This window comes from Cronobacter sp. HA18006, from assembly GCF_011605445.1.
GTDB lineage: Bacteria > Pseudomonadota > Gammaproteobacteria > Enterobacterales > Enterobacteriaceae > Cronobacter > Cronobacter sakazakii.
In genome coordinates, this window is sequence record NZ_JAANQB010000021.1 from 57102 (window position 1) to 114772 (window position 57671).

At 56.1% G+C, this 57671-nt stretch carries 53 protein-coding genes, 2 tRNA genes and 1 pseudogene (1 of these 56 only partly in view); 35 read left to right on the forward strand and 21 right to left on the reverse strand.

What is annotated here, in order from left to right:
• Positions 1-30 carry the end of an N-acetylneuraminate anomerase gene (gene nanQ, locus G9X48_RS12430; RefSeq protein WP_012125977.1) on the forward strand. Its footprint begins 435 nt before the window's first position, so 30 of the gene's 465 nt are visible here — the last part of the coding sequence; the start codon falls outside the window, past its left edge; its stop codon occupies positions 28-30.
• A 51-nt stretch (positions 31-81) separates the two neighbouring features.
• Here the strand turns inward: nanQ and G9X48_RS12435 are convergent, their stop codons facing one another.
• The 3 genes from G9X48_RS12435 to gltB all read right to left on the reverse strand — a co-directional run bounded on the left by G9X48_RS12435 (position 82) and on the right by gltB (position 8923).
• Complete coding sequence (locus G9X48_RS12435; RefSeq protein ID WP_105629582.1) at positions 82-2661, reverse strand: autotransporter outer membrane beta-barrel domain-containing protein; 2580 nt, start codon at positions 2659-2661, stop codon at positions 82-84.
• Between the two features lie 369 nt (positions 2662-3030).
• Positions 3031-4449, reverse strand: a complete 1419-nt coding sequence (locus G9X48_RS12440) for a glutamate synthase small subunit (RefSeq protein WP_097640661.1) — start codon at positions 4447-4449, stop codon at positions 3031-3033.
• A 13-nt stretch (positions 4450-4462) separates the two neighbouring features.
• Positions 4463-8923 carry a glutamate synthase large subunit gene (gene gltB / locus G9X48_RS12445; RefSeq protein WP_004385102.1) on the reverse strand — a complete coding sequence of 1487 codons (4461 nt, stop codon included), beginning with the start codon at positions 8921-8923 and terminating at the stop codon, positions 4463-4465.
• Between the two features lie 682 nt (positions 8924-9605).
• Here gltB and G9X48_RS12450 point away from each other — a divergent pair.
• The 4 genes and pseudogenes from G9X48_RS12450 to mtgA all read left to right on the forward strand — a co-directional run bounded on the left by G9X48_RS12450 (position 9606) and on the right by mtgA (position 14604).
• Positions 9606-10541: pseudogene (locus G9X48_RS12450) on the forward strand (TIGR01212 family radical SAM protein).
• 111 nt (positions 10542-10652) lie between these two features.
• On the forward strand, positions 10653-12992 hold the full coding sequence (arcB, locus tag G9X48_RS12455) for an aerobic respiration two-component sensor histidine kinase ArcB (RefSeq protein WP_097641501.1): 2340 nt from the start codon (positions 10653-10655) through the stop codon (positions 12990-12992).
• A 236-nt stretch (positions 12993-13228) separates the two neighbouring features.
• Positions 13229-13882 carry an isoprenoid biosynthesis glyoxalase ElbB gene (gene elbB / locus G9X48_RS12460; RefSeq protein WP_038879322.1) on the forward strand — a complete coding sequence of 218 codons (654 nt, stop codon included), beginning with the start codon at positions 13229-13231 and terminating at the stop codon, positions 13880-13882.
• Positions 13879-14604, forward strand: coding sequence for a monofunctional biosynthetic peptidoglycan transglycosylase (mtgA, locus tag G9X48_RS12465; protein WP_007888682.1), 726 nt, complete (start codon positions 13879-13881; stop codon positions 14602-14604). The genes elbB and mtgA overlap by 4 nt, the downstream gene beginning before the upstream one ends.
• Positions 14605-14615: 11 nt before the next feature.
• On the opposite strand, the gene npr is transcribed toward mtgA, so the two are convergent.
• The 11 genes from npr to G9X48_RS12520 all read right to left on the reverse strand — a co-directional run bounded on the left by npr (position 14616) and on the right by G9X48_RS12520 (position 22607).
• Complete coding sequence (gene npr, locus G9X48_RS12470) at positions 14616-14888, reverse strand: PTS phosphocarrier protein NPr (RefSeq protein WP_004385097.1); 273 nt, start codon at positions 14886-14888, stop codon at positions 14616-14618.
• Positions 14885-15739, reverse strand: a complete 855-nt coding sequence (rapZ, locus tag G9X48_RS12475) for an RNase adapter RapZ (protein ID WP_004385096.1) — start codon at positions 15737-15739, stop codon at positions 14885-14887. Before rapZ ends, npr begins: the two co-directional genes overlap by 4 nt.
• Positions 15740-15803: 64 nt before the next feature.
• Complete coding sequence (gene ptsN, locus G9X48_RS12480) at positions 15804-16289, reverse strand: PTS IIA-like nitrogen regulatory protein PtsN (protein ID WP_004385095.1); 486 nt, start codon at positions 16287-16289, stop codon at positions 15804-15806.
• Between the two features lie 82 nt (positions 16290-16371).
• Entirely contained in the window at positions 16372-16659 is a 288-nt protein-coding gene (gene hpf, locus G9X48_RS12485; protein ID WP_004385094.1) for a ribosome hibernation promoting factor, read from the reverse strand.
• 22 nt (positions 16660-16681) lie between these two features.
• Positions 16682-18121: an RNA polymerase factor sigma-54 gene (gene rpoN / locus G9X48_RS12490; RefSeq protein WP_097641499.1), complete on the reverse strand. Its 1440-nt coding sequence runs from the start codon at positions 18119-18121 to the stop codon at positions 16682-16684.
• Between the two features lie 95 nt (positions 18122-18216).
• Positions 18217-18942, reverse strand: a complete 726-nt coding sequence (gene lptB / locus G9X48_RS12495) for an LPS export ABC transporter ATP-binding protein (RefSeq protein WP_004385092.1) — start codon at positions 18940-18942, stop codon at positions 18217-18219.
• Positions 18943-18948: 6 nt separating this feature from the next.
• Positions 18949-19506: a lipopolysaccharide ABC transporter substrate-binding protein LptA gene (lptA, locus tag G9X48_RS12500; protein ID WP_004385091.1), complete on the reverse strand. Its 558-nt coding sequence runs from the start codon at positions 19504-19506 to the stop codon at positions 18949-18951.
• Positions 19475-20050 (reverse strand): LPS export ABC transporter periplasmic protein LptC, encoded by a 576-nt coding sequence (gene lptC, locus G9X48_RS12505; protein ID WP_007872827.1) that lies wholly within the window; start codon positions 20048-20050, stop codon positions 19475-19477. Before lptC ends, lptA begins: the two co-directional genes overlap by 32 nt.
• Positions 20047-20613, reverse strand: a complete 567-nt coding sequence (kdsC, locus tag G9X48_RS12510; protein WP_032988971.1) for a 3-deoxy-manno-octulosonate-8-phosphatase KdsC — start codon at positions 20611-20613, stop codon at positions 20047-20049. Before kdsC ends, lptC begins: the two co-directional genes overlap by 4 nt.
• A gap of 15 nt (positions 20614-20628) precedes the next feature.
• Positions 20629-21615, reverse strand: coding sequence for an arabinose-5-phosphate isomerase KdsD (gene kdsD / locus G9X48_RS12515; protein ID WP_007888671.1), 987 nt, complete (start codon positions 21613-21615; stop codon positions 20629-20631).
• Between the two features lie 14 nt (positions 21616-21629).
• Entirely contained in the window at positions 21630-22607 is a 978-nt protein-coding gene (locus G9X48_RS12520) for a calcium/sodium antiporter (protein WP_097641498.1), read from the reverse strand.
• A gap of 233 nt (positions 22608-22840) precedes the next feature.
• Here G9X48_RS12520 and mlaF point away from each other — a divergent pair, with 233 nt between their 5' ends.
• The 7 genes from mlaF (at position 22841) to murA (ending at position 27648) form a co-directional block, all read left to right on the forward strand.
• Positions 22841-23656, forward strand: coding sequence for a phospholipid ABC transporter ATP-binding protein MlaF (mlaF, locus tag G9X48_RS12525; RefSeq protein ID WP_007872833.1), 816 nt, complete (start codon positions 22841-22843; stop codon positions 23654-23656).
• A gap of 7 nt (positions 23657-23663) precedes the next feature.
• The gene (gene mlaE / locus G9X48_RS12530) at positions 23664-24446 is read left to right on the forward strand and encodes a lipid asymmetry maintenance ABC transporter permease subunit MlaE (protein WP_166499956.1); all 783 of its coding nucleotides are present in this window, start codon (positions 23664-23666) and stop codon (positions 24444-24446) included.
• 3 nt (positions 24447-24449) lie between these two features.
• On the forward strand, positions 24450-25001 hold the full coding sequence (gene mlaD, locus G9X48_RS12535; protein ID WP_004385084.1) for an outer membrane lipid asymmetry maintenance protein MlaD: 552 nt from the start codon (positions 24450-24452) through the stop codon (positions 24999-25001).
• 15 nt (positions 25002-25016) lie between these two features.
• Positions 25017-25652: a phospholipid-binding protein MlaC gene (mlaC, locus tag G9X48_RS12540; protein ID WP_004385083.1), complete on the forward strand. Its 636-nt coding sequence runs from the start codon at positions 25017-25019 to the stop codon at positions 25650-25652.
• Positions 25652-25954: a lipid asymmetry maintenance protein MlaB gene (gene mlaB, locus G9X48_RS12545; protein ID WP_097641497.1), complete on the forward strand. Its 303-nt coding sequence runs from the start codon at positions 25652-25654 to the stop codon at positions 25952-25954. The genes mlaC and mlaB overlap by 1 nt, the downstream gene beginning before the upstream one ends.
• 124 nt (positions 25955-26078) lie before the next feature.
• Positions 26079-26336, forward strand: coding sequence for a BolA family iron metabolism protein IbaG (ibaG, locus tag G9X48_RS12550; RefSeq protein WP_004385081.1), 258 nt, complete (start codon positions 26079-26081; stop codon positions 26334-26336).
• A gap of 52 nt (positions 26337-26388) precedes the next feature.
• Entirely contained in the window at positions 26389-27648 is a 1260-nt protein-coding gene (gene murA / locus G9X48_RS12555; RefSeq protein ID WP_004385080.1) for a UDP-N-acetylglucosamine 1-carboxyvinyltransferase, read from the forward strand.
• Between the two features lie 113 nt (positions 27649-27761).
• Here murA and sfsB read toward each other — a convergent pair whose 3' ends face one another.
• Complete coding sequence (gene sfsB / locus G9X48_RS12560; protein WP_004385079.1) at positions 27762-28025, reverse strand: DNA-binding transcriptional regulator SfsB; 264 nt, start codon at positions 28023-28025, stop codon at positions 27762-27764.
• 303 nt (positions 28026-28328) lie between these two features.
• On the reverse strand, positions 28329-29300 hold the full coding sequence (gene ispB / locus G9X48_RS12565; protein ID WP_012125964.1) for an octaprenyl diphosphate synthase: 972 nt from the start codon (positions 29298-29300) through the stop codon (positions 28329-28331).
• A gap of 257 nt (positions 29301-29557) precedes the next feature.
• Between ispB and rplU the strand changes: the two genes are divergently transcribed.
• The 4 genes from rplU to cgtA all read left to right on the forward strand — a co-directional run bounded on the left by rplU (position 29558) and on the right by cgtA (position 32396).
• Positions 29558-29869, forward strand: a complete 312-nt coding sequence (rplU, locus tag G9X48_RS12570) for a 50S ribosomal protein L21 (protein ID WP_004385077.1) — start codon at positions 29558-29560, stop codon at positions 29867-29869.
• Between the two features lie 19 nt (positions 29870-29888).
• Positions 29889-30146, forward strand: a complete 258-nt coding sequence (rpmA, locus tag G9X48_RS12575) for a 50S ribosomal protein L27 (RefSeq protein WP_004385076.1) — start codon at positions 29889-29891, stop codon at positions 30144-30146.
• Between the two features lie 95 nt (positions 30147-30241).
• Positions 30242-31207, forward strand: coding sequence for a DMT family transporter (locus G9X48_RS12580; protein WP_004385075.1), 966 nt, complete (start codon positions 30242-30244; stop codon positions 31205-31207).
• A 16-nt stretch (positions 31208-31223) separates the two neighbouring features.
• A complete protein-coding gene (gene cgtA / locus G9X48_RS12585; RefSeq protein ID WP_097641496.1) occupies positions 31224-32396 on the forward strand; it encodes an Obg family GTPase CgtA in 1173 nt (390 codons plus the stop codon).
• A 61-nt stretch (positions 32397-32457) separates the two neighbouring features.
• On the opposite strand, the gene pmrB is transcribed toward cgtA, so the two are convergent.
• Genes pmrB through dacB form a run of 3 tightly spaced genes read right to left on the reverse strand, consistent with a single transcriptional unit; the run spans position 32458 to position 35617 of the window.
• Positions 32458-33522: a two-component system sensor histidine kinase PmrB gene (gene pmrB, locus G9X48_RS12590; RefSeq protein WP_007888635.1), complete on the reverse strand. Its 1065-nt coding sequence runs from the start codon at positions 33520-33522 to the stop codon at positions 32458-32460.
• Positions 33519-34181 carry a two-component system response regulator PmrA gene (pmrA, locus tag G9X48_RS12595; protein WP_097641495.1) on the reverse strand — a complete coding sequence of 221 codons (663 nt, stop codon included), beginning with the start codon at positions 34179-34181 and terminating at the stop codon, positions 33519-33521. The genes pmrB and pmrA overlap by 4 nt, the downstream gene beginning before the upstream one ends.
• Before the next feature lie 2 nt (positions 34182-34183).
• Positions 34184-35617 carry a serine-type D-Ala-D-Ala carboxypeptidase gene (gene dacB / locus G9X48_RS12600; RefSeq protein WP_097641494.1) on the reverse strand — a complete coding sequence of 478 codons (1434 nt, stop codon included), beginning with the start codon at positions 35615-35617 and terminating at the stop codon, positions 34184-34186.
• A gap of 247 nt (positions 35618-35864) precedes the next feature.
• On the opposite strand from dacB, the gene greA reads away from it, so the two are divergent.
• Positions 35865-36341, forward strand: coding sequence for a transcription elongation factor GreA (gene greA / locus G9X48_RS12605; protein ID WP_004385068.1), 477 nt, complete (start codon positions 35865-35867; stop codon positions 36339-36341).
• A 220-nt stretch (positions 36342-36561) separates the two neighbouring features.
• Here greA and yhbY read toward each other — a convergent pair whose 3' ends face one another.
• Positions 36562-36855 carry a ribosome assembly RNA-binding protein YhbY gene (gene yhbY / locus G9X48_RS12610; protein ID WP_004385067.1) on the reverse strand — a complete coding sequence of 98 codons (294 nt, stop codon included), beginning with the start codon at positions 36853-36855 and terminating at the stop codon, positions 36562-36564.
• A 124-nt stretch (positions 36856-36979) separates the two neighbouring features.
• Here yhbY and rlmE point away from each other — a divergent pair, with 124 nt between their 5' ends.
• From rlmE to mtr, 18 genes are all read left to right on the forward strand, one after another.
• Entirely contained in the window at positions 36980-37609 is a 630-nt protein-coding gene (gene rlmE / locus G9X48_RS12615) for a 23S rRNA (uridine(2552)-2'-O)-methyltransferase RlmE (protein ID WP_004385066.1), read from the forward strand.
• 56 nt (positions 37610-37665) lie between these two features.
• Positions 37666-39600 carry an ATP-dependent zinc metalloprotease FtsH gene (ftsH, locus tag G9X48_RS12620; RefSeq protein ID WP_004385065.1) on the forward strand — a complete coding sequence of 645 codons (1935 nt, stop codon included), beginning with the start codon at positions 37666-37668 and terminating at the stop codon, positions 39598-39600.
• A 90-nt stretch (positions 39601-39690) separates the two neighbouring features.
• Positions 39691-40539, forward strand: coding sequence for a dihydropteroate synthase (gene folP, locus G9X48_RS12625; protein ID WP_097641493.1), 849 nt, complete (start codon positions 39691-39693; stop codon positions 40537-40539).
• The gene (gene glmM, locus G9X48_RS12630; protein WP_004385063.1) at positions 40532-41869 is read left to right on the forward strand and encodes a phosphoglucosamine mutase; all 1338 of its coding nucleotides are present in this window, start codon (positions 40532-40534) and stop codon (positions 41867-41869) included. Before folP ends, glmM begins: the two co-directional genes overlap by 8 nt.
• A gap of 223 nt (positions 41870-42092) precedes the next feature.
• Positions 42093-42425 (forward strand): preprotein translocase subunit SecG, encoded by a 333-nt coding sequence (secG, locus tag G9X48_RS12635; protein WP_004385062.1) that lies wholly within the window; start codon positions 42093-42095, stop codon positions 42423-42425.
• Positions 42426-42467: 42 nt separating this feature from the next.
• Positions 42468-42554: transfer RNA gene (locus G9X48_RS12640), tRNA-Leu, on the forward strand.
• A 59-nt stretch (positions 42555-42613) separates the two neighbouring features.
• Positions 42614-42690, forward strand: a tRNA-Met gene (locus G9X48_RS12645).
• A gap of 213 nt (positions 42691-42903) precedes the next feature.
• Complete coding sequence (gene rimP, locus G9X48_RS12650; RefSeq protein ID WP_004385061.1) at positions 42904-43356, forward strand: ribosome maturation factor RimP; 453 nt, start codon at positions 42904-42906, stop codon at positions 43354-43356.
• A gap of 27 nt (positions 43357-43383) precedes the next feature.
• The gene (nusA, locus tag G9X48_RS12655) at positions 43384-44871 is read left to right on the forward strand and encodes a transcription termination factor NusA (protein WP_007780472.1); all 1488 of its coding nucleotides are present in this window, start codon (positions 43384-43386) and stop codon (positions 44869-44871) included.
• Between the two features lie 24 nt (positions 44872-44895).
• The gene (infB, locus tag G9X48_RS12660) at positions 44896-47607 is read left to right on the forward strand and encodes a translation initiation factor IF-2 (protein WP_004385059.1); all 2712 of its coding nucleotides are present in this window, start codon (positions 44896-44898) and stop codon (positions 47605-47607) included.
• Positions 47608-47742: 135 nt separating this feature from the next.
• Positions 47743-48144, forward strand: coding sequence for a 30S ribosome-binding factor RbfA (gene rbfA / locus G9X48_RS12665; RefSeq protein ID WP_004385058.1), 402 nt, complete (start codon positions 47743-47745; stop codon positions 48142-48144).
• On the forward strand, positions 48144-49088 hold the full coding sequence (gene truB, locus G9X48_RS12670; protein ID WP_097641491.1) for a tRNA pseudouridine(55) synthase TruB: 945 nt from the start codon (positions 48144-48146) through the stop codon (positions 49086-49088). The genes rbfA and truB overlap by 1 nt, the downstream gene beginning before the upstream one ends.
• Before the next feature lie 143 nt (positions 49089-49231).
• Complete coding sequence (rpsO, locus tag G9X48_RS12675) at positions 49232-49501, forward strand: 30S ribosomal protein S15 (protein WP_004385056.1); 270 nt, start codon at positions 49232-49234, stop codon at positions 49499-49501.
• Positions 49502-49745: 244 nt separating this feature from the next.
• Positions 49746-51881 (forward strand): polyribonucleotide nucleotidyltransferase, encoded by a 2136-nt coding sequence (pnp, locus tag G9X48_RS12680; RefSeq protein WP_015387065.1) that lies wholly within the window; start codon positions 49746-49748, stop codon positions 51879-51881.
• Between the two features lie 116 nt (positions 51882-51997).
• Positions 51998-52882, forward strand: coding sequence for a lipoprotein NlpI (gene nlpI / locus G9X48_RS12685; protein ID WP_004385054.1), 885 nt, complete (start codon positions 51998-52000; stop codon positions 52880-52882).
• Positions 52883-52989: 107 nt separating this feature from the next.
• Positions 52990-53070 carry a protein YrbN gene (gene yrbN / locus G9X48_RS12690; RefSeq protein ID WP_097563900.1) on the forward strand — a complete coding sequence of 27 codons (81 nt, stop codon included), beginning with the start codon at positions 52990-52992 and terminating at the stop codon, positions 53068-53070.
• Positions 53063-54970: a DEAD/DEAH family ATP-dependent RNA helicase gene (locus G9X48_RS12695; RefSeq protein WP_007888597.1), complete on the forward strand. Its 1908-nt coding sequence runs from the start codon at positions 53063-53065 to the stop codon at positions 54968-54970. The genes yrbN and G9X48_RS12695 overlap by 8 nt, the downstream gene beginning before the upstream one ends.
• Before the next feature lie 281 nt (positions 54971-55251).
• A complete protein-coding gene (mtr, locus tag G9X48_RS12700) occupies positions 55252-56496 on the forward strand; it encodes a tryptophan permease (protein ID WP_007888595.1) in 1245 nt (414 codons plus the stop codon).
• Positions 56497-56539: 43 nt separating this feature from the next.
• Here mtr and G9X48_RS12705 read toward each other — a convergent pair whose 3' ends face one another.
• Positions 56540-57550 (reverse strand): luciferase-like monooxygenase, encoded by a 1011-nt coding sequence (locus tag G9X48_RS12705; protein ID WP_097641490.1) that lies wholly within the window; start codon positions 57548-57550, stop codon positions 56540-56542.
• Between the last annotated feature and the right edge of the window lie 121 nt (positions 57551-57671).

Genomic DNA, 57671 nt, shown 5'->3' on the forward strand with positions numbered 1-57671 from the left:
AAGCTTCATCGCAGCGCGCTACAGGCATAAAAAAAGCCCGGTCGTTTCTACCGGGCTGATTAATAGTCTCTGTGCCTGCAATTACCAGCGATAGTTCACCAGCATGTGGCCAGAATACGCGTTGTAGGAGTTATCGCCCCATTCGCTGCTGACCCGGAAGGAAACGGTGGTTGCGTCATTTACTTTACCGCTGACGCCCGTTTCCAGCTGGAAGCGGTTAGACGGCACGTTTGAATCCAGCGTCTCGTCGTTAAAGTTCAGATCGCTCATACCGTTGCCGATGAGCCAGTTCACCGCGCCGTAAGGCTGCCAGGTTTCTACGGCTTTCTGATCCACGTAACTTGCCTTGACGCCAATACGGCCCAGCACAGCGTCATTATCCGGCGTATTGATGCGCGTGCCGTTATATTCAACGTGGTCATCCTGATCCAGATTGCTGTAAACCACCTGGCCCTGCGGTTCAAACTTCATGGTGCGCGCTTTCTCTGACGGCACCAGCCAGGCATGGCCGACTTCCAGAGACGCGGCATAGCCCTGGCTGTCATACTTCTCGCCCGGCATATCGTCGCCATTCACCTGGCTGTTATACCAGCTGTAAGACGCCCAGCTGTCGATATAACTGCCAAGACGCAGTTTCTGATCTTCCTGCCAGGTAGCATACACGCCGACGTTATAACCGTTAACGCGGCCATCTGCCGAGCGCGAATTATGGCGCGCATCTGCGGTGGTGTCGCTGTAGCCTGCGCCCAGCATAAAACCGCTGTGCAGTGTGCCGGTGGAGAGATCTTTGCTCAGGAAGTCGCTGCCTAACTGCACCACGGCGGAGCGGATTTTATATTTCAGATTGCTGTCCGCGAAGTTGCCGTCGTTATACTCGCCTTTAACGTACATCCAGGTATTCAGATCGTCGGCGTCGCGCAGCATCAGTTGATCGCGGTCGTCACGCTTGTGAATAAACATCTGCTGTGCGGCCAGGTAGTTCGCCATATAGACGCCAGCCTCCGGGCGATAAACCTCCGGAGCCGGTGGCGTATCGCCGCCGCCATTATCGTTACCGCCGTTATCACCACCGTTATCGTTACCGCCATTATCGCCGCCATTATCATCCGGGTCTGGCGTTGGATCCGGCGTCGGGTCAGGCGTATCGCTGGCTTTGGACTCCAGATACCAGTTACCGTCGTCGTGCTTATACAGATCGTATTCCCACATGCCCGCCACGACGGGTTTACCGAGCGTGAAGGATGCATCAGAAGCGCCGCCAACGCTGATAAGCTCAATACCGTTGATGGTTTGTGCGCCCTGACCGCCGATATTGGCCACTTCAAGTGAGGAGCTGCCAGCGCTATTACCGGTAATGGCGAGATGATCGGTTAGAGAATTGTCTGCACCCGCCTCGGTATTCATGACGATGCGGCTATTTTCATCGCCGGTGTAGTTGCCGTTAATCGTAAAGGCATTACCAACGCTGTTATTGCCCGCGATTTGCAGCGTGCCCTGGTTGGTCACGTCGCCATTGATGGTATTACCCGCAGCCGGGGTAGAGGCGTTTTCATTGCCACTGACAGCATTCCAGGACGCCAGTACGCCGCCTGCGGCAATCGCCACGCTGCTGTTGACGGTGCCTGCCGACGCGAGCGTGGCACCGCTGTCGATATTAATGATGCCGGTGCCGCCGTCTGGCCCCATCGTGGCGTTTTCGGCCACAAGGGTCGTGCCGCCTTTAAGTGTGGCGTCGCCGCTAAAGCTGTTGTTACCCGTGAGCGTCAGCGTGTTGGCGTCTTCTTTGACGAGGTTACCGGTGCCGGAAATATCGCCCGCGAAGATGTAATCTGCCGCCTGGTTGAAAATCAGCGTACCGTTGTTGGTGACGTTACCTTCCAGCGACGCGTTGTCGCCCGTGCCAGTACCGATTTGCAGCGAGGCCGCATCGTTAATTAACGTTGCGCCGCTGTTTTTTACGTCACCGCCGAGCGTCAGGTTGACGGTTTTGACAATAAGGCTGTCGCCTTCACCCGTCAGATCGACATTACCGGTCAGCGTCCAGTCACTGCCGTCCATCGTTAGCGATTTAAAACCGTCGCCTTCGTTCGCGCCGGTAAAATTGCTGTCCTCGTTACCGCTGTCGTTCAGGGTAATCGTCGTGTTGGCAGAGCCTGTGGTAATAACATCGCCGCCGAGGCTGGAGCCTGCTTTAAGCACCAGCGCATTATTACCGTCGTTTTCGAAAGAAATCGCGTAATCGTTGCCGGAGATAGTGCCGGTATTAACGAGGGTGACATTTTGAGCGTCAGTGACGCTAATGCCGGTATTTACGCTGCTAATCGTTCCTTTATTTTGCAGGGTAAACATGTCTGAGCTTTGCCCGTCAATTTCAACCTGCATGGCATTGCCATAATCATTCTTAATGGTGCCATTATTCGTAAAGGTAACGATGTCTTCACCTTGAACAGAGACGGCAGGTTTGGTTTTTGACGAGGACATCGTCACGTCAGGGTTAACGATATAATCAGTGTCACCGCTGACGATATAACTACTACTGGTATCTTTGGAAATAATAGTTTCTGCATTTGCCATCACTGGCGAGGACAAAACGATAAGCGGGAAAATATTGCGTATCAGCTTTGTGACAACGTTCATCCTGAATGTTTTAGAAGTATCCATAATTACGTCCAATATAATAATGCGTTGAATTAAGTGTCGGCGTCGCGGCAGCTTATTTCATTGTTCTCGTAAATAACATGCTTTCCGAAAGATACAGAATTTATAAATATAATAAAATTATGGTTCTGCCTGTCTTATTTCATACTGAACCCATATTAATAGATGCTGTAAATAATCGGTGAATAATGAGGCGCTCGGAGGAATATAGTCGGTGAGAAAAGTCAGGAAAAGGAATCAACCGGGAGGCGTTATCCGATGATTGATTACTTTCAGAAGTCTTTTTCTGGAATGAAAAAAAGGTTGCTTTATTGATAAATGAAATAAAAAAGGGAAGCGCGAGGCTTCCCTTTATAACGTCAGACGAAACGGTCAGACTTCGAGGTAGTTCATGATGCCGTCTGCTGCTTTACGGCCTTCAGCAATTGCGGTCACCACCAGATCGGAGCCACGCACAATATCGCCACCCGCGAAGATTTTCGGGTTGCTGGTCTGGAAGGCGTTTTCATTGCCTTCCGGCGCAATCACGCGGCCCTGCGAATCCAGCTCCACGCTGTGCTGCGCCAGCCATTCCATGCTGTGCGGACGGAAGCCGAACGCCATCACCACGGCATCAGCCGGCAGCACATGCTCGGAGCCCGGCACGATTTCGGCGCGACGACGGCCTTTTTCATCCGGCTCGCCCATCTGCGTGCGCGCCATTTTCACGCCGCACACTTTGCCGTTGGCGTTAATTTCAACGCCAAGCGGCTGCACGTTGAACTGGAACTCAACGCCTTCTTCCCGTGCGTTTTTCACTTCGCGGCGGGAGCCCGGCATGTTCTGTTCGTCACGACGATAAGCGCAGACGACGTGAGTCGCACCCTGGCGCACCGAGGTACGCACACAGTCCATCGCGGTATCACCGCCGCCCAGCACCACCACGCGTTTGCCTTCCATACTGATGTACGGCTGCTGCGCGTCTTCCTCAAAGCCCATAATCTGACGGGTATTGGCGATAAGGAACGGCAGCGCTTCATACACGCCCGGCGCGTCTTCGTTTTCCAGCCCGCCGCGCATCGACTGATAGGTGCCGACGCCGAGGAAGACCGCGTCATAATCGCCCAGCAGATCGCTCATCTGGACATCGCGGCCCACTTCGGTATTAAGCCGGAATTCAATCCCCATGCCGGTGAAGATTTCACGACGGCGCGTCATCACTTCTTTTTCGAGCTTAAAGGCCGGAATGCCGAAAGTCAGCAGGCCGCCGATTTCCGGGTTACGGTCAAACACGACCGCTTTTACGCCGTTGCGCGTCAGCACGTCGGCGCACGCAAGGCCTGCCGGGCCTGCGCCCACGATAGCGACGCGTTTGCCGGTCGGCTTCACGCCGGAGAGATCCGGCCGCCAGCCCATTTCGAACGCTTTATCGTTGATATAGCGCTCGATGTTGCCGATGGTCACCGCGCCGAATTCGTCATTCAGCGTGCAGGAACCTTCGCACAGGCGATCCTGCGGACAGACGCGGCCGCACACTTCCGGCAGCGTGTTAGTCTGGTGAGACAGCTCAGCGGCTTCGAAAATGCGCCCTTCGTTGGCAAGCTTCAGCCAGTTAGGGATGTAGTTATGGACCGGACATTTCCATTCACAGTAAGGGTTGCCGCACGACAGGCAGCGGTCTGCCTGCGCTTTGGCCTGGCCTTCTGAGAAGGGCTCATAGATTTCCACAAACTCAATTTTACGGATCTTAAGCGGCTTTTTTGGCGGATCAACGCGCTGTAAGTCGATAAATTGGTAAACGTTCTGACTCATCAATCGTGACCTCTTACTGCGCCTGCACCCGCAGCTCGGCTGCGGAACGACTACGGTGACCCAACAATGCTTTTACATCACTGGACTTCGGTTTAACCAGCGCGAATTTGGCTGAGAACGCCGGCCAGTTCGCCAGGATCTCTTCGCCGCGGTGTGAACCGGTCTGTTGAACATGCTCGGTGATAAGCCCGCGCAGGTGTTCTTCGTGAATCGCTAACTCGTCGACATTCAGCACTTCCACCAGCTCCGGGTTCACGCGTTTGCGGAACTCGCCGTCTTCATCGAGCACGTAAGCGAAACCGCCCGTCATGCCCGCGCCGAAGTTCACGCCGGTTTTGCCGAGAATACAGACGATGCCGCCGGTCATATATTCACAGCCGTTATCGCCGATGCCTTCCACAACGGTAATCGCGCCGGAGTTACGCACCGCGAAACGCTCGCCCGCGCGGCCTGCGGCGTAGAGACGGCCGCCCGTCGCGCCATACAGGCAGGTGTTGCCGATAATGCTCGCTTCATAGCTCTTGAATGACGACCCTACCGGCGGACGAATCGCCAGCAAGCCGCCCGCCATGCCTTTGCCGACATAGTCGTTGGCATCGCCCGTCAGGTGTAGCTCCACGCCGCCTGCGTTCCAGACGCCGAAGCTCTGCCCGGCCGTCCCGGTGAAGTACGCTTTGATGGGATCGGAAGCCAGGCCCTGATCGCCGTGCGACTGCGCAATGTAGCCCGACAGCAGCGCCCCAACCGAGCGGTCGGTATTGCGGATATCAAACCAGAACGTTTTGCTCTGGCGGCTATCGACATACGGTTTCGCCTGGGCCAGCAGCTGCGCGTTCAGGTCGCCTTTATCGAACGGCGGGTTGCTTTCGGTGCAGTAGACCGCTTTGCCCGGATGCGGCTCGGCGGTTTCCAGCAGTTTCGCCAGATCCAGTTTTTGCTGCTTCGCCGTAAAGCCTTCCAGCTCTTTCAGAAGATCCGTGCGACCAATCAGATCCACGAGACGCGTCACGCCCAGTTGGGCCATGATTTCACGCGTTTCACGGGCGATAAACTCAAAGTAGTTGGTCACTTTGAACGGCAGGCCGTGGTAGTGGTTTTTACGCAGTTTGTCATCCTGGGTCGCTACGCCAGTGGCGCAGTTATTCAGGTGGCAAATACGCAGGTATTTACAGCCCAGCGCCACCATCGGGCCGGTACCGAAGCCGAAGCTTTCCGCGCCAAGAATGGCCGCTTTGATGATATCAAGGCCGGTTTTCAGGCCGCCGTCTACCTGCAGGCGAATCTTATGGCGCAGACCGTTGGCGACCAGCGCCTGCTGCGTTTCCACCAGACCCAACTCCCACGGGCAGCCCGCGTATTTCACGGAGGAGAGCGGGCTTGCGCCCGTACCGCCGTCGTAGCCTGCGATGGTGATGAGATCCGCATAGGCTTTCGCCACGCCGGTGGCGATGGTGCCCACGCCCGGCTCAGACACCAGCTTCACGGAGATCATCGCCTTCGGGTTGACCTGTTTTAAGTCGAAAATCAGCTGCGCCAGATCTTCAATCGAGTAGATGTCGTGGTGCGGCGGCGGGGAGATCAGCGTCACGCCCGGCACCGAATAACGCAGACGCGCGATGTACGGCGTCACTTTGTCGCCAGGTAACTGACCGCCTTCGCCCGGCTTCGCGCCCTGCGCCACTTTAATCTGAATCACATCGGCGTTGACCAGATACGCGGGCGTCACGCCGAAGCGGCCGGAGGCGACCTGCTTAATGCGCGACACTTTATTGGTGCCGTAACGCGCCGGATCTTCGCCGCCTTCGCCGGAGTTTGAGAATCCGCCGAGGCTGTTCATCGCCTCCGCCAGCGACTCATGCGCTTCCGGGCTCAGCGCGCCGATGGACATCGCCGCGGTATCAAAACGTTTGAACAGCTCGCTTGCCGGTTCGACATCTTCCACGCGCACCGCGTCCGCCTGCGGGTTCAGCGCCAGCAGATCGCGCAGCGTCGCCGCCGGACGTTCGTTAACCAGCTTCGCGTATTGCTGATAGTCGCTGTAGTCGCCGCTCTGTACCGCCTGCTGGAGGGTGCGCACCACATCCGGGTTGTAGGCGTGGTATTCGCCACCGTGAACATATTTCAGCAATCCGCCCTGCACGAGCGGTTTGCGCGCAAGCCAGGCGCGCTTCGACAGGTTCAGCAAATCCTGTTCGAAATCGGCGAAGCCCGCGCCGCCGATGCGGCTGACTACACCCTGGAAGCAGAGCTCGGAGACGTCGCGGTGCAGGCCGACGGCTTCAAACAGTTTGGAGCAGCGGTAAGAGGCGATGGTCGAGATGCCCATTTTGGACATGATCTTGTAAAGCCCTTTGTTGATGCCGTTGCGGTAGTTCAGCATCACGCTGCGGTAATCTTTTTCGATAGCGCCGGTATCCACCAGTTTCGCCAGCGTTTCGTAGGCGAGATACGGATAGATAGCGGTGGCGCCGAAGCCCAGCAGCACGGCGAAGTGGTGCGGATCGCGGGCGCTGGCGGTTTCGACAATAATGTTGGCGTCGCAGCGCAGGCTCTGTTCTACCAGCCGCGTCTGAATAGCGCCGACGGCCATCGGTGCCGGTACTGGCAGACGATCTTTGGCGATGTTGCGATCCGAGAGCACCAGCAGCACGGTGCCGTTGCGCACCATCTGTTCGGCTTTATCGCACAGCGCTTTAACGGTCTCTTCCAGCGTCGCCTGCGCAGGCGAGAAGGTGATGTCGAGCGTATCGGCGCGGTAGTGCTCTTCTTCAAGCGTGGTGAGCTGTTTAAAGTCGGAGTAGAGCAGAATCGGCGATTTAAAGCTCAGGCGGTGCGCCTGGCCTTCAGCTTCGCAGAAAACGTTCATCTCGCGGCCGATGCTGGTGGCAAGCGACATCACGTGCGCTTCACGCAGCGGATCGATAGGCGGGTTAGTCACCTGGGCGAACTGCTGGCGGAAGTAGTCGTAAATAATGCGCGGCTGGCTGGAGAGCACGGCGAATGGCGTATCGTCGCCCATCGAGCCTACCGCTTCCTGGCCGTTTTCACCCAGCACGCGGATAACGGAATCCAGCTCTTCATTGCTGTAGAAGAACTGCTTCTGATAGCTTTCGAGCAGGGCGTCGTCCATTTCACGGGTACCGACCTGATCGTCAGGCAGATCTTCAAACGGCACCAGACGGCGAACGTTTTTCTCCATCCACTCTTTGTACGGATGGCGGCTCTTCAGATCGTTGTCGGTTTCCGCCGAGTGCAGGATGCGCCCGCCGCGGGTGTCGATAACCATCAGCTCGCCAGGCCCTACGCGGCCTTTTTCCACGACTTCATCCGGCTGGTAATCCCAGATACCCACTTCGGAGGCGCAGGTGATGAGCTTGTCTTTCGTGATGACGTAGCGCGCCGGGCGCAGGCCGTTACGGTCAAGATTACAGGCGGCGAAACGACCGTCTGACATCACGATGCCCGCCGGGCCGTCCCACGGCTCCATATGCATAGAGTTGAAGTCAAAGAATGCGCGCAGCTCCGGGTCCATATCCGGGTTGTTCTGCCAGGCCGGCGGCACCAGCAGACGCATGGCGCGCACGATATCCATCCCGCCTGCCAGCAGCAGCTCAAGCATGTTATCCATGGAGCTGGAGTCAGAGCCGGTTTCGTTAACAAACGGTGCGGCGTCGTGCAGATCGGGGATAAGCGGCGTCTGGAATTTATAAGTACGCGCGCGCGCCCACTGGCGGTTGCCGGTAATGGTGTTGATCTCGCCGTTGTGCGCCAGATAGCGGAACGGCTGCGCCAGCGGCCAGCGCGGTACGGTGTTGGTGGAGAAACGCTGGTGGAACAGGCAGATGGCCGACTCCAGCCGCAGATCCGCCAGGTCCAGGTAGAAGCGCGGCAGATCTGCCGGCATACACAGGCCTTTATAAATGTTCACCAGGTTTGAGAGGCTACAGACGTAGAACTCTTTATCGTCAACCAGACGTTTTTCAATGCGGCGACGCGCGATAAACAGGCGGCGCTCCATATCACGCGGACGCCAGCCTGCCGGGGCGTTCACAAAAATCTGTTCGATGCGCGGCATCGAGGAGAGCGCGATTTCGCCCAGCACGCCTTCGTTGGTCGGCACCACGCGCCAGCCCACGATAGACAGGGTTTCCCGCTGCAGCTCTTCTTCAACGATGCGACGCGCGGCGCTGGCTTTTTCAGGATCCTGATTTAGGAACAGCATGCCAACGGCGTAATTTTTGGCTAAGCGCCAGCCGTGCTCTTCGGCGACCATGCGGAAAAAGCGATCCGGCTTTTGCAGCAGCAGGCCGCAGCCGTCACCGGTTTTACCATCCGCGAGGATAGCGCCGCGGTGCTGCATACGGGCCAGCGCGTGGATCGCGGTACGCACAACCTTGTGGCTAGGTTCGCCTTCTATGTGGGCGATCAGGCCGAAACCACAGTTATCTCTCTCAAGAGATTTATCGTACAACATATCAGTGAACCTCCCCAGGCTCTGCGGGATTCCCTCCTGAACCGATGGCGCGCGGGCGCAAAAAGGGTGTGGCGACAGGGTATGGCGTTAAACGCACACCTTGCGTGTCGCCCTCCTGATATCCTTTTTCATCGGTACATCGTCGTTGAGGACTTACTTAAGAGGGAATCTCATTTACTGCATAAATATGATGGGCAGAACGCCCATCGAGAAAGCTTCCAGCGAATTTCCAACTTATCGGGAATCCGCACACAGGTCAAATGTCATTCTTATTTATTCAAAAGTGTGCTAAAGCGCAACCATTTCATTGATAAATAAACACTTTTAACCTTTTTTACATTAGGTTTTCCGGGTAATAAGCCCCGGTGATGTGTGATCTGACTCACTATAAGAAAGCGGCTGGAAGTGGATACCGCACTGTTATTAGGTTTTAAAGCAGCATGATCTGTTGTGAAGCGCCTGCAAGCCGCATAAACGCTCTGTTTTTTACGCTCCGTCATATTCCTTAAATAATCGGCACGATCATAAGGAAAAGTAATTAGTGTATTGGTGACTAAAACACCGTTTATGGTGAATGATTATTCATCAGATAAAGGCGGGGCGGGGCGCTTGATCCAGGTCATCGCCGTAAAGAAGTAAAAATGGCAGGCTGTCGCCCTTTCGCCGGGCGGCTTTTCAGATTATGCAGTTACAAAAATTAGTCAATATGTTTGGCGGCGACCTGACGCGTCGCTACGGTCAGAAAGTTCATAAGCTGTCATTGCATGGCGGCTTCAGTTGCCCGAACCGCGACGGCACGCTGGGGCGCGGCGGCTGCACTTTCTGCAATGTCTCGTCGTTCGCCGATGAAACCCAGCAGCATCTCTCCATTCAACAACAGCTGGCGCAGCAGGCCGCGCGAGTCGACCGCGCCCGCCGTTACCTTGCCTATTTTCAGGCCTACACCAGCACCTTTGCGGAAGTTAACGTTTTACGCGCCATGTACCAGCAGGCGATAAGCCAGGCGGATATTGTCGGGCTGTGCGTCGGCACGCGCCCGGACTGCGTGCCGGAGAGCGTGCTGGATCTGCTCGCCGGCTACCGTGAGCAAGGCTATGAAGTCTGGCTGGAGCTGGGGTTGCAAAGCGCGAAGGATAAAACCCTGCACCGGATTAACCGCGGGCACGATTTCGCCTGTTACTAGGAGACGACGCGTCGGGCGCGGGCGCGCGGGCTTCGGGTGTGCACACATCTTATTGTCGGGCTGCCGGGTGAAACCCGTAGCGACGCGCTGGCGTCGCTTGAGCGCGTGGTGGAGACCGGCGTGGATGGCATTAAGCTGCATCCGCTGCATATCGTCGAGGGCAGCATTATGGCGAAAGCCTGGCGAGCCGGGCGGCTTAGCGGCATTGCGCTGGATGACTATACCGTCACGGCGGGTGAGATGATCCGCCATACGCCGCCGGACATCATCTACCATCGCATTTCCGCCAGCGCCCGCCGTCCGACCTTACTCGCGCCGCTGTGGTGCGAGAACCGCTGGACCGGCATGGTCGAGATTGACCGCTATCTCAACCAGCACGGCGCGCAGGGTTCGGCGCTCGGTCGCCCCTGGCTCGGCGCGCCTGACCCCCTCTAAACGCTGTTTTTTCCGTCACTCGCCTGCTCACCCCGCACTTTTTTGCCTGAGTTTCCGCCAGAGGGGCGGATTTAGGTATTATTGAACGGAATATCAGTACAGGAATCCTTTATGAAACAGATCCGCATGCTGGCGCAGTACTACGTCGATTTACTGGTAAAGCTTGGCCTGGTGCGTTTTTCGCTGCTGCTGGCCCTTGCGCTGGTCGTGCTGGCGATGGCGGTGCAAATGGCCGTGACAATGGTGCTGCACGGTCAGGTCGAAAGCATTGACGTCATCCGCTCGATTTTCTTTGGCCTGTTGATCACGCCCTGGGCGGTCTACTTTCTGTCGGTGGTGGTCGAGCAGCTTGAGGAGTCGCGCCAGCGGCTTTCAAAGCTGGTGGATAAGCTCGAAGAGATGCGCGAGCGCGATCTCAAGCTCAACGTGAAGCTTAAAGACAACATCGCCCAGCTTAATCAGGAAATCGCCGACCGTGAAAAAGCGGAAGCCGAGCGCCAGAATATGCTGGAGCAGCTAAAAGTGGAGATGAAAGAGCGCGAGGTCACGCAAATTCAGCTGGAGCAGCAATCCTCTTTTCTGCGCTCGTTTCTCGACGCCTCGCCAGATCTGGTGTTCTACCGTAATGAAGATAAAGAATTTTCCGGCTGCAATCGGGCAATGGAGCTGCTTACCGGTAAAAGCGAAAAACAGCTGATTGGGCTGAAGCCGCATGAGGTCTATGCGCCTGAGGCGGCGGAAAAAGTGCTGGAGACCGATGAAAAAGTCTTCCGCCATAATGTGTCGCTGACTTACGAGCAGTGGCTCGACTACCCGGATGGCCGCAAAGCGTGCTTTGAAATCCGCAAAGTGCCGTATTACGACCGCGTGGGTAAACGCCACGGGCTGATGGGTTTCGGGCGCGATATTACCGAGCGTAAGCGCTATCAGGACGCGCTGGAGCGCGCCAGCCGCGATAAGACGACCTTTATCTCTACCATCAGCCATGAGCTGCGCACGCCGCTTAACGGTATTGTGGGGTTGAGCCGCATTCTGCTGGATACCGAACTCAGCGCAGAGCAGGAAAAATACCTGAAGACCATTCACGTTTCCGCCGTGACGCTTGGCAATATCTTTAACGATATTATCGACATGGATAAAATTGAGCGCCGTAAAGTGCAGCTTGATAACCAGCCCGTCGATTTCACCAGCTTCCTGGCAGACCTGGAAAACCTCTCCGGCCTGCAGGCGCAGCAGAAAGGGCTGCGCTTCGTGATGGAGCCGGTGCGTCCGGTGCCGCATAAAGTGCTGACCGACGGCACGCGCCTGCGGCAGATCCTCTGGAACCTTATCAGCAACGCGGTGAAATTTACCCAACAGGGCCAGGTGACGGTGCGCGTCAGCTATAACGAAAACGAGCAGCTACGCTTTGAAGTGGAAGATTCCGGCATCGGTATTCCGCAGGAGGAGCAGGACAAGATTTTCGCCATGTATTACCAGGTGAAAGACAGCCAGGGCGGCAAACCGGCGACGGGCACAGGGATTGGGCTTGCGGTGTCGCGCCGTCTCGCAAAAAGCATGGGCGGCGATATCACGGTATCCAGCAAACCGGGGCAGGGCTCGACGTTCGTTCTGACGGTGCAGGCACCGCGCGTAGCGGAAGAAGTAGAAGATACGCTCAACGACGACGAGATGCCGCTGCCCGCGCTGCATGTGTTGCTGGTGGAAGATATTGAGCTCAACGTTATCGTGGCAACATCGGTGCTGGAAAAACTGGGTTGCAGCGTCGAGGTGGCCATGACCGGCAAAGCGGCGCTGGAGATGTTCAGCCCCGGCGAGTTTGATCTGGTGCTGCTGGATATCCAGTTGCCGGACATGACCGGGCTTGATATCTCTCGCGAACTGAACCGCCGTTATACCCGCGACGCGCTGCCGCCGCTGGTGGCGCTGACCGCCAACGTACTCAAAGATAAAAAAGAGTATCTGGAAGCGGGGATGGACGACGTGCTGAGCAAACCGCTGGCGGTGCCGGCGCTGACCGCGACCATCAAAAAATTCTGGGATACGCAAGCTGACGATGAGGAGCAAGACGTGACGACACGCGATGACAGCAAGCAGCAGGCGCTGCTCGATCTCCCGATGCTGGAGCAGTATCTGGAGCTGGTTGGCCCTAAACTCATCACCGACGGTCTGGCAATGTTTGAAAAAATGATGCCGGGCTACCTGAGCGTGCTGGAATCTAACCTCACCGCGCGCGATCAAAAAGGCATTGTCGAAGAGGGCCATAAAATCAAAGGCGCTGCCGGTGCGGTCGGGCTGCGTCATTTGCAGCAGCTGGCGCAAAAAATTCAGTCGCCCGATCTGCCAGCGTGGTGGGATAACGTTGGGGAATGGATTGAAGAGCTGAAGCAGGAGTGGCAACACGACGTCGGGGCGCTGAAAGCGTGGGTTGCCGGCGCCGGAAAAAAATGACCCCGGCTAAACCGGGGTGCGCGAATACTGCGCCAACACCAGGGAAATCGTGGCCTCGCCATTGATTAATGATGTTGATCTTTTTAACTACGTGGCGCGGCCTGAGTGATCAAGACGCTCGTACATAAGATAGCAAATCTTAAATGATTTGTTATGTGAATCAGTAAAATGTGTGAAGCATAACGTTTAAATAACATTTTACTAAAAGTTTCAACGGCTTAACGTAAGGATAAATCATGAAAAAAATCGGAGTGGTTTTAAGCGGTTGTGGCGTTTATGACGGTTCAGAAATTCATGAGGCGGTGATAACCCTGCTGGCGCTGGCCCGTAATGGCGCGCAGGCTGTCTGCTTTGCGCCTGATAAACCACAAGCGGACGTGATTAATCACGTCACGGGCGAACCGACCGGCGAGACGCGCAATGTGCTGGTGGAAGCAGCCCGTATCGCCCGCGGCAAGATAACGCCGCTGGAACAGGCACGCGCGGAAGAACTCGATGCGCTGGTGGTGCCAGGCGGGTTTGGCGCCGCCAAAAACCTGTGCGATTTCGCCACGCGTGGCAGCGAATGTTCGGTTGATCCGGCGCTTCTGGCGCTGGCACGTGCGATGCACGACGCGGGCAAACCGCTCGGGTTTATCTGTATCGCGCCTGCGATGTTGCCAAAAATTATCGCCGCGCCTTTGCGACTGACTATCGGCACTGATATCGATACTGCCGAGCTGGTGGAAGAGATGGGGGGCGAACATGTGCCGTGCCCGGTGGACGATATTGTGGTCGACGAAGATAACAAAGTGCTGACCACGCCCGCCTATATGCTGGCGGAAAGCATCGACGAGGCGGCGGCAGGCATTGAGAAGCTGGTGGCGCGCCTGGTGGCGATGTGCGAATGAGTAAAGCGCGCGGCTCGCTGTTTGTGCGTCTGCGTCGGCTGGCGCTGCGCGCCATTCTGGCGGTGCTCGGCGTCTGGATCGCGGGCATTCTGCTGTTCAGCGTGATGCCGGTGCCGTTTTCAGCGGTTATGGTCGAGCGGCAGTTCTCCGCGTGGTTGAGCGGCGATTTTGGCTACGTGGCGCACTCCGACTGGGTGAGCATGGATGAGATTTCGCCCTGGATGGGGCTTGCGGTGATCGCGGCGGAAGATCAGACGTTCCCGGAGCACTGGGGCTTTGACGTGGCGGCGATTCAGAAAGCCGTCGCGCATAATGAAAACAGCCGCCGCATTCGCGGGGCGTCCACGCTGTCGCAGCAAACGGCCAAAAACCTGTTTTTATGGGACGGACGCAGCTGGCTGCGAAAAGGGCTGGAGGCGGGCTTAACGCTCGGCATTGAAACCGTCTGGAGCAAGCGCCGCATTCTGACGGTCTATCTGAATATCGCAGAATTCGGCGACGGCGTGTTTGGCGTGGAAGAGGCGTCACAGCGCTATTTCAATAAGCCCGCCAGCCGCCTGTCGGCATCCGAAGCGGCGCTACTGGCGGCGGTGCTGCCTAACCCGCTGCGCTATAAGGCGAGTGCGCCGTCAGGCTACGTGCGTGCGCGTCAGCAGTGGATTTTGCGTCAGATGCGCCAGCTCGGTGGTGAAGGGTTTATGGCGCAGCATAAGCTGCGCTGAGGGCAGGGCAGTCAGTCTTCGTCAAAGCCTGCGTTAAACAGCGCGATGACGGCCGCCAGCGCTTCTTTTTCCTGCGGGCCGGTGGCTTCAATTTCAATATGCCCGCCCTGGGCGGAATCCAGCATCAGTAGCGCGATAACGCTGCTGGCTTCCGCTTCCGTGCCCGCTTCATTACGCAATAACACTTCCGCGTCAAAGCTCTGCACCAGTTCAAACAACTTCATGGCCGGGCGGGCGTGCATCCCGAGCCGGTTGGTGATTTCAACGGTCTGTTTTACGGTCATGATTTGCGTTTTTCCAGCGTGCGATGGCGGGACTGAACGTTCTTGCCGCGCGAGCGGAAGTAATCCGCCAGCTGTTCGGCGATATAAACAGAGCGGTGTTTACCGCCGGTGCAGCCAATCGCGACGGTGAGATAGCTGCGGTTGTTGGTTTCCAGCATCGGCAGCCAGAGTTCCAGGTAGCTGCGGGTCTGGTAGATGAAGTTATGCACTTCGGTATGGCGGTCGAGAAACGCCGCGACGGGCTTATCGAGGCCGGTCATTGGACGCAGTTTCGGGTCCCAGTGCGGGTTCGGCAGGAAACGGACGTCGAAAACGTAATCGGCGTCGATAGGAATGCCGTGTTTAAAGCCGAACGATTCAAACACCATCGTGAGTTCGCGCTCGCGCTTGCCAAGAAGGCGCGTACGCAACATCTCCGCCAGCTCATGCACCGACATTTCCGAGGTATCGACGATCAGATCCGCACGCGAGCGCAGCGGCTCCAGCAGATCGTTCTCTTCATCGATGGCGCTTTCCAGCGAGAGATTTTTGCTGGAGAGCGGATGCAGACGACGCGTATCGCTGTAGCGGCGGATAAGCGTGTTGCGATCGGCGTCGAGGAACAGCAGTTGCGGAGAGAACGCGTCCGGCAGGTTGTTCATCGCCTGCTCAAACACCTCCGGGGATTCCGGCATATTGCGAACATCAATGCTCACCGCGGCGGATATCTGCCTTTCTGAAAGCGTGCGCGCAAGTTCAGGCAGCAGCACGACAGGCAGGTTATCGACGCAGTAGAACCCCATATCTTCCAGTGCACGCAGGGCGACCGATTTCCCTGACCCTGAACGTCCACTGACGATCATCAGAACCATCTGCTGTTTCTCCACACTTCAGACCGGGTAACCGGCGCCTCCTGGATTGTGCCTGTCGGCACGGTCATTCATTCTCTTCACTGGTTTCAGTGATTATCTGGTAGAGCTCTTCATCGCTTTGCGCGGCGCGCAGACGGCGACAAATCGTTTTGTCCGCCAGCCGCTTCGCCACCAGAGAGAGCGTATGCAGATGCGTTTTGGTTTGATCCGCCGGCACCAGCAGCGCAAAAAGTAAATCGACGGGCTGGTTATCAATGGCGTCGAAAGGGATAGGCGTTTCGAGCTGGACGAAAACGCCAACGGCACGCAGCGTATCTTCTTCGAGCTTGCCGTGCGGGATGGCAATGCCATTACCGATGCCGGTACTGCCCATACGCTCACGCGTGAGGATCGCTTCAAAAACGACCTGAGGTGGCAGGCTGAGCTGCTTTGCCGCCAGCTCGCTGATAATTTCCAGGGCGCGCTTTTTGCTCTGGCAGTGTACGCCGCTGCGAGTGCATTCCTGGTTTAATACATTGCTCAATGGCAGAGCCGAATCATTATTCATCATAATTTCACCTAAGCGTTTTCTGGTGCGACGGCTCGCCGCACGGGCCACGAGCCGCCGATGTCCCAGCGAAACGCCCGGACAATTAATGTTGTTTCAGTTTATCTTTGTGTTTAGTGAGCTGCCGCGCCAGTTTATCAATCAAACCGTCAATGGCGGCGTACATATCCTGCCCTTCCGAACTGGCATGCAGCTCCCCGCCGTTCACATGCAGGGTGGCGTCGGCGACCTGCGTCACCTTTTCCACCTTCAGCACAATATAGACCTGATTAATCCTTTCGAAATACTGCTCCAGCTTGGCGAACTTGGTGTTAACGAATTCGCGCAACGCTTCAGTGATTTCGACGTTTTGTCCTGTGATGTTGAGCTGCATAGTGTCTTCCTTATCGGTTGGGTCAGACCAGCTGTTTGCGCTGGTTTGACGGCGGTATGGATAAAGATTCTCGATACTTCGCAACGGTACGGCGGGCCACCATGATCCCCTGTTCTGACAGCATAGATGTTAACTTGCTGTCGCTTAAGGGTTTCGCGGGGTTCTCCGCTGCAATCAACTTTTTCACCAGCGCGCGGATAGCCGTGGACGAGGCTTCGCCGCCGCCCTCGGTGTTCACGTGGCTTGAGAAAAAATACTTTAATTCAAAGATGCCGCGCGGGCTGTGCAGATATTTTTGCGTGGTGACGCGGGAGATGGTCGATTCATGCATCTCGACCGCCTGCGCGATATCCGCCAGCACCATCGGCTTCATATACTCTTCGCCCTGCTCAAAGAACGCCTGTTGCTGTTCGACGATACAGCGGCTGACGCGCAACAGCGTGTCGTTACGACTCTCCAGGCTTTTGATAAGCCATTTAGCTTCCTGGAGGTTGCTGCGGATGAACTGGCTGTCGGATTCATTGCGCGCGCTGCCGGACATGGCAGCGTACTGCTGATTGATTTTAAGCCGGGGAATGCTGTCGGCGTTAAGCTCGACCGTCCAGCGGCCGTTATGCTTGCGCACCAGCACATCGGGAATAACATATTCCGGCTCGCCGGTCTGGATCGACTGGCCGGGGCGCGGATCGAGCGACTGGATCAGATTGACCGCTTCTTTGAGCACATCTTCTTTAAGGCGCGTAACGCGCATCAGGCTGCGGAAATCATGGTTGGCCAGCAGGTCGAGGTGATCGCTGACTATCTGGCGCGCCTGGGCAAGAAAAGGCGTTTCGGCGCTAAACTGCGAGAGCTGGATAAGCAGGCAGTCGCGCAGATCCCGGGCGGCGACGCCGACCGGATCGAAACGCTGAACGCGCTTCAGTACGGCTTCGATCTCTTCGAGGCCGATATCGCCATCGCTGTCGCCCATGCCGTCGAGGATATCCTGCACCGTCACGGTGAGATAGCCAGTATCATCCACCGCGTCGACGATCGCCGTGGCGATGGCGCGATCGGTATCGGAAAACGGCGTCAGCTCCACCTGCCACATCAGGTAATCCTGCAGGCTCTGGGTGGTTTCACCCTGATAAACGGGCAGTTCGTCGTCGATATAGTCGGTGCCGGTGCCTGAAGGCGTACCCGCGGTGTAGATTTCGTCCCAGCTGGCGTCAAGCGGCAGCTCGTCCGGCATCTCTTTTTGCTCCAGCGCTTCGGCGGTGTCCAGCCCTTCGCTGTCCTGCGTTTCCTGAGTGGCAATTTCGTCATGAATGTCGGTTTGTTCAAGCATGGGGTTACTCTCCAGCGCCTGTTGCAGCTCCTGCTGAAGCTCCAGCGTGGACAATTGCAACAAGCGGATGGCCTGCTGCAACTGCGGCGTCATGGCGAGCTGTTGGCTAAGCCTTAGTTGCAAACCTTGCTTCATATTCAGAGCAAAAATCCTCAGGTGTAAACGTCAAAAAGACCTGTGCAGCAGGGCGCGCCGGGTCGCGCGCCGTTTCTGCCTGTTGCCCTACCCTATCAGAGTCTGAACTCTTCCCCAAGGTATACGCGTTTAACCTGTTCGTCCTGCAGGATTTCATCAGGCGTGCCGTGGGCGATAAGGTGGCCCTGGCTTACGATGTAGGCGCGTTCGCAGACGGCCAGCGTTTCACGCACGTTGTGGTCGGTAATCAGCACGCCGAGGCCGCTGTCGCGCAGATGCTCGATAATGCGTTTGATGTCGATAACCGAAATCGGGTCGACACCGGCGAACGGCTCATCCAGCAGGATAAACTTCGGGTTCGCCGCCAGCGCACGGGCGATCTCCACACGGCGACGTTCACCACCGGAGAGCGACTGGCCGAGGCTGTCGCGCAGATGGTCGATGTGAAACTCTTCCATCAGCTCTTTGGCGCGGTCTTCACGCTGCTCGGTGCTGAGATCGTCACGAATTTGCAGGACTGCCATCAGGTTGTCATAGACGCTCAGGCGGCGGAATATCGACGCCTCCTGCGGCAGATAGCCGATACCGCGACGCGCGCGGGCGTGCAGCGGCAACAGACTGATATTTTCATCATCAATGATGATGTCGCCCGCGTCGCGCGGCACGATGCCCACCACCATATAGAATGTCGTGGTTTTACCCGCGCCGTTCGGGCCAAGCAGGCCGACAATCTCGCCTGAATTCACCGTCAGGCTGACATCTTCCACTACGCGGCGGCCTTTGTAGGCTTTCGCCAGGTGTTTCGCAATGAGTGTTGCCATAAGGGTTTAGTTACTCTTGTTCTGGGCGGGCGCCTGAGAGGTGCCGTCTTTATTTTGCAGCTGCGACGGCACCAGTACGGTGGTCACGCGTTTGCCTTTCTCGCTGAACGCCTGCATTTTCTGCTCTTTCACGAGATAAGTGATTTTGTCGCCTTTGATATTGCTGTCGAGCTGCTCAAGATAGGCGTTGCCGGTCAGCACTACAAAGTCGTTTTGCAGCTCATAGTGCATTTTGGCGGCGTGGCCTTTCACCGGCTTGCCGTTGTCCTGCATCTGATAGAACGTGGCCGGATTGCCATAGCCGTCAATCACTTCTTTACCTTTCTCGCCGCCAGGACGCGTCACGACAACTTTATCGGCGTTGATTTTGATCGAACCCTGCGTCACCACGACGTTGCCGGTAAACGTGACCACGTTACCCTGCATGTCCAGAGACTGCTGGTCAGATTCAATGTGAATAGGCTGTTCGGTATCGCCCGTCAGCGCGAACGCCGGGAAGCCTGCCGCCAGCAGCGTACTGGTGAGTACGAGATTAAGGCTGAGTTTGTTTATTCTGGATTTCATAGGAGGTTCTAACCTTTTCAATCAGCTCGGCATTTTTGCTGCGAAGGTTCCCGCGCATTTTCAGGCCGCTGGAATTAAAGCTGGTGCCGTAAAGAGTAACAAGCGTATCAGAGGTAACGTCCTGGGTGACCAGGTTGATCTCCGCCTTGTCGGTCGTAATTTTGCGTAACTGTGAATCGGGCGTCAGCGCGTTCACTTCCACATGACCGGTCAGATAGAGCATCCTATCATTGGTCAGTTTGGCACGATCCGCCTTGACCGACCAGGTCGGCACTTTATTGGTATCGAAGGTTGTCATCACTGGCTGCGTAAACCAGGAGACGCCGTCGTCAGAAAAATATTCGACATGCTGTGCGACCAGGCGGTAGTTGAGCGCGCCTTCCGGGCTATAGACCAGCGTATTCGACTGTTCGCTCTGGTATGTTGGTTCGTTGCTGTTTACCGTCGTCGGGCCGCTTTCATCCTGATCGGCCAGATTAATGCCAATCAGCACCAGCGCGGCCAGCGCCAGCAGGATAATGACCCAGCGTCTGGTCTTACTCATATGGATTGCCCTATGGCCTCATCTAGTTTGCCCTGCGCCAGCAGCAGAAGGTCACACACTTCGCGCACCGCGCCGCGCCCGCCAGCAATACGCGTGACGTAATCGGCTTTCGGCGTGAGCAGCGGATGCGCATCCGCTACCGCGACGCTCAGCCCGACCTGTGCCATCACCGGCCAGTCAATTAAATCATCGCCCACATAGGCGACATTTTCTGGAGAAAGCGCCAGTTTTTCGAGCAGTTGACGGTAAGCGATGAGCTTATCGGACTGCCCCTGGTAAAGATGCGTAATGCCGAGCGTCTCGCAGCGGTCTTCCAGCAGCTTCGCTTTACGACCGGTGATAATCGCGACCTCAATGCCGGACGTCAGCGCGCAGCGAATGCCGTAGCCGTCGCGCACGTTGAAGGCTTTCAGCTCTTCGCCGCTGTTGCCCATGTAAATCAGGCCGTCAGACATTACGCCGTCGACATCCAGAATTAGCAGGCGGATTTGCGCCGCCCGCTCAATGACCTGCGCGCTCACCGGCCCGTAGCAGGTAGAGAGGGCGCCATCAGGGTTACTCATTAAACCTTTCCTTTGTTACACCACGCCTGCGCGCAGTAAATCATGCATATGTATCACACCGCGCAACTGGTCGCCATCAGCCACCATGACGGAAGTAATATGACGCGACTGCATCAGATTCAGCGCATCGACCGCGAGCGTGCCCGGACGCACCCGAATACCGCCGGGCGTCATCACATCAACAATTTTCATCTGGTGCAGATCGCCGCCCATATCAAAGACGCGGCGCAAGTCGCCATCAGTAAAGACGCCTTCGATTTTCATCAGGTCATCGCACACGACGGTCATGCCAAGATTCTTGCGGGTGATTTCCAGAAGCGCGTCGCGCAAAGAGGCCTCTTTGCTGACGTGCGGAATTTCATCGCCCGTGTGCATGATATCGTTAACGCGCAGCAGCAGCTTGCGCCCGAGCGCGCCGCCTGGGTGCGAAAGCGCGAAATCTTCAGCGGTAAAGCCGCGCGCTTTCAGCAGCGCGACGGCGAGCGCGTCGCCCATCACCAGCGTTGCGGTGGTGCTGGACGTCGGCGCGAGACCGAGCGGGCAGGCTTCGTGCGGGACTTTCACGCACAGGTGGATGTCCGCGGCTTTCGCCATGGCGCTCTCCGGACGGCCTGTCATACAGATAAGCTGTACCTGCAGACGTTTGAGCACCGGGATCAGCGCCAGAATTTCGTTGGACTCACCGGAATTGGAAATCGCTATCACGATATCCTGCGCGCTCACCATGCCTAAATCACCGTGGCTCGCCTCGGCCGGATGCACAAAGAATGACGGTGTGCCGGTGCTGGCGAGCGTGGCCGCCATTTTTTTACCGATGTGTCCTGACTTGCCCATGCCCATCACGACCACTTTGCCGCGGCAGTAGAACATGCTTTCGCAGGCGCGGGCAAAATCGGCGTTAATGTATTGATCCAGCTGTTCCAGGCCTGCGCGCTCAATAGTCAGGACCTCTTTCCCGGCCTGTTCAAAGTCAAACCCTGGCGGTAAATCTAGTTGCGACATAATGCGATTCCGATTCATCCAACGAGACGCGGCGACGCCCAGAACAGCATCACCATCCAAACGATAAACCCACATAATAATCCGGCGCCGGTTTTTTTACCGAGATACCGCTCAGGACGCCAGCACAGCATCACGAAAATCACGCTAACCAGCAGCATGACGCCGTAATCGCGCGTAAACGCCAGCGGATCGAAATGACCGGGCGCGAGCAGCGCGGGCAGGCCAGGGACGATAGCCAGATTGTAAACATTCGATCCGATAATATTGCCGATGGCGATATCGTCTTCGCCTTTACGCGCGCCCGCGATGGCGGTCGCCAGTTCCGGCAGGCTGGTGCCGATAGCGATGGCGGTCAGGCCAACGGTCAGCTCGCTGATGGCGAAACCCTGAGCCAGTACGGTCGCGTTATCCACCACCATACGTGTAGCCATCGGCATAATGATAAGCGCCACGGCAAGCCAGAGAAACGCGACCGAGCGTCCACCTTCGCGCGGCAATTCGGCAAGCTGCTCGCGCGTCAGGCTGTCGTTACCCTGACGCTCCGCACGGCGAGCCAGGCGGATGATAAACCATAAATAGGCGGCGGCGATAAGTAACAGCCAGATACCTTCAGCTCGGGTGAGCATGCCATCCCACAGCACCAGACCGGCCAGGGCGCTCACCAGCAACATGGCGGAGAGCTCACGACGCAGCATGGACGAGTGCACCGCCAGCGGACGCAGCAGCGCCGTTAAACCGGTTATCAGCAGAATATTGGTGATATTCGACCCTATCGCCGTACCGACGGCGAGGCTGGTTTCGCCATGCAGCGCGGCGGCGACAGAAACAATCATTTCAGGCAGAGAGGTACCGATACCGACGACGGTAATGCCAATCAGGAGCGGCGGCACGCCCAGACTGCGGCAGAGTAGCGAGGCGGCGAAAACCAGACGATCGGCGCTATAGACCACCAATAGCAAACCAATAATCAACAGCGCCGTAGCTAAAAGCATGCAAAGTCCTTTCTTCAGGTATAATCGCCGGTCCACTGTGCCTGAGTTGCTGGCCGCGCATACAGATCGTTTATGAACGAAGTAAATTCTTAATTTTGACCAGATGCGGGCCAAAAGTAAAACAAATGCCAGCTTTCGCTAACCTCATATGGGGATATTCTGTAAAAATAGCCCCTTTGCGGTGTCGGCTGGCGCCATTATGAACAACTCTGCGAACCATAAAGGATGCGTTGATGAGCCAGATCGGTGAGACATTGATTGACGTGCGTGGCGTGAGCTTTACGCGCGGCAACCGATCTATTTTTGACAATATCTCGCTTACCGTCCCGCGCGGTAAGGTAACGGCCATTATGGGGCCGTCAGGGATCGGTAAAACCACGCTGCTGCGCCTGATTGGCGGGCAGATTGCGCCTGATCGCGGGGAAATTCTGTTCGACGGCGAAAATATTCCCGCCATGTCCCGCTCGCGGCTTTATGAAGTGCGCAAGCGCATGAGCATGCTGTTTCAGTCCGGTGCGCTGTTTACCGATCTGAATGTGTTTGAAAACGTCGCCTATCCGCTGCGCGAACATACTCGTCTGCCGGAACCGCTGTTGCGCAGCACCGTCATGATGAAGCTTGAAGCCGTGGGGTTAAGAGGGGCCGCGAAACTGATGCCTTCCGAACTCTCTGGCGGTATGGCACGCCGGGCGGCGCTGGCGCGCGCGATTGCGCTGGAGCCGGATCTTATTATGTTCGACGAGCCGTTCGTCGGGCAGGATCCTATCACCATGGGCGTGCTGGTAAAGCTGATTTCCGAGCTGAACAGTGCGCTCGGCGTCACCTGTGTGGTGGTGTCGCATGATGTGCCGGAAGTATTAAGCATCGCGGATTACGCGTATATCGTCGCTGACAAACGGATTGTCGCGCAGGGCAGCGCCCAGGCGCTGCAAGAGAATACCGATCCGCGCGTGCGCCAGTTCCTTGACGGCATCGCCGACGGGCCGGTGCCTTTCCGCTATCCCGCCGGGGATTATCACCACGATCTGATTTCGCCAACAGGGAGTTAGTCTGCTCATGCTGTTAAATTTACTGGCGTCGATGGGGCAACGCGGGCTTAAATTCAGCGCCTCCTTCGGCCGCGCCGGGCTGATGCTATTCAACGCCACCATCGGCAAGCCGGAGTTTCGCAAACACGGCCCGCTGCTGGTGCGCCAGCTCTATAACGTGGGCGTCCTGTCGATGATTATCATCATCGTCTCGGGGCTGTTTATCGGTATGGTGCTGGGCCTGCAGGGGTATCTGGTGCTGACCACCTACAGCGCGGAAACGAGTCTCGGCATGCTGGTGGCGCTGTCGCTGCTGCGCGAGCTGGGACCGGTTGTCGCCGCGCTACTGTTCGCAGGCCGCGCCGGTTCGGCGTTGACCGCGGAAATCGGGCTGATGAAAGCGACCGAGCAGCTTTCCAGCATGGAGATGATGGCGGTCGACCCGCTGCGCCGCGTGATTTCGCCGCGCTTCTGGGCGGGCGTTATCTCGCTGCCGCTGCTGACGGTAATTTTCGTGGCGGTGGGCGTCTGGGGCGGTTCTCTCGTCGGCGTAAACTGGAAAGGCATTGATGCCGGGTTTTTCTGGTCCGCCATGCAGGACGCCGTCGACTGGCGTATGGATCTGATTAACTGTTTGATTAAAAGCGTGGTGTTTGCCATCACGGTGACCTGGATTGCGCTCTTTAACGGTTACGACGCGATCCCGACGTCGGCCGGGATCAGCCGGGCAACTACACGTACCGTTGTGCACGCTTCACTGGCCGTGCTTGGCCTTGATTTTGTGCTTACCGCATTGATGTTTGGGAACTAACGCATGCAAACGAAGAAATTTGAGATTTGGGTTGGCGCTTTCATGCTGGTGGCGCTGCTGGCCGCGCTGTTCATTTGTCTGAAAGTCGCGGATGTCACTTCGCTGCGGGCTGAACCGACATACCGGCTTTACGCCACCTTTGATAATATCGGCGGCCTGAAACCGCACTCGCCGGTGCGCATTGGCGGCGTGGTGATTGGCCGCGTTTCTGACATTACGCTGGATCCGAAAACCTACCTGCCGCGCGTCGCGATGGATATCGAACAGCGCTACGATCATATTCCCGATACCAGCTCGCTGGCGATTCGGACTTCCGGCCTGCTGGGGGAGCAATATCTGGCGCTGAACGTTGGTTTTGAAGATCCTGAGCTGGGAACCACTATCCTTAAAGATGGCGGCACCATTCAGGACACGAAATCCGCCATGGTGCTTGAAGATCTGATTGGCCAGTTCCTCTATAAGAGCAACAGCGGCGACAACCAGAAAGAGGGCGGCGAGCAGGGCTCTGCTGCCCAACCGGATAACGTGACGCCGCCTGCCGGCGCGACGAACTAATCAGGAGAAACGGATATGTTTAAACGTCTTTTAATGGTCGCCATGCTGGTGATTGCGCCGCTTGCTACGGCTACCGCGGCGGATCAATCCAACCCGTATAAGCTGATGAACGAGGCGGCAAAGAAAACGTTTGATCGCCTGAAAAACGAACAGCCGCAAATCCGTCAGAACCCGAACCACCTGCGCGATATCGTCGATCAGGAACTGCTGCCGTATGTTCAGGTGAAATACGCGGGCGCGCTGGTGCTGGGCCGCTATTACAAAGAAGCGACGCCTGCGCAGCGTGAAGCCTATTTCGCCGCGTTTCGCGAATACCTGAAACAGGCATACGGTCAGGCGCTGGCGATGTATCACGGCCAGACTTATCAGATTGCGCCGGAGCAGCCGCTGGGCGACGCCAATATCATTCCGATTCGCGTTACCATCGTCGACCCGAACGGCCGTCCGCCGGTACGTCTGGATTTCCAGTGGCGTAAAAACAGCCAGACCGGTAACTGGCAGGCGTATGACATGATCGCGGAAGGCGTGAGCATGATTACGACCAAACAGAACGAGTGGAGCGATCTGCTGCGCCAGAAAGGCATCGACGGCCTGACCGAACAGCTGAAATCTATCGCTCGTCAGCCGATTACGCTGGATCAGAAACAGTAATGTCCGCTGAACTGCACTGGGAGCGCCAGGAAGCGCAGTTGCGCTTAAACGGCACGCTGGATCGCGAAACGCTGATGCCGCTGTGGGAACAACGGCAGTCCATCACGGACGGATTGCAGCGAATCGATCTCAGCGGTCTTGAGCGTGTCGACACCGCCGGGCTGGCGCTGCTGGTGCATCTGGTCGCGCTGACGCAGGCGGGTGGACGCGGCGTGACGCTTGAAGGAATGAGCGAGAATCTGACCACGCTTGCAAAACTTTATAACCTGCCTGAAAACCTTCTGCCGATCACGACAGACTAATATTTTCAGCACGTTACTGATGAAGCCCCGTCCATGTCTCTGACGGGGCTTTTTTGCTTGTTTAAGACAGCGCCACTTTGCTCTAAGATGTTGGGCTGTTTTCACTGAATAATGAATAAAGCCCATGGAAAATCATGAAATTCAGACGGTGCTGATGAACGCACTGCCTCTCCAGGAAGTCCACGTCTCCTCCGGCGATGGCAGCCACTTTCAGGTCATTGCTGTGGGTGAGCTGTTTGGCGAGATGAGCCGCGTGAAGAAACAGCAGGCGGTCTATGGCCCGCTGATGGAGTTCATCGCCGATAACCGCATTCATGCGGTCTCCATCAAGACGTTTACGCCCCAGGAATGGGAGCGCGAGCGCAAACTCAACGGTTTTTGAGCTGTGGGCGTCGCGCCGACAGCAATTGATTGAATAACAGAGAACAGTTCTGATGGATAAATTCCGTGTGCAGGGGCCAGGCCGCCTTTCTGGCGAAGTGACGATCTCGGGCGCGAAAAACGCGGCCCTGCCGATCCTTTTCGCCGCCCTGCTGGCTGAAGAGCCTGTAGAAATTCAAAACGTACCGAAGCTTAAAGATATCGACACCACCATGAAGCTGCTGAGCCAGCTCGGGACCAAAGTGGAGCGTAACGGCTCCGTCTGGATCGATGCAAGCCAGGTCAATATCTTCTGCGCGCCGTATGAACTGGTGAAAACCATGCGCGCCTCTATCTGGGCGCTGGGCCCGCTGGTCGCGCGTTTCGGTCAGGGCCAGGTGTCGCTGCCGGGTGGTTGCGCTATCGGCGCGCGTCCGGTCGATTTACACATTACCGGTCTTGAGCAACTGGGTGCCGAAATTAAACTGGAAGAGGGCTACGTTAAAGCCTCTGTGCAGGGCCGCCTGAAAGGCGCGCATATCGTGATGGATAAAGTGAGCGTTGGTGCGACCGTGACTATCATGTCTGCCGCGACGCTTGCTGAAGGCACCACGGTTATTGAGAACGCCGCACGCGAGCCGGAAATTGTCGATACCGCGAATTTCCTCAACACCCTCGGTGCGAAAATCACCGGTCAGGGCACCGATAAAATCACCATTGAAGGCGTCGAGCGTCTCGGTGGCGGCGTTTACCGCGTTCTGCCGGACCGTATCGAGACCGGGACATTCCTGGTCGCCGCTGCGATCTCCGGCGGTAAAGTGATGTGCCGCAACACGCGTCCTGACACGCTGGATGCCGTACTGGCGAAACTGCGCGAAGCGGGCGCGGATATCGAAACCGGCGAAGACTGGATTAGCCTTGATATGCACGGCAAACGCCCGAAAGCGGTGAACGTGCGTACCGCGCCGCATCCGGCTTTCCCGACCGATATGCAGGCGCAGTTCACACTGCTGAACCTGGTGGCCGAAGGCACCGGCGTTATCACTGAAACCATTTTTGAAAACCGCTTTATGCACGTGCCGGAGCTTATCCGTATGGGCGCGCATGCGGAAATCGAAAGCAATACCGTTATCTGCCACGGCGTTGAGAAACTTTCCGGCGCGCAGGTAATGGCGACTGACCTGCGCGCATCCGCAAGCCTGGTACTGGCGGGCTGCATTGCGGAAGGCACAACGGTTGTGGATCGCATTTATCACATCGATCGCGGCTATGAAGGCATTGAAGATAAGCTGCGTGCGCTGGGCGCTAACATTGAGCGTATAAAAGGCGAATAAGCTCTTTTCGCTATTACAGGGCTTGTAGTAAGCCTGTCGGGATACGCTGATACTCAGCCGTTCCCGGCAGGCTTTTTTTATGGGCTGGAAGTGAAGTTCCGCAGCAGGTGCTGTCAGCGATGACGAATCAGTTGCGAACGATCGATGAATTCGTGCGTGATCGGATCGTGGTAGCGTGATGGCCAGATGATCCACGGCTCTGTACCCAACGCCTCGGCAATAATCTTTTCGCCTCTCGGCCACGGGCGCGTCAGCGCGTTGGCAAGTGTTGAAGAACTCAGGCCCGCTTTACGGGACTCCGCCGCCAGCGATGACCCTTTTTTGCGTAACGCGGCGACAATATCGGCGGGATGCCAGTCAATAAACTTACGTTCCATGATTTCTCCCTGTTATGGCAGTAAAACCCCCCTGTACAGCTCCGTTTGGAACTGATTGATCATTTATAACACAAAATTTTCTAAAAGGTTCCAGTTACTTTTGATTGTATTCAGAAGTGTGCTTCTGACCACAAAGGCAATGTAAGAGCTGTAATCAAGGCTTTGCAAAACGATCCGTGTTCGATCCGTAAAGAACGCCACAGGTGAAAGGGATGAGAAAAACGTTATCCGGAACTTTACTGACAACGTTTTTGGAAATGTGCTGAACGGGAAATTTTCCGCGCCAACGGGCGCGGAAAAGGATTAATGGTCGCGCTGTACTGACATATGCGCCAGCGCAATCAGGGCATCGCGCCACGGGGAAGGGGAGAGAATTTCAAGTGCAGCGATGGCTTTATCCGCTTCTTCTTCGGCGCGCGCGCGCGTCCACTCCAGCGATCCGCAGGCTGCCATCGTTTCCAGCACCGGATCCAGCAGGTGACGCCCGTTGCCTTGTTCGATCGCCTCGCGGATCATCTGCGCCTGGGCAGGCGTGCCGTTATGCATTGCATGCAACAGCGGAAGCGTCGGTTTGCCTTCGTTGAGATCGTCTCCGACATTTTTACCAAGGCGCTCGCCATCAGCGCTGTAATCGAGAAGATCGTCGATGAGCTGGAACGCGGTGCCGAGGTAGCGACCGTAATCCTGCAACGCGCGCTCCTGCGCTTCGCTGGCACCCGCCAGGATGCCGGAACATTGCGCCGCCGCCTCGAAGAGCCGCGCGGTTTTGCTGTAAATCACGCGCATGTAGCTTTCTTCGGTGATGTCAGGATCGTTCACGTTCATCAGCTGAAGCACTTCGCCTTCCGCGATCACGTTGACCGCCTCGGACATCACCTCAAGCACTTTGAGCGACCCGAGGCTTGTCATCATCTGAAACGCGCGGGTGTAAATAAAATCTCCCACCAGAACGCTGGCGGCGTTGCCGAAGGCGGCATTCGCCGTCGCTTTGCCGCGACGCATATCAGATTCATCCACGACATCGTCATGCAAAAGCGTAGCGGTGTGGATAAATTCAATGAGCGCAGCGATGGTGACATGCGCTTTCCCCTCATAACCCAGCGCGCGCGCAGCGAGCACCGCGATCATCGGGCGAATGCGTTTACCACCGCCACTGACAATGTAATAGCCCAGCTGATTGATAAGCTGTACGTCGGAATTGAGCTGTTCAAGGATGGTCGCGTTGACACCGGCCATATCTTGCGCGGTTAACTCATTAATTTTTTCTAAATTCATCGCAAAAGTCTGGCTATCGTCCTGTTTACCACAGTCTGTAAGGGAGAAGGTAAGGATAGTGGATTCTAAATGTAGTACAGATTGTACCGGAAAAACGCGGCAGATAAACGCCGCCGTCACGGTTGTGTTTTTTTTCCGCACCGAACAACAAACGGGCTTGTCAAAGCGTCCCGATTTGCGTAATATTCGCGCCCTATTGTGAATATTTATAGCGCACTCTGATCAAGCAGAAGGCGTGCGCGGAAGCGGAGTTCTATATGTACGCGGTTTTCCAAAGTGGTGGTAAACAACACCGAGTAAGCGAAGGTCAGACCGTTCGCCTGGAAAAGCTGGACATCGCAACTGGCGAAACTGTTGAGTTCGCTGAAGTTCTGATGATCGCAAACGGTGAAGATGTCAAAATCGGCGTTCCTTTCGTTGATGGCGGCGTAATCAAAGCTGAAGTTGTTGCTCACGGTCGTGGCGAGAAAGTTAAAATCGTTAAGTTTCGTCGTCGTAAACACTACCGTAAGCAGCAGGGCCACCGTCAGTGGTTCACTGATGTGAAAATCACTGGCATCAGCGCCTAAGACCTGAGGAGAGATTTAAATGGCACATAAAAAGGCTGGCGGCTCCACACGTAACGGTCGCGATTCAGAAGCTAAACGCCTGGGCGTTAAGCGTTTCGGTGGCGAATCCGTTCTGGCGGGTAGCATCATCGTTCGTCAGCGTGGCACCAAATTCCACGCTGGTAACAACGTAGGTTGCGGTCGTGACCACACTCTGTTTGCTAAAGCAGACGGTAAAGTGAAATTTGAAGTTAAAGGCCCGAACAACCGTAAATACATCAGCATCGTTGCTGAGTAAGGTTTTCTCGGTCCGGTAACGGATTAAAGCCCCGCACCTGTTGCGGGGCTTTTTACATTGGAAACCCGGTAATTTTTTCTGTAGGGAAAACGGGCATGAAGCAGCAGGCCGGCATTGGTATTCTTTTGGCGCTCACGACCGCAATGTGCTGGGGTGCGCTGCCAATTGCAATGAAGCAGGTACTGGAAGTGATGGAGCCGCCCACCGTGGTGTTCTACCGCTTTCTGATGGCGGGCATCGGACTTGGGCTGATCCTGGCTATAAAAGGCAAACTGCCGCCGATGGGCTTGTTTCGCAAACCGCGCTGGCTGGTGTTGCTGGCGATAGCGACAGGCGGCCTTTTCGGCAACTTCATTCTTTTCAGCTCCTCCCTGCAATATTTAAGCCCCACAGCTTCGCAAGTGATAGGCCAGCTTTCGCCGGTTGGCATGATGGTAGCAAGCGTTCTGATCCTTAAGGAAAAGATGCGCGGCACGCAGATCATCGGGGCAATCATGCTGCTTTGCGGGCTGGTGATGTTTTTCAATACCAGCCTGATAGAGATCTTTACGCGACTGACGGATTACACTTGGGGTGTGATCTTCGGCGTTGGCGCGGCGACGGTGTGGGTTAGCTATGGCGTGGCGCAAAAGGTTCTGCTGCGTCGTCTGGCCTCGCAACAGATCCTCTTTTTGCTGTACACTTTATGTACTATTGCGCTGTTGCCGCTCGCGAAGCCTGGCGTGCTGTTTCAGCTCAGTTCGTGGCAACTGGCCTGCCTTATCTTTTGCGGCCTGAATACTCTCGTGGGGTATGGCGCGCTGGCGGAGGCGATGGCGAGATGGCAGGCGGCGCAGGTGAGCGCCATCATTACGCTTACCCCACTGTTTACCTTGTTATTTTCAGATGTGTTATCTGTTGCCTGGCCCGATTTCTTCGCCAGACCGATGTTAAACCTGTTGGGTTATCTCGGTGCGTTTGTCGTGGTTGCGGGTGCGATGTATTCCGCCATTGGTCACCGTCTTTGGGGACGGTGGCGCAAAAACGAAGCGGTTGGCGTTATCCCCCGCTCGGGCGAATGAATTACGGAGAAGTAAAATGAAGTTTGTTGATGAAGCTACGATCCTGGTCGTGGCGGGTGATGGTGGTAACGGCTGCGTAAGCTTCCGTCGTGAAAAATATATCCCGAAAGGCGGCCCTGACGGCGGCGACGGCGGTGACGGCGGCGATGTCTGGCTTGAGGCCGACGAAAATCTCAATACCCTTATCGATTACCGCTTTGAGAAGTCCTTCCGCGCCGAACGCGGTCAGAACGGCCAGAGCCGCGACTGCACCGGTAAACGCGGTAAAGATGTGACCATCAAAGTGCCGGTCGGTACGCGTGTTATCGATCAGGGCACAGGCGAAACGATGGGCGATATGACCAAACATGGTCAGCGTCTGATGGTTGCGAAGGGCGGCTGGCACGGCCTTGGCAACACCCGCTTCAAATCTTCCGTGAACCGTACTCCGCGCCAGAAAACCATGGGTACGCCGGGCGAGAAGCGCGATCTGCAATTAGAGCTGATGCTGCTGGCAGACGTTGGTATGCTTGGGATGCCAAACGCCGGTAAATCCACGTTTATTCGCGCGGTCTCCGCAGCGAAGCCGAAAGTGGCGGATTATCCATTTACCACGCTGGTGCCAAGCCTTGGCGTGGTGCGTATGGATAACGAGAAAAGCTTCGTGGTTGCCGATATTCCAGGCCTTATTGAAGGCGCGGCGGAAGGCGCGGGCCTCGGTATTCGCTTCCTGAAGCACCTGGAGCGTTGCCGCGTGCTGCTGCACCTGATCGATCTCGATCCGATCGACGGCTCCGATCCGGCGGAAAACGCCCGTATCATCGTGGGTGAGCTTGAGAAGTACAGCGAAAAGCTGGCCTCTAAGCCGCGCTGGCTGGTCTTTAATAAAATCGATCTGCTGAGCCGTGAAGAAGCGGAAGCGAAAGCTAAAGCGATCGCCGACGCGCTGGGTTGGGACGAAAAATATTATCTGATCTCTGCCGCAAGCCAGATGAACGTAAAAGATCTCTGCTGGGACGTGATGCATTTCATCATCGAAAACCCTGTGGTTCACGAAGAAGAAGCGAAGCAGCCTGAAAAAGTCGAGTTTATGTGGGATGACTATCATCGCCAGCAGCTTGAAGAGATGGAAGCGGAAGCCGAAGAAGAGTGGGATGACGACTGGGACGAAGATGACGACGAAGGTGTCGAGATCGTCTATCAGCGTTAATAAAAAGGCCGGGAAACCGGCCTTTTTTAATGGTGCCAACGTTCAATGCGTTTTCAACGAATTATGACTGGTTAATCTCTTCCGGTAGCCAGCACGACGCCATCAATCCACCTTTTGGACCATCCTCCAGAATCAGCCTGCCACGGTGTAAATGCACGATGCGCTGCACAATGCTCAGCCCCAGACCACTACCGCCATAGCGCTGATCGAGCCGCCGGAAAGGCTCGGTAATCGCTTCGCGCTGCGCCTGCGGGATGCCTGGCCCTTCATCGATCACAATCAAACGACTTCCGCCGTGCTCGGCAGAAAGCTGCACCACAATGCAGCTTTGCTCCGGGCTGTAACGCGAGGCGTTTTCCAGCAAATTACGCAGCATCAGCCGCAGTAACACGGCGTCGCCCTGCACACGCGATGTGGCTTCGTCGTGAGGCCAGAGGATGTGCTGTGCGCGTTGCTGTGCCAGCTCGTCGAGTTCGCTACGCAGCGGCACAATAATATCCGCGTTCCAGCACAGCGTTTCGTAATGCCCGCTCGCCAGCGCCTGGCCTGCGCGTGACAGCATCAGTAATTGCTCAACGGTATGCATCAGGCGATCGATACGGGCGAGCAGCGGTGTGGCCTGAGAAACGCCCGACTGCTCCATCAGTTCCAGATGCAGACGAATCCCGGCGAGCGGTGTTCGTAGTTCATGTGCCGCATCTGCCGTGAACAGACGCTCTTGCTGGATGGTGTGATCGAGGCGTAAAAAGAGCTGGTTGAGCGAGAGCGTTACCGCACGTATCTCTTCCATTGCAGAGTCCACCGGCACCGGGGAAAGATTATCCGCGGAGCGCCGGGTGAGCGTCTGACTAAGCTGACTGAGCGGACGGGTTATCCACGTGACCGCCCAGAAGGAAAAAACGAGGGTAAACCCCACCATCACCAGCGACGGCACCAGCAACGAGGCAATCGCCTCGCGGATCTCTTTTTCGACGTGATGGGTGCGGGATTTGGCCGATAGCGTTTCATTAACCAGAAAACTTATCTGCTCGCGGCTTTCATGCCACAGCCAGATAACGCTAATCAGCTGAAAAAAAAGAAGGATCAGCGCAAGCATCAGCATCAGCCGACGGCGCATGCTGTTCATGATGGCCGCTCCAGCCGGTAGCCCACGCCGCGTATGGTACGAATGCGGGTTTTACCGAGCTTACGGCGCAGATTGTGGATGTGCACTTCAAGCGTATTCGAGCTGGGATCGTCCTGCCAGCTGTAGATGTCCTGTTGCAAGGTTTCGCGGTGCACCGTCTGGCCGATGCGCATCATCAGGCGGGTGAGTAACGCAAACTCTTTGGGCGTCACTTCTACAGGCATTCCCTGGAGCAGTACCTGCTGGGTTTGCAGATTGAGCGTGATATCGTCGTGCTGCAACAGATTATCGCTGTGCCCCTGATAACGGCGGATAAGCGCCCGCGCGCGGGCGTGAAGCTCCGCCAGCGCAAAGGGTTTAACCAGATAATCATCCGCACCCGCATCAAGCCCGCTTACGCGATCTTTCAGCGCGTCACGCGCCGTAAGAATAAGCACTGGCGTTGTCACACCGCTCCGGCGCCACTGGCTGAGCAGCGTGGCGCCGTCTTTATCCGGCAGCCCTAAGTCGAGAATAATCAAACTGTATTCGCCGCTCTGGAGCAGGGCGTCGCCCTCGGCGGCATTCGCGGCGCAATCCAGCGCATAGCCCTCGTTGCCGAGCGCCAGCGCCAGTCCTTCCTGTAACAGCAGATCATCTTCGACTATCAGCAGTTTCATCGTTAATTATTCTGGTAGAGGTCGCGGTAAAGTCGGCTTTCAAAGCGCACCAGCGGAATACGGCGGTTGCGCTGATCGGCAGGCTCTACGGCGTAGCCGGAAAGATACTGAACGAACGCCATGCGTTGTCCGCTGGCCGTGGTAATAAAGCCCGCAAGGTTATAGACCCCTTGCAGCGAGCCGGTTTTGGCGGAGACTTTTCCGTCAACACCCGCCTCATGAAGGCCGGCGCGGTACAGCAACGATCCGTCATGCCCTGCCAGCGGCAGCATAGAGATAAAGTTCAGCTGGCTGTCGTTACGGGCGATGTATTGCAACACCTGCATCATCGTCGCGGGGGCTATCAGATTATGGCGCGACAGGCCGGAACCATCCACTACGATCGTATTGCCTAAATCCACACCTGCTTTCTGACGCAGGATCTGGCGGACGGCATCCGCGCCCGCGCGCCAGGTGCCTGGCACGCCGTAAAAGTTACGCCCGATGGTGCGAAACACCGTGTCGGCGATCATGTTGTCGGATTTCTTCAGCATCACGCGCAGGAGATCGTGCAGCGGCGGAGACTGGCGGCTCGCGATAACCGTCCCCGGCTCGTTGGGTTGCGTCTGGCGTAGCAGCGTACCGTTATAAGTGATGCCCGCTTGTTTCAGCTCCGCTTTCAGTATCGCGCCGGCATAGCCTGCGCCATCCTGAATGGCGAAGGCCAGCGGCAGCGGATCGGCGCGCTGCGTCATGCAGCCAGTGAGCGTATAGCGGTTAAGATCGCCCGTGACCACATCCAGCTCGCAGTACTGCGCCTCTGATGAGCCGCGCGGCAGGGTTTTTACCTGACTGTAAACGTTAACCGGATAATACGAGGCGATGCGTACAAATGCCGGTTCACCCGCATGCGGGGCGCTGTAGAGCGATACCGAAAAGCAGTTACGATCGACAATGGCGGCTGACGGCGGGGCGCTGAAGCATTGCGTCATGTCGTTCCACGGCCAGCCGGGCGCTTTGTCATGACTTGCGAAAGCGGAGGTGTCGATCAGCACGTTTCCTTTTATTTGCTGAACGCCCGCTTTTTTCAGCGCGGTCACCATATTGCGCATATCCTGGCGCTTAAAGGTCGGATCGCCAGTGAAACGCGCGATTAAATCGCCATCAAGCACGCCGTCGCGCACATCGCCACGGCTTTCAAGCGTTGTGGTGAAGCGGTAGTCAGGGCCGAGCTGTAACAGCGCGGCCAGCGCCGTGATCACTTTTTGCGTACTGGCGGGGAGCGCCATCTGCTGGCTGTGAAAATCAATCTCAGGGGAGCTGGCTCCGACTTTTTGCACCATCAGGGCGAGATTCGCGCCGGCGGGTAACTGATTGATATACTCTTCGACATTGGCGGCACTGGCATTCAGGGCTACACTGGTGGTCAATCCGACAGCAAATCTGGAAAATCGCATAATCTCGCGGTAACAGCTGGAAACGTGCCGTCATACTAAGGCGCATCGCCCTGCAAAGTAAACGATGACCCTTCGGGAACTTCAGGGTAAAATACGTATCAAATTGCAAAATCGTTCCTGACCTGGGGCTTTGTCTCCGGGTCAGTTTTCTTTTGTTTGCCGTCCGGGACTGGAAGGTTTTCCGGGCTGGCGTGCAGCCGGAGCGGGCTGTGAACCGTTCTTAACAGGACAGTGAGAGGTATAACAAATGCAACCTATTCCGATGACCTTACGTGGTGCTGAGAAACTGCGCGAAGAGCTGGAGTTTCTGAAATCCGTGCGTCGCCCGGAAATCATCGCCGCTATCGCCGAAGCCCGCGAGCATGGCGATCTGAAAGAGAATGCCGAATACCATGCCGCTCGCGAGCAGCAGGGGTTCTGCGAAGGGCGTATTAAAGATATCGAAGCGAAGCTCTCGAACGCCCAGGTGATTGATATCACCAAGATGCCAAACAATGGCCGCGTGATTTTCGGCTCCACCGTGACGGTACTGAACCTGGATACCGACGAAGAGCTGACCTACCGCATCGTTGGCGACGACGAAGCGGACTTCAAACAGAACCTTATTTCTGTGAACTCGCCTATCGCGCGCGGTCTGGTGGGTAAAGAGCTGGACGACGTGGTGACGATTAACACCCCGGGCGGCCAGGTCGAATTTGAAATCATCAAAGTCGATTATCTTTAATACCCGCCTCTGAACGGCCGTTTTTTCGGTAAGCGGCGCGCCTGATAGTCAGATTTACTGACTTGTGCGATTAACCTTAACCGGCATAACAACGAGGCCGTTCAGATTGTAAAGAAAGGAAAAAGGCCGCTACGCGGCCTTTTATCAACAAACGGAGCGTGGCATTTTGCACCCTCGCCTGTAGTTTGCGGCTTCTGCGATCGCTCGCAAAACCCACAGCTTAGCGGGGCAGCGAAATTTTACGTTCCTTTGACGGGCGGTAGAGCACCAGCGTTTTCCCGATGACCTGTACATTGCAGGCGCCGGTTTCACGTACGATGGCATCCACAATCAGGGTCTTAGTTTCGCGGTCTTCAGTGGCGATCTTCACCTTGATTAACTCATGGTGCTCAAGCGCTTGCTCAATCTCGGCCAGTACCCCTTCGGTCAAACCATTATTGCCAAGCATAACCACCGGCTTGAGCGGATGGGCGAGACCTTTCAGGTGCTGTTTTTGTTTAGTACTCAGATTCATCGTATTTTTTGCTTACGTTGGGATTGAAAACGGGTCATTCTACCGCCATCTCCCAATTATCGCCAAATGGCAAAACGTGGGTTTTTGAGCCTGCGGCTCACGATGAACCCGGATGGAATGTGAAATGACAGGTAAAAAGCGTTCTGCCAGCTCCAGTCGCTGGCTTCAGGAACACTTTAGCGATAAATATGTTCAACAGGCGCAGAAAAAAGGGTTACGTTCCCGTGCCTGGTTTAAACTTGATGAAATACAGCAAAGTGACAAGATTTTTAAACCAGGAATGACGGTTGTCGATCTTGGCGCCGCGCCTGGTGGATGGTCACAGTATGTGGTCACGCAAATCGGAGGAGCAGGCCGTATTATCGCTTGCGATCTTTTACCAATGGATCCTATCGTTGGTGTGGACTTCCTTCAGGGCGACTTTCGTGATGAATTAGTCATGAAGGCGTTACTGGAACGCGTGGGTGACAGTAAAGTACAGGTTGTCATGTCAGATATGGCACCGAACATGAGCGGGACTCCGGCTGTGGATATCCCCCGCGCCATGTATCTGGTGGAACTGGCGCTCGAAATGTGTCGGGATGTGCTGGCACCGGGTGGCAGTTTTGTAGTGAAGGTGTTTCAGGGCGAAGGTTTCGATGAGTACCTGCGGGAAATTCGCTCCCTGTTTACGAAGGTTAAAGTTCGTAAGCCGGACTCTTCTCGTGCCCGTTCACGTGAAGTGTACATTGTAGCGACCGGGCGCAAACTATAGTACCCTGACGCTGTTTGTTAACACAGTTGTAATATGAGGTTAATCCCTTGAGTGACATGGCGAAAAACCTAATACTCTGGCTGGTCATCGCAGTTGTGCTGATGTCAGTATTCCAGAGCTTTGGGCCCAGCGAGTCGAGTGGCCGTAGGGTGGATTACTCTACCTTCCTGCAAGAAGTTAACCAGGACCAGGTTCGCGAAGCGCGTATCAACGGACGTGAAATCAACGTTACCAAGAAAGATAGTAACCGATACACGACTTATATTCCCGTAAACGATCCCAAACTCCTTGATAACCTGCTGACCAAAAACGTAAAAGTTGTCGGCGAACCGCCTGAAGAGCAGAGCCTGCTGGCCACTATCTTCATCTCCTGGTTCCCGATGCTGCTGCTGATTGGGGTCTGGATATTCTTCATGCGTCAGATGCAGGGCGGCGGTGGCAAAGGCGCCATGTCGTTCGGCAAAAGCAAAGCGCGCATGCTGACGGAAGATCAGATTAAAACTACTTTCGCTGACGTGGCTGGTTGTGACGAAGCGAAAGAGGAAGTCGGCGAGCTGGTGGAATACCTGCGCGAGCCGAGCCGTTTCCAGAAGCTGGGCGGTAAAATTCCGAAGGGCGTCCTGATGGTCGGCCCGCCGGGTACTGGTAAAACCCTGCTGGCGAAAGCCATCGCGGGCGAGGCGAAAGTACCGTTCTTTACTATTTCCGGTTCTGACTTCGTGGAAATGTTCGTGGGTGTGGGCGCGTCCCGTGTTCGCGATATGTTCGAGCAAGCTAAAAAAGCGGCACCGTGCATTATCTTTATCGATGAAATCGATGCGGTGGGTCGTCAGCGCGGCGCGGGTCTTGGCGGTGGTCACGATGAACGTGAGCAGACTCTGAACCAGATGCTGGTTGAGATGGATGGTTTTGAAGGCAACGAAGGCATTATTGTCATCGCGGCGACTAACCGTCCTGACGTGCTTGACCCTGCGCTGCTGCGTCCAGGCCGTTTCGACCGCCAGGTCGTGGTTGGTCTGCCGGACGTGCGTGGTCGTGAGCAGATCCTTAAAGTACATATGCGTCGCGTACCGCTGGCGCCGGATATCGACGCGGCAATCATCGCGCGCGGTACCCCTGGCTTCTCCGGTGCCGATCTCGCAAACCTGGTGAACGAAGCGGCGCTGTTTGCCGCACGCGGCAACAAGCGCGTCGTTTCAATGGTTGAGTTCGAGAAAGCGAAAGACAAAATCATGATGGGTGCGGAACGCCGCTCCATGGTGATGACGGAAGCGCAGAAAGAATCCACCGCCTATCACGAAGCGGGCCATGCGATTATCGGCCGCCTGGTGCCGGAGCACGATCCGGTGCATAAAGTGACGATTATCCCGCGCGGTCGCGCGCTTGGCGTCACGTTCTTCCTGCCTGAGGGCGACGCTATCAGCGCCAGCCGTCAGAAACTGGAAAGCCAGATCTCCACGCTGTACGGCGGTCGTCTGGCGGAAGAGATTATCTACGGGCCGGAGCATGTCTCCACCGGTGCGTCTAACGACATTAAAGTCGCGACGAACCTGGCGCGTAATATGGTGACCCAGTGGGGCTTCTCCGACAAACTTGGTCCGCTGCTGTATGCGGAAGAAGAGGGCGAAGTATTCCTGGGCCGTAGCGTGGCGAAAGCCAAGCATATGTCAGATGAAACGGCGCGTATTATCGATCAGGAAGTTAAAGCCCTGATTGAACGTAACTACAACCGCGCTCGTCAGATCCTGAACGATAATATGGACATCCTGCATGCCATGAAAGACGCGCTGATGAAGTATGAAACCATCGACGCGCCGCAAATCGACGATCTGATGGCTCGCCGTGATGTTCGCCCGCCAGCAGGCTGGGAAGATCCGGGTGCCAACAATAATTCTGACAGCAACGGTACGCCGCGTGCTCCGCGTCCGGTCGATGAACCGCGTACGCCGAACCCGGGCAACACCATGTCTGAGCAGTTTGGCGATAAATAATTGCCTGCTGTAGCACCGCTGTATTAATTAAAACCCCGGCCTGTCCGGGGTTTTCTGTTTTCGTTCATTCAAGTTTATAAGGGAATGGCAATGAAACTCTTCGCCCAGGGCTCAACGCTCGAACTTTCTCACCCGCATGTCATGGGTATCCTGAATGTTACGCCGGATTCTTTCTCCGATGGCGGTCAGCACAATACGCTCACAGAGGCGGTAAAACATGCGAACGCGATGATTAACGCCGGTGCGACCATCATTGATGTTGGCGGCGAGTCGACGCGCCCCGGAGCAGCGGAAGTGAGCGTGGAAGAAGAACTTTCCCGCGTGGTACCGGTGGTGGAGGCGCTGGCGCAGCGCTTTGAGGTCTGGGTGTCTGTCGATACCTCTAAACCGGAAGTGATCCGTGAATCGGCGCGTGCCGGGGCGCATATCATTAACGATATTCGATCGCTGACAGAGCCGGGCGCGCTTGAGGCGGCGGCAGAGAGCGGATTGCCGGTTTGCCTGATGCATATGCAGGGCCAGCCGAAAACGATGCAGCAGGCACCGCACTATGAAGATGTTTTTGCCGACGTCACACGTTTTTTTGAGCAGCACATCGCCCGTTGCGAGGCGGCGGGCATTACAAAAGAAAAAATCATACTCGACCCGGGATTCGGTTTCGGTAAAAATCTGACCCACAATTACCAGCTTCTCGCCCGGCTTTCAGAATTCCGGCGTTTCGGAATGCCTTTGCTGGTGGGAATGTCGCGTAAATCGATGATTGGCCAGTTACTTAACGTCGGACCCGATCAGCGCTTGCCTGGAAGCCTTGCCTGTGCGGTTATGGCGGCGATGCAGGGCGCGCAGATCGTTCGCGTTCATGACGTCAAAGAGACGGTCGAAGCGATGCGCGTGGTGGAAGCAACTCTTTCAGCGAAGGATAAAAAATACTATGAGTAACCGTAAATATTTTGGGACCGATGGCATTCGCGGTCGCGTGGGCGATGCGCCAATTACCCCTGATTTTGTCCTGAAGCTTGGCTGGGCGGCAGGAAAAGTGCTGGCGCGTCACGGCTCCCGCAAAGTCATTATCGGCAAGGACACCCGTATTTCCGGTTACATGCTGGAATCCGCACTGGAAGCGGGCCTGGCTGCGGCAGGGCTGTCTGCGCTGTTTACCGGGCCGATGCCTACGCCAGCCGTAGCCTATTTGACGCGTACTTTTCGTGCCGAGGCCGGCATTGTCATTTCTGCCTCTCATAACCCGTTCTACGATAATGGCATTAAATTTTTCTCCATTGAGGGCACGAAACTGCCTGATGAAGTGGAAGAGGCTATCGAAGCTGAGCTTGAGAAAGAGATCAGCTGCGTGGATTCCGCCGAGCTCGGTAAAGCGAGCCGCATTGTGGATGCCGCAGGCCGTTATATCGAATTTTGCAAAGGCACATTCCCGAATGAGCTCAGCCTGAACGGGCTGAAGATTGTAGTGGATTGCGCGAACGGCGCGACGTATCACATTGCGCCAAATGTACTGCGCGAGCTGGGCGCGCGCGTCGTAACCATCGGCTCTGAGCCGGATGGCCTGAACATCAACGAAAAATGCGGCGCGACCGATGTTCGTTTGCTGCAGGAGCGCGTCGTAGCCGAGAAAGCCGATCTGGGTATCGCGTTTGACGGCGATGGCGACCGCGTCATTATGGTCGACCATGAAGGCAACAAAGTAGATGGCGACCAGATCCTCTATATCATTGCCCGTGAAGGACTGCGTCAGGGCCAGTTGCGCGGCGGCGCGGTCGGCACGCTCATGAGCAACATGGGGCTGGAAGTCGCTCTCAAACAGCTTGGTATTCCGTTTGCGCGCGCGAAAGTGGGCGACCGTTACGTGCTGGAAAAAATGCAGGAAAAAGGCTGGCGCATCGGGGCGGAGAACTCAGGCCACGTTATCCTGCTGGATAAAACCACCACAGGCGACGGCATTGTGGCAGCCTTGCAGGTGTTAACGGCGATTGCGCGTAACCATATGAGCCTGCACGATCTCTGCAGCGGGATGAAACTCTTCCCGCAGATTCTGGTGAACGTGCGCTTCACGCCAGGCAGCGGCGACCCGCTGGAACATGACACGGTGAAAGCGGTAACTGAAGAAGTGGAGCAAGCGCTTGGTAAACGCGGGCGCGTGCTGCTGCGTAAATCCGGTACCGAGCCGCTTATCCGCGTGATGGTGGAAGGCGAAAACGAAGCGCAGGTGACGGAGTTTGCGCATCGTATCGCGGATGCCGTGAAAGCCGTTTAAGCCCCGCGCGTTTAAAAAGGCGACGAAAGTCGCCTTTAAAATCGTCATTTTAGCGCGTTTTGCCGTTTTTTTCCGCAGTCAGCATTTGTCGATGAAATTGCACTTGCGCGCCCATGACTCTTTCGTTAGTATTCACACCCGCTTCAGTAGGGAATGACAAATACCCCTGCTTTATTGGTTTGAAGCAATTGGCTGCGGTAACCCCGCAAGGAACAGGTTGATTATGTACGAAGCTCTTTTGGTAGTTTTCCTTATTGTAGCGCTGGGCCTTGTTGGTCTTATCATGCTGCAGCAAGGTAAAGGCGCTGATATGGGAGCCTCTTTTGGCGCAGGCGCTTCTGCTACGCTGTTCGGTTCAAGTGGTTCTGGTAACTTCATGACCCGTATGACCGCTGTGCTGGCAACCCTGTTCTTCATTATCAGCCTGGTGCTGGGTAACATTAACAGCAACAAAACCAATAAAGGAAGCGAGTGGGAAAACCTGACTGCGCCAGCAAAAACTGAGCAGACTCAGCCCGCAGCGCCGGCTAAGCCGACCAGCGATATCCCGCGTTAATTTGTCAGCTTCGCGCAGTAAACAGAAACTGCGCACTATAGTGCCGAGGTGGTGGAATTGGTAGACACGCTACCTTGAGGTGGTAGTGCCCGATTGGGCTTACGGGTTCAAGTCCCGTCCTCGGTACCAAATCCCAGCAAAACTTGCAATTTAGACGTTAAAGGCGTAGTATTTGCCACGTTTTCGGACGCGGGGTGGAGCAGCCTGGTAGCTCGTCGGGCTCATAACCCGAAGGTCGTCGGTTCAAATCCGGCCCCCGCAACCACTTTCCCTGAGAGTTGTTTTTCAAATATACTGTGAAATGCAGCGAATGCCTTCCTCACCGTTTTTGAAAGAAAATTCCCTGGAAGGTGTTCCGGGCCGCGCATCGCGGTTTACAGGGTTCAGTTATTAAAAGCCCCGATTTATCGGGGTTTTTTGTTATCTGGCTAAAGAATAACTGGGCTATATGCCCTTTTTTTATGTCCCGGGGGTGGGCTTGTCCACATTAGAGCAAAAATTAACAGAGATGATTACGGCACCGGTGGAAGCGCTGGGCTACGAACTCGTCGGCATCGAATTCATTCGCGGTCGCACATCGACGCTGCGCATCTATATTGATAGTGAAGATGGCATCACTGTTGACGATTGTGCTGATGTCAGCCACCAGGTTAGCTCCGTTCTGGATGTCGAAGACCCTATTACGGTGGCTTATAACCTGGAAGTCTCCTCGCCTGGCCTCGACCGTCCTCTCTTCACTGCCGAACATTATGCCCGTTACACTGGCGAAGAGGTGACGCTGGTACTGCGTATGGCGGTACAGAATCGTCGTAAGTGGCAGGGGATCATTAAAGCCGTTGATGGCGAGATGATTACCGTTGCAGTTGACGGCAAAGATGAAGTGTTCGCGCTCAGCAACATCCAGAGAGCGAACCTGGTACCCCAATTTTAACAGTCTGGATTGAGGCGAAGGCCCCTGATGAATAAAGAAATTTTGGCTGTTGTCGAAGCAGTTTCCAACGAAAAAGCGGTTCCGCGCGAGAAAATTTTTGAAGCGCTGGAAAGCGCCCTGGCTACGGCAACCAAGAAAAAATATGAACAAGAGATCGATGTTCGCGTGAGCATCGACCGTAAAAGCGGTGATTTCGATACGTTCCGCCGCTGGGTCATTGTCGAAGAAGTTACCCAGCCGACCCGCGAAATCACGCTGGAAGCGGCACGTTACGAAGATCCGAGCCTGAATGTTGGCGACTACGTTGAAGATCAGATCGAATCCGTAACGTTTGACCGTATCACCACGCAGACCGCGAAACAGGTCATCGTACAGAAAGTGCGTGAAGCTGAGCGCGCGATGGTCGTTGACCAGTTCCGCGAGCATGAAGGTGAAATCATCACCGGCGTGGTGAAAAAAGTGAACCGCGAAAACATCACGCTTGACCTCGGCAGCAATGCTGAAGCGGTCATTCTGCGTGAAGACATGCTGCCGCGTGAAAACTTCCGTCCGGGCGACCGCATCCGCGGCGTACTGTACGCTGTCCGTCCTGAAGCACGCGGCGCTCAGCTGTTTGTCACTCGCGCTAAGCCGGAGATGCTGATCGAGCTGTTCCGCATCGAAGTACCGGAAATCGGCGAAGAAGTGATTGAAATTAAAGCGGCAGCTCGCGATCCGGGCTCACGCGCTAAAATCGCGGTGAAAACCAACGACAAGCGTATCGACCCGGTCGGTGCCTGCGTAGGCATGCGTGGCGCGCGTGTTCAGGCTGTGTCGACCGAGCTTGGCGGCGAGCGTATTGATATCGTGCTGTGGGATGATAATCCTGCGCAGTTCGTTATCAACGCCATGGCACCGGCAGATGTAGCCTCTATCGTGGTGGATGAAGACAAACACACCATGGATATCGCCGTCGAAGCGGGCAATCTGGCGCAGGCTATCGGCCGTAACGGCCAGAACGTGCGTCTTGCTTCACAGCTGAGCGGCTGGGAACTCAACGTCATGACCGTTGAAGACCTTCAGGCCAAGCATCAGGCTGAAGCGCACGCCGCTATCGATACTTTCACTAAGTATCTCGATATTGATGAAGAGTTCGCCACGGTTCTGGTGGAAGAAGGCTTCTCCACGCTCGAAGAACTGGCTTATGTGCCGATGAAAGAGCTGCTGGAAATTGACGGCCTGGATGAGCCGACCGTGGAAGCATTACGCGAACGTGCTAAGAACGCGCTCACCACCCTTGCGCTGGCTCAGGAAGAGAGCCTCGGCGATAACAAACCGGCTGACGATCTGCTGAACCTTGAAGGCATGGATCGCACGCTGGCTTACAAACTCGCTGCGCGCGGTGTGTGTACGCTTGATGACCTCGCCGATCAGGGCGTGGACGACCTCGCGGATATCGAAGGGTTGACCGATGAGAAAGCCGGTGAGCTTATCATGGCCGCTCGTAACATCCGCTGGTTTAGCGACGAAGCGTAATAAACTGTAGCAGGAAGGAACAGCATGACTGATGTAACCGTAAAAGCGCTGGCCGCAGAGATTCAGACCTCCGTGGACCGCCTGGTACAGCAATTCGCTGATGCAGGGATCCCGAAGTCCGCTGAAGACTCTGTGACGGCACAAGAGAAACAAGCCTTACTGGCGCACCTGAACCGCGAACATGGCTCAGGGCCGGATAAGTTGACTTTACAGCGCAAAACGCGCAGTACTTTAAATATTCAGGGTACCGGCGGGAAAAGTAAGTCGGTACAGATCGAAGTCCGCAAAAAACGCACCTTTGTAAAACGTGATCCGCAAGAGGCAGAGCGTCTCGCCGCGGAAGAACAGGCGAAGCGTGAGGCGGAAGAGCAGGCCCGTCGTGAAGCAGAGGAAGCTGCCAAGCGAGAGGCAGAGGAAAAAGCCAAGCGTGAAGCCGGCGATAAGGCTAAACGTGAAGCTGAAGAACAAGCTAAACGCGATGCCGCTGATAAAGCGAAACGTGAAGCTGCGGAAACGAGCAAAGTGAGCAATCAACAAACTGACGAAGTGAGCAAAGCTGCTCAGGCGGAAAAAGCCCGCCGCGAAGCTGAAGCCCTTGAACTTAAGCGCAAGGCCGAAGAAGAAGCGCGTCGCAAGCTGGAAGAAAATGCCCGTCGCGTAGCGGAAGAAGCCCGTCGTATGGCTGAAGAGAACGCGACCAAGTGGGAAAGCGGCAGCGAAGAAGAATCTGAAGATACCAGCGACTACCATGTCACCACTTCACAGCATGCGCGTCAGGCAGAAGATGACAGCGACCGTGAAGTAGAAGGCGGCCGTGGTCGCGCGCGTCCGGCGAAAGTCGCACGCCAGAAGAAAAGCAACAAACATTCCGAATCCAAAGCGGATCGTGAAGAAGCCCGTGCAGCCGTTCGCGGCGGTAAAGGCGGCAAACGTAAAGGCAGCTCCCTGCAGCAGGGCTTCAACAAGCCGGCTCAGGCAGTTAACCGTGACGTTGTTATCGGTGAAACCATCACCGTGGCTGAACTCGCTAACAAGATGGCTGTAAAAGGCTCTCAGGTTATCAAAGCGATGATGAAGCTCGGCGCGATGGCGACCATCAACCAGGTCATCGATCAGGAAACCGCGCAGCTGGTTGCTGAAGAGATGGGCCACAAGGTTATCCTGCGTCGTGAAAACGAGCTGGAAGAAGCGGTAATGAGCGACCGTGACATGGGCGCACAGGCTGAGCCGCGCGCGCCGGTTGTGACCATCATGGGTCACGTTGACCACGGTAAAACCTCTCTGCTCGACTATATCCGTTCCACGAAAGTGGCATCTGGCGAAGCGGGCGGCATTACCCAGCACATCGGTGCATACCATGTGCAGACCGATAACGGCATGATCACCTTCCTGGATACCCCGGGTCACGCCGCGTTTACCGCGATGCGTGCACGTGGTGCGCAGGCAACGGATATCGTGGTTCTGGTGGTTGCGGCGGACGACGGCGTGATGCCTCAGACCATCGAAGCTATCCAGCATGCGAAAGCGGCGAAAGTGCCGGTTGTCGTTGCGGTGAACAAAATCGATAAGCCTGATGCCGATCCGGATCGTGTTAAAAACGAACTGTCTCAGCACGGCATCATCCCGGAAGAGTGGGGCGGCGATTGCCAGTTCGTCCACGTTTCTGCGAAAGCGGGCACCGGTATCGATGAGCTGCTGGACGCTATCCTGCTGCAGTCCGAAGTTCTGGAACTGAAAGCGGTACGTAAAGGTATGGCGAGCGGCGTGGTTATCGAATCCTTCCTGGATAAAGGTCGTGGTCCGGTCGCTACCGTTCTGGTTCGCGAAGGTACGCTGAACAAAGGCGATATCGTGCTGTGTGGCTTCGAATATGGCCGCGTACGTGCGATGCGTAACGAACTGAACCAGGAAGTCCAGGAAGCCGGTCCGTCCATTCCTGTTGAGATTCTGGGTCTCTCCGGCGTTCCTGCCGCGGGTGACGAAGTGACCGTGGTGCGTGATGAGAAGAAAGCGCGTGAAGTGGCGCTCTATCGTCAGGGTAAATTCCGCGAAGTCAAACTGGCGCGTCAGCAGAAATCCAAACTCGAAAACATGTTCGCGAACATGACCGAGGGCGAAGTTCACGAAGTCAACATCGTGCTGAAAGCCGACGTACAGGGCTCTGTAGAAGCGATTTCCGACTCCCTGCTGAAACTCTCCACCGACGAAGTGAAGGTGAAGATTGTTGGCTCGGGCGTGGGTGGTATCACCGAAACCGACGCCACGCTGGCTGCGGCTTCCAACGCCATCCTGGTGGGCTTCAACGTTCGTGCCGATGCCTCTGCGCGCCGTGTTATCGAAGCGGAAAGCCTGGATCTGCGCTACTACTCCGTCATCTATAATCTGATCGACGAAGTGAAAGCGGCGATGAGCGGCATGCTGTCGCCTGAGCTGAAACAGCAAATCATTGGTCTGGCCGAAGTACGTGACGTGTTCAAATCGCCGAAATTCGGCGCGATCGCGGGCTGTATGGTTACCGAAGGCACGATTAAGCGTCATAACCCAATCCGCGTACTGCGCGACAACGTGGTTATCTATGAAGGCGAGCTGGAATCCCTGCGCCGCTTCAAAGATGACGTTAACGAAGTCCGTAACGGCATGGAATGTGGTATCGGCGTTAAGAACTACAACGACGTCCGTGTTGGCGACATGATCGAAGTCTTCGAGATCATCGAAATCCAGCGCAGCATCGACTAATCCCTGTTATGCCCGGCGCACTGCGTCTGCCGGGCCTGGATTAGGACACATTTTGTAGGCCGGGTTAGCGAAGCGCCACCCGGTATGACTATTCAAAAGGGGCTAATAGCCCCTTTTTTGTCTGGAGATTTTATTATGGCGAAAGAATTTGGTCGCCCGCAGCGCGTGGCGCAGGAGATGCAAAAAGAGATTGCCATCATTCTGCAGCGCGAAATCAAAGATCCGCGCGTTGGGCTGATGACCACCGTATCGGGCGTTGAAGTATCCCGCGACCTGGCGTATGCCAAAGTGTTCGTGACGTTCCTGAACGATAAAGACGAAGCGGCGGTAAAAGCCGGTATCAAAGCGCTGCAGGACGCGTCTGGCTTCATTCGCTCCCTGCTGGGCAAAGCGATGCGTCTGCGCATCGTGCCGGAACTGACCTTCTTCTACGACAACTCGCTGGTTGAAGGGATGCGGATGTCCAACCTGGTCACCAGCGTAGTGAAACACGACGAAGAGCGTCGCGTTAATCCGGACGACGACAAGGAGGAATAATGAGTCGTCCTCGTCGTCGCGGTCGCGATGTGCATGGCGTATTGTTGCTGGATAAGCCGCAGGGGCTCTCCTCCAACGATGCGCTGCAAAAAGTAAAACGTATTTATAACGCCAATCGCGCTGGTCATACCGGCGCGCTGGATCCGCTGGCGACCGGCATGCTGCCCATCTGCCTCGGTGAAGCGACTAAATTTTCTCAGTATCTGCTCGATTCCGACAAACGCTATCGCGTGATTGCGCGTCTTGGCCAGCGTACTGACACTTCCGATGCTGACGGCACAGTGGTGGAAGAGCGCCCGGTCACGTTCAGCGAGCAGCAACTGCAGGATGCGCTGGAAAGCTTCCGTGGCGACACCCTGCAGGTGCCGACCATGTTCTCGGCGCTGAAGTATCAGGGTAAACCGCTGTACGAGTATGCGCGCCAGGGGATTGAAGTACCGCGTGAAGCGCGCCCGATTACCGTTTATGAGCTGCTGTTCATTCGTCATGAAGGCGATGAGCTTGAGCTGGAAGTGCACTGCTCGAAAGGGACTTACATCCGCACCATCATTGACGATTTGGGCGAGAAGCTCGGCTGCGGCGCGCATGTGATTTATCTGCGTCGTCTGGCAGTCAGCAAATATCCTGTCGAGCGTATGGTAACGCTTGAGCAGCTCAACGCGCTGCTTGAAGAAGCACAGACGCGTGATATCGCGCCGTCTGAGTTGCTCGATCCACTGTTAATGCCGATGGACAGCCCGGCTGCGGATTACCCTATGGTGAACCTGCCGCTGACGTCATCCGTATACTTTAAGAACGGCAATCCGGTACGCACTACGGGCGCGCCGACAGAAGGCCTTGTTCGCGTAACGGAAGGCGAAGCGCAGAAGTTTCTCGGCATGGGCGAAATCGACAACGAAGGGCGCGTGGCACCTCGCCGTCTGGTCGTAGAGTATCCGGTTTAACCCTCGTCGTTACCTTGCGATAACAGGCCGCGACAGGTAGAATATTGCGGCTAAACACTACGTCATCATTTTAAATGTAGATGTAGCCTCGGGTGGCTGAATTAGAGATCGGCACCCTTATTTTTTATAAACTGGAGTTAAAAATGTCTCTAAGCGTTGAAGCTAAAGCTAAAATCGTTTCTGAGTTTGGTCGTGGTGAGAACGACAGCGGTTCTACCGAAGTTCAGGTTGCCCTGCTGACTGCGCAGATCAACCACCTGCAGGGTCACTTTGCAGAGCACAAAAAAGATCACCACAGCCGTCGTGGTCTGCTGCGCATGGTTTCTCAGCGTCGTAAACTGCTCGACTACCTGAAACGTAAAGATGTAGCACGCTACACTGCGCTGATCGAGCGCCTGGGTCTGCGTCGCTAATCACTGCGAGTTTCAGAAAAGGGGGCCTTTACGGCCCCTTTTTTCGACCAGACGGCAGCAATTGCGAGTAAACTCATGTATTGTTGCTAAGTATGATCTTCGTTGCAGAGGTTCGCGCGGCTAATGAGAGGCTTTATCCGCACAGGCGGGTTAAGGTTGTCATTAGTCGCGAGGATGCAAAGAAGATCGGGTACTGTCAGCACGGCTTTGGGCGTGCTGTTCTTCATTTAGAAAGGGTATAATTTTGCTTAATCCGATCGTCCGCAAATTTCAGTATGGTCAACATACTGTCACTCTTGAAACCGGAATGATGGCTCGTCAGGCCACTGCTGCCGTGATGGTAAGCATGGATGACACTGCGGTATTCGTGACCGTAGTTGGTGCTAAAAAAGCGAAGCCGGGCCAGGACTTTTTCCCGCTGACCATTAACTATCAGGAGCGTACCTACGCTGCTGGCCGCATCCCGGGCGGTTTCTTCCGTCGTGAAGGCCGTCCGAGCGAAGGCGAAACGCTGATCGCGCGTCTGATTGACCGCCCGCTGCGTCCGCTGTTCCCGGAAGGCTTCGTTAACGAAGTTCAGGTTATCGCGACCGTCGTTTCCGTTAACCCGCAGGTTAACCCGGATATTGTTGCGATGATCGGCGCGTCCGCTGCGCTGTCTCTGTCCGGTATTCCATTCAACGGCCCGATTGGTGCCGCGCGCGTGGGTTACATCAACGACCAGTACGTACTGAACCCGACCCAGGATGAGCTGAAATCCAGCAAACTGGATCTGGTTGTCGCTGGTACTGAAAGCGCCGTGCTGATGGTGGAATCCGAAGCTGAACTGCTGAGCGAAGATCAGATGCTGGGCGCCGTGGTGTTCGGCCACGAGCAGCAGCAGGTTGTGATTCAGAATATCAACGATCTGGTGAAAGAAGCGGGCAAACCGCGCTGGGACTGGCAGCCTGAAGCCGCTAACGAAGCGCTCAACGCGCGCGTGAAAGCGCTGGCTGAATCTCGTCTGAGCGACGCGTACCGCATCACTGATAAACAAGAACGTTACAGCCAGATCGACGCTATCAAAGCGGACGTCATCGCGGCACTGCAGGCTGAACAGGCCGAAGGCGACGCGCTTGACGAAAACGAGCTGGGCGACATCCTGCACGCTATCGAGAAGAACGTTGTTCGTTCCCGCGTACTGGCTGGCGAACCGCGTATCGATGGTCGCGAAAAAGACATGATCCGTGGCCTGGACGTGCGCACTGGCGTACTGCCGCGTACTCACGGTTCCGCGCTCTTCACCCGTGGTGAAACGCAGGCGCTGGTTACCGCGACGCTCGGTACCGAACGCGACGCGCAGAACATCGACGAACTGATGGGCGAGCGTACTGACCGCTTCCTGTTCCACTACAACTTCCCTCCGTACTCTGTCGGCGAAACCGGCATGGTCGGTTCTCCGAAGCGTCGTGAAATTGGTCACGGTCGTCTGGCGAAACGCGGCGTACTGGCAGTCATGCCGGCAGCTGACCGCTTCCCGTACACCGTCCGCGTGGTGTCTGAAATCACCGAATCCAATGGTTCTTCTTCCATGGCTTCCGTGTGTGGCGCTTCTCTGGCGCTGATGGACGCGGGCGTGCCGATTAAAGCCGCTGTCGCGGGTATTGCGATGGGTCTGGTGAAAGAAGGCGAAAACTTTGTCGTACTGTCCGATATTCTGGGTGACGAAGACCACCTGGGCGACATGGACTTCAAAGTAGCCGGTTCCCGTGAAGGTATCACTGCGCTGCAGATGGATATCAAAATCGAAGGCATCACCAAAGAGATCATGCAGGTGGCGCTGAATCAGGCTAAAGGTGCGCGTCTGCACATTCTTGGCGTGATGGAACAGGCTATCAACGCACCGCGTGGCGATATCTCTCAGTTCGCACCGCGTATTCACACCATTAAGATCAGCCCGGACAAGATCAAAGACGTGATCGGTAAAGGCGGCTCTGTGATTCGTGCGCTGACCGAAGAAACCGGCACCACCATCGAAATCGAAGATGACGGTACGGTGAAAATTGCAGCGACCGACGGCGAGAAAGCGAAACACGCAATTCGTCGTATCGAAGAGATTACCGCTGAAATCGAAGTGGGCCGTATCTACAATGGTAAAGTGACCCGCATCGTTGACTTCGGTGCCTTCGTCGCAATCGGCGGCGGTAAAGAAGGTCTGGTACATATCTCTCAGATCGCCGACAAGCGCGTTGAGAAAGTGACCGACTATCTGCAGATGGGTCAGGAAGTACCGGTTAAGGTACTGGAAGTTGACCGTCAGGGCCGCGTACGTCTGAGCATCAAAGAAGCAACCGAGCAGACTCAGGAAGCAGCAGCCCCTGCTGCGCCGGAAGCCGAGTAAGGTTTGCCGTTTAGCTCTCCGTGGCGACACGGAGAGCCATTTGTTACGAGGCAGGATGCCCCGTTTGCAGCCGGGGGACAGGACGTTCATCCAATAGTTGTCTTCGGGAGTAGGAAATGAAGCCTTTATTGCGCTGGTGTTTCGTTGCGACAGCACTCACGCTGGCAGGATGCAGCAACTCTGCCTGGCGTAAGAGCGAGGTCCTGGCGGTGCCATTGCAACCGGCCTTGCAGCAAGAAGTGATCCTCGCACGCATGGAGCAGATCCTCGCAAGTCGGGCTTTAACCGATGATGAACGCGCACAGCTTTTATATGAGCGCGGAGTGTTGTATGATAGTCTTGGTTTGCGGGCACTGGCGCGAAATGATTTTTCACAAGCGCTGGCTATCCGCCCCGATATGCCTGAAGTATTCAACTACTTAGGCATTTATTTAACGCAGGCAGGCAATTTTGATGCTGCCTATGAAGCGTTTGATTCTGTACTTGAGCTTGATCCAACTTACAACTACGCGCATTTGAATCGCGGTATCGCCCTCTATTACGGCGGACGTTACCGATTAGCGCAAGATGATCTGCTGGCGTTTTATCACGACGATCCCAATGATCCTTTCCGTAGTCTGTGGCTCTTCCTTGCTGAAAGCAAAATGGATGAGAAACAGGCCAAAGCGGCCTTGCAAGAACGCTTTGAGAAATCGGACAAAGAACAGTGGGGATGGAACATTGTCGAATTCTGGCTCGGCGACATTAGCGAAAAAACGCTAATGGAACGCCTGAAGGCAGACGCAACGGATAACACCTCGCTCGCTGAGCATCTCAGTGAAACCAACTTCTATTTAGGTAAGTACTACCTAAGTCTGGGGGATAAGGACAGCGCCACGGCACTGTTCAAATTAGCGGTTGCTAACAACGTCCACAACTTCGTTGAGCACCGTTATGCATTGTTGGAATTAGCGCTCTTGGGCCAGGAGCAAGATGACCTGGCAGAATCGGACCAGCAATAGCTGACGAACATTTCAGCCCACGGATTTTTTTACTAAAGTCATCACCTTAACCGGTGAGGGCTTGTTTGTTCGTTAATACACCTACTTTGAGCCGGTTCACACTTTTAATGAAAATTGCAGAAAATTTTCACGATGAGTTATGTAGACTGGCCGCCATTAATTCTGAGGCACTCGTACTACATGGCTGAATTCGAAACCACTTTTACTGATCTGGGCCTGAAGGCTCCAATCCTTGAAGCCCTTAACGATCTGGGTTACGAAAAACCATCTCCAATCCAGGCAGAATGTATTCCGCATCTGCTGGGTGGTCGCGACGTTCTGGGTATGGCCCAGACCGGTAGCGGCAAAACCGCAGCGTTCTCACTGCCGCTGCTCCACAACATTGATGAAACTCTGCGCGCGCCGCAGATTCTGGTTCTGGCTCCGACCCGCGAACTGGCGGTTCAGGTTGCTGAAGCCATGACCGATTTCTCTAAACATATGCATGGCGTAAACGTCGTGGCCCTGTATGGCGGCCAGCGTTATGACGTGCAGCTGCGCGCACTGCGCCAGGGTCCGCAGATTGTGGTCGGTACGCCGGGCCGTCTGCTGGATCACCTCAAGCGCGGTACGCTGGATCTTTCTAACCTGAAAGGCCTGGTACTGGACGAAGCAGACGAAATGCTGCGTATGGGCTTCATCGAAGACGTTGAAACCATCATGGCGCAGATCCCGGCTGAACATCAGACCGCGCTCTTCTCCGCGACCATGCCGGAAGCGATTCGTCGCATCACCCGCCGCTTTATGAAAGAGCCGCAGGAAGTGCGCATCCAGTCCAGCGTCACCACTCGCCCGGACATCAGCCAGAGCTACTGGTCTGTGTACGGCATGCGTAAAAACGAAGCGCTGGTGCGTTTCCTGGAAGCGGAAGATTTTGACGCGGCGATTATCTTCGTGCGCACCAAAAACGCGACCCTGGAAGTGGCTGAAGCGCTGGAGCGCAGCGGCTACAACAGCGCCGCGCTGAACGGTGACATGAACCAGGCCCTGCGCGAGCAGACGCTGGAGCGTCTGAAAGACGGTCGTCTGGATATCCTGATCGCAACCGACGTTGCGGCGCGTGGTCTGGACGTTGAGCGTATCAGCCTTGTGGTGAACTACGACATCCCGATGGACTCCGAGTCTTACGTTCACCGTATCGGCCGTACCGGTCGTGCGGGCCGTGCAGGTCGTGCGCTGCTGTTCGTTGAGAACCGTGAGCGTCGTCTGCTGCGTAACATTGAACGCACCATGAAGCTGACCATTCCGGAAGTAGAGCTGCCGAACGCAGAACTGCTGGGCAAACGCCGTCTGGAAAAATTCGCCGCGAAAGTACAGCAGCAGCTGGAAAGCAGCGATCTGGACCAGTACCGTGCGCTGCTGACCAAGCTTCAGCCGGAAGGCGAGCTGGATGTGGAAACGCTGGCTGCTGCGCTGCTGAAAATGGCGCAGGGCGAACGTCCGCTGATCCTGCCGCCGGATGCGCCGATGCGTCCGAAGCGTGAATTCCGCGATCGCGATGACCGTTTCGAGCGTCGTGGCGACCGTAACGATCGTGGCCCGCGTGGCGACCGCAACGGTGAAGATCGTCCGCGTCGTGAGCGTCGTGACGCTGGCGATATGGAACTGTACCGCATCGAAGTGGGCCGCGATGATGGCGTCGAAGTGCGTCACATCGTGGGCGCTATCGCCAACGAAGGTGATATCAGCAGCCGTTACATTGGTAACATCAAGCTGTTCGCGTCTCACTCCACCATTGAGCTGCCGAAAGGCATGCCGACCGAAGTGCTGCAGCACTTCACCCGTACGCGTATTCTGAACAAGCCGATGAATATGCAGCTGATGGGTGATGCACAGCCGCGCGGCGATCGTCGTCCTGGCGGCGGTGGTCGTGGTTTCGGTGGCGAACGTCGTGAAGGCGGTCGCGGTGAAGGCCGTGGCGAAGGTCGTCGTTTCAGCGGCGAACGTCGCGAAGGCGGTCGTAGCTTCGGCGGCGATCGTCGTGAAGGCGGCCGCGGCCCGCGTCGTGATGACGCAGCGACCCCGCGCCGTCGTTTCGGCGACGCATAAGCGCAGAAAGTCTGACAACAAGCCCCGGCCATGCCGGGGCTTTTTTTATGGGCGCCATTCAGCGCGCTCGCCTTGCAGAGTCCCATCCTTCCTGGCTGCACGCCTTTCTGACAAAAAAACTAACGTGCTGTACCGCAAGCGACTGCCTGATAAATTCGCTGCCATACTGCGCTGCGGCCAGCCGAAGACGTCATGCTTTATTAAAGCCATAATTTTTTCTCCTTTTTGTACTCGCGTACTGGTACAATGAATCATCAGCATCACTTTCACGGGAAAGCTTTATGACCACACTCGTTGCCCGCAGCGCTTCACCTTCGCTTTTAAGCGGCGTTGTGATTATCGCCGGTACAATCATCGGCGCAGGCATGTTCTCTCTGCCGGTCGTAATGTCCGGCGCGTGGTTTTTCTGGTCGCTGCTCGCTCTGGTGTTCACCTGGTTTTGTATGCTGCATTCCGGGTTAATGCTGCTGGAAGCTAACCTCAACTACCATATCGGCGCCAGCTTCGACACCATCACCCGCGACTTGCTCGGTAAGGGCTGGAACGTGGTGAATGGCGCGTCCGTCGCGTTTGTGCTCTATATCCTGACGTACGCCTATATCTCAGCCAGCGGCTCAGTGCTCCACCACACGCTCGCGGGCATGAATATCGACGTGCCCGCGCGGCTGGCAGGGTTTGGCTTCGCGCTGGTGGTAGCGTTTATCGTCTGGCTCTCCACGCATGCCGTAAGCCGGATGACGGCCATTGTACTGGGTGCCAAGGTCATTACGTTCTTTCTGACGTTCGGCGGCCTGCTGGGCCATGTGGAGCCCGCCACGCTGTTTAACACCGTTGAGGCGAGCCCGAGTTACACGCCGTATCTCTTAATGACGCTGCCGTTTTGCCTGGCGTCTTTCGGCTACCACGGCAACGTGCCGAGCCTGATGAAATATTACGGTAAAGCGCCAGGCGTGATTATTCGCTGCCTGGTTCTGGGAACGCTGATTGCGCTGGCGCTTTACATCGTCTGGCTGCTGGCGACGATGGGCAACATTCCGCGCCCGGAATTTATCGGCATCGCGAAGGCGGGCGGCAATATCGATGTGCTGGTAGGCGCGCTGAGCGACGTGCTGAACAGTCGCACGCTGGATGTGCTGCTGATTGTGTTTTCCAACTTCGCCGTGGCGAGTTCTTTCCTGGGCGTGACGCTGGGGCTGTTTGACTATCTGGCCGATCTTTTTGGCTTTGACGATTCGCCGCGCGGGCGTCTCAAAACGGCGTTGCTGACGTTTTTACCGCCGATGGCGGGCGGGCTGCTGTGGCCGAACGGTTTTCTGTATGCGATTGGCTATGCTGGCCTTGCGGCGACCATCTGGGCGGCGATTGTGCCGGCACTGCTGGCGCGTGCGTCACGCAAGCGCTTCGGCAGCCCACACTTTCGCGTCTGGGGCGGGAAGGGGATGATTGCGTTGATCCTGCTGTTTGGGCTCGGCAACGCGGTGGTGCACTTGCTTTCCAGCTTCAACCTGCTGCCGGTCTATCAGTAATCATTGCTTTGCCCTCTCCCGGCGGGAGAGGGCGAAAACCGCATTAGCTTAACAGCGCTTCCCGCACCTGCATGGCGAGATCAAACGAGTGCAGCCGCGCGTCGTGATCGAAAATCTGCCCGTTAACCATAATCTCATCGGCGTCGGTTTCACGCAAAATGGACAACAGTCCGTGGCGGACTTTCGCTTTATCGCCAACCAGCGACATACTGAGCGCCTGCTGAACGCCGTACTGCTCCGCCGGGCTCCAGAAGCTTTCCATAGACTCAATTGGCGGCGGCAACTGGCCGGTTTCGCCGCGGCGCAGCTTCACAAACGCCTGCTGCATTGAGGTAAACAGAAACTCCGCATCGCGATTGCTGTCGGCGGCGACGATATTAATGCACACCATCGCATACGGTTTTTCCAGGCGCTCAGAAGGCTGGAAGTGCGTGCGGTAGAGGTGCAGGGCCTGCAACAGCATATCCGGCGCGAAATGCGACGCGAACGCGAACGGCAGGCCCATCTGCGCGGCCAGTTGCGCGCTGTAAAGGCTTGAACCCAGCAGCCATACCGGGAGTTTTGCGCCGTAACCCGGCACCGGACGTACCGCCGGGTTCGGATCGCGGGCGTCGAACCAGTCCGTTAGCTCTTTCACATCACGCGGGAAGTTATCGATGTCATGATTCATATGGCGGCGCAGCGCCATCATCGTGCGCTGATCGCTGCCCGGCGCACGGCCCAGGCCCAGCTCAATACGGCCAGGATAGAGCGCGTCGAGCGTGCCGAACTGCTCGGCAATCACCAGCGGGGCGTGGTTAGGCAGCATCACGCCGCCGGAGCCCAGGCGCAGCGTGGTGGTATTGGCGGCGAGATAGCCAATCAGTACCGACGTCGCGGCGCTGGCGATGCCGGTCATATTGTGATGTTCCGCCAGCCAGTAGCGGTCGTAGCCGCGCTTCTCGGCGAGGCGGGCTAAATCGAGCGAGTGGTGGAACGCCTCACGGGCGGAGGAGCCTTGCGGGATCGGCGCGAGATCGAGCACCGAAAAAGGCACAACAGATTTATCAGACATAACGGCTCACTTAATTACAGCATAGTCATCAGATTGAAGGTCTTCTTCCAGCCTGGCGCATTTCGGGGATTTTGCCCGCGGCCCGGCCGGAAAGCTGTCCTTTCATACTGCATGAACTCCC

Bases quoted from the DNA above. Each gene is read 5' to 3' on its own strand.
- rpoN (WP_097641499.1), bottom strand. From the start codon at position 18,121: ATGAAGCAAGGTTTGCAACTAAGGCTTAGCCAACAGCTCGCCATGACG.
- rlmE (WP_004385066.1), top strand. From the start codon at position 36,980: ATGACAGGTAAAAAGCGTTCTGCCAGCTCCAGTCGCTGGCTTCAGGAA.
- npr (WP_004385097.1), bottom strand. From the start codon at position 14,888: ATGACCGTAAAACAGACCGTTGAAATCACCAACCGGCTCGGGATGCAC.
- mlaE (WP_166499956.1), top strand. From the start codon at position 23,664: ATGCTGTTAAATTTACTGGCGTCGATGGGGCAACGCGGGCTTAAATTC.
- G9X48_RS12435 (WP_105629582.1), bottom strand. From the start codon at position 2,661: ATGGATACTTCTAAAACATTCAGGATGAACGTTGTCACAAAGCTGATA.
- cgtA (WP_097641496.1), top strand. From the start codon at position 31,224: ATGAAGTTTGTTGATGAAGCTACGATCCTGGTCGTGGCGGGTGATGGT.
- mtgA (WP_007888682.1), top strand. From the start codon at position 13,879: ATGAGTAAAGCGCGCGGCTCGCTGTTTGTGCGTCTGCGTCGGCTGGCG.
- ibaG (WP_004385081.1), top strand. From the start codon at position 26,079: ATGGAAAATCATGAAATTCAGACGGTGCTGATGAACGCACTGCCTCTC.
- ftsH (WP_004385065.1), top strand. From the start codon at position 37,666: ATGGCGAAAAACCTAATACTCTGGCTGGTCATCGCAGTTGTGCTGATG.
- ptsN (WP_004385095.1), bottom strand. From the start codon at position 16,289: ATGATGAATAATGATTCGGCTCTGCCATTGAGCAATGTATTAAACCAG.
- lptA (WP_004385091.1), bottom strand. From the start codon at position 19,506: ATGAAATCCAGAATAAACAAACTCAGCCTTAATCTCGTACTCACCAGT.
- mlaF (WP_007872833.1), top strand. From the start codon at position 22,841: ATGAGCCAGATCGGTGAGACATTGATTGACGTGCGTGGCGTGAGCTTT.
- pmrB (WP_007888635.1), bottom strand. From the start codon at position 33,522: ATGAACAGCATGCGCCGTCGGCTGATGCTGATGCTTGCGCTGATCCTT.
- G9X48_RS12520 (WP_097641498.1), bottom strand. From the start codon at position 22,607: ATGCTTTTAGCTACGGCGCTGTTGATTATTGGTTTGCTATTGGTGGTC.
- mlaD (WP_004385084.1), top strand. From the start codon at position 24,450: ATGCAAACGAAGAAATTTGAGATTTGGGTTGGCGCTTTCATGCTGGTG.
- hpf (WP_004385094.1), bottom strand. From the start codon at position 16,659: ATGCAGCTCAACATCACAGGACAAAACGTCGAAATCACTGAAGCGTTG.
- rapZ (WP_004385096.1), bottom strand. From the start codon at position 15,739: ATGGTTCTGATGATCGTCAGTGGACGTTCAGGGTCAGGGAAATCGGTC.
- infB (WP_004385059.1), top strand. From the start codon at position 44,896: ATGACTGATGTAACCGTAAAAGCGCTGGCCGCAGAGATTCAGACCTCC.
- mlaC (WP_004385083.1), top strand. From the start codon at position 25,017: ATGTTTAAACGTCTTTTAATGGTCGCCATGCTGGTGATTGCGCCGCTT.
- truB (WP_097641491.1), top strand. From the start codon at position 48,144: ATGAGTCGTCCTCGTCGTCGCGGTCGCGATGTGCATGGCGTATTGTTG.
- G9X48_RS12580 (WP_004385075.1), top strand. From the start codon at position 30,242: ATGAAGCAGCAGGCCGGCATTGGTATTCTTTTGGCGCTCACGACCGCA.
- pmrA (WP_097641495.1), bottom strand. From the start codon at position 34,181: ATGAAACTGCTGATAGTCGAAGATGATCTGCTGTTACAGGAAGGACTG.
- rpsO (WP_004385056.1), top strand. From the start codon at position 49,232: ATGTCTCTAAGCGTTGAAGCTAAAGCTAAAATCGTTTCTGAGTTTGGT.
- G9X48_RS12705 (WP_097641490.1), bottom strand. From the start codon at position 57,550: ATGTCTGATAAATCTGTTGTGCCTTTTTCGGTGCTCGATCTCGCGCCG.
- G9X48_RS12440 (WP_097640661.1), bottom strand. From the start codon at position 4,449: ATGAGTCAGAACGTTTACCAATTTATCGACTTACAGCGCGTTGATCCG.
- rbfA (WP_004385058.1), top strand. From the start codon at position 47,743: ATGGCGAAAGAATTTGGTCGCCCGCAGCGCGTGGCGCAGGAGATGCAA.
- lptB (WP_004385092.1), bottom strand. From the start codon at position 18,942: ATGGCAACACTCATTGCGAAACACCTGGCGAAAGCCTACAAAGGCCGC.
- secG (WP_004385062.1), top strand. From the start codon at position 42,093: ATGTACGAAGCTCTTTTGGTAGTTTTCCTTATTGTAGCGCTGGGCCTT.
- elbB (WP_038879322.1), top strand. From the start codon at position 13,229: ATGAAAAAAATCGGAGTGGTTTTAAGCGGTTGTGGCGTTTATGACGGT.
- sfsB (WP_004385079.1), bottom strand. From the start codon at position 28,025: ATGGAACGTAAGTTTATTGACTGGCATCCCGCCGATATTGTCGCCGCG.
- yrbN (WP_097563900.1), top strand. From the start codon at position 52,990: ATGAAAATTGCAGAAAATTTTCACGATGAGTTATGTAGACTGGCCGCC.
- greA (WP_004385068.1), top strand. From the start codon at position 35,865: ATGCAACCTATTCCGATGACCTTACGTGGTGCTGAGAAACTGCGCGAA.
- gltB (WP_004385102.1), bottom strand. From the start codon at position 8,923: ATGTTGTACGATAAATCTCTTGAGAGAGATAACTGTGGTTTCGGCCTG.
- kdsC (WP_032988971.1), bottom strand. From the start codon at position 20,613: ATGAGTAACCCTGATGGCGCCCTCTCTACCTGCTACGGGCCGGTGAGC.
- dacB (WP_097641494.1), bottom strand. From the start codon at position 35,617: ATGCGATTTTCCAGATTTGCTGTCGGATTGACCACCAGTGTAGCCCTG.
- nlpI (WP_004385054.1), top strand. From the start codon at position 51,998: ATGAAGCCTTTATTGCGCTGGTGTTTCGTTGCGACAGCACTCACGCTG.
- yhbY (WP_004385067.1), bottom strand. From the start codon at position 36,855: ATGAATCTGAGTACTAAACAAAAACAGCACCTGAAAGGTCTCGCCCAT.
- lptC (WP_007872827.1), bottom strand. From the start codon at position 20,050: ATGAGTAAGACCAGACGCTGGGTCATTATCCTGCTGGCGCTGGCCGCG.
- G9X48_RS12695 (WP_007888597.1), top strand. From the start codon at position 53,063: ATGGCTGAATTCGAAACCACTTTTACTGATCTGGGCCTGAAGGCTCCA.
- kdsD (WP_007888671.1), bottom strand. From the start codon at position 21,615: ATGTCGCAACTAGATTTACCGCCAGGGTTTGACTTTGAACAGGCCGGG.
- rplU (WP_004385077.1), top strand. From the start codon at position 29,558: ATGTACGCGGTTTTCCAAAGTGGTGGTAAACAACACCGAGTAAGCGAA.
- mlaB (WP_097641497.1), top strand. From the start codon at position 25,652: ATGTCCGCTGAACTGCACTGGGAGCGCCAGGAAGCGCAGTTGCGCTTA.
- murA (WP_004385080.1), top strand. From the start codon at position 26,389: ATGGATAAATTCCGTGTGCAGGGGCCAGGCCGCCTTTCTGGCGAAGTG.
- rpmA (WP_004385076.1), top strand. From the start codon at position 29,889: ATGGCACATAAAAAGGCTGGCGGCTCCACACGTAACGGTCGCGATTCA.
- arcB (WP_097641501.1), top strand. From the start codon at position 10,653: ATGAAACAGATCCGCATGCTGGCGCAGTACTACGTCGATTTACTGGTA.
- mtr (WP_007888595.1), top strand. From the start codon at position 55,252: ATGACCACACTCGTTGCCCGCAGCGCTTCACCTTCGCTTTTAAGCGGC.
- folP (WP_097641493.1), top strand. From the start codon at position 39,691: ATGAAACTCTTCGCCCAGGGCTCAACGCTCGAACTTTCTCACCCGCAT.
- nusA (WP_007780472.1), top strand. From the start codon at position 43,384: ATGAATAAAGAAATTTTGGCTGTTGTCGAAGCAGTTTCCAACGAAAAA.
- glmM (WP_004385063.1), top strand. From the start codon at position 40,532: ATGAGTAACCGTAAATATTTTGGGACCGATGGCATTCGCGGTCGCGTG.
- ispB (WP_012125964.1), bottom strand. From the start codon at position 29,300: ATGAATTTAGAAAAAATTAATGAGTTAACCGCGCAAGATATGGCCGGT.